At 42.2% G+C, this 43813-nt stretch carries 37 protein-coding genes, 1 tRNA gene and 3 pseudogenes; 18 read left to right on the top strand and 23 right to left on the bottom strand.

The features are described from left to right. Positions 1-326 precede the first annotated feature (326 nt). Positions 327-1724, bottom strand: coding sequence for a hypothetical protein (locus V7K36_RS24190; protein WP_335120048.1), 1398 nt, complete (start codon positions 1722-1724; stop codon positions 327-329). Between the two features lie 428 nt (positions 1725-2152). Then, on the bottom strand, positions 2153-2476 hold the full coding sequence (locus V7K36_RS24195; RefSeq protein WP_335120050.1) for a hypothetical protein: 324 nt from the start codon (positions 2474-2476) through the stop codon (positions 2153-2155). Positions 2477-2902: 426 nt separating this feature from the next. Here V7K36_RS24195 and V7K36_RS24200 point away from each other — a divergent pair, with 426 nt between their 5' ends. Beyond that, entirely contained in the window at positions 2903-3676 is a 774-nt protein-coding gene (locus V7K36_RS24200) for an MlaE family lipid ABC transporter permease subunit (protein WP_335120053.1), read from the top strand. Between the two features lie 119 nt (positions 3677-3795). On the opposite strand, the gene V7K36_RS24205 is transcribed toward V7K36_RS24200, so the two are convergent. Together V7K36_RS24205 and V7K36_RS24210 are read right to left on the bottom strand one after the other, a co-directional pair. Continuing rightward, positions 3796-4242, bottom strand: a complete 447-nt coding sequence (locus V7K36_RS24205; protein WP_335120055.1) for a hypothetical protein — start codon at positions 4240-4242, stop codon at positions 3796-3798. Positions 4243-4296: 54 nt separating this feature from the next. Further along, positions 4297-5424: an ABC transporter ATP-binding protein gene (locus V7K36_RS24210; protein WP_335120057.1), complete on the bottom strand. Its 1128-nt coding sequence runs from the start codon at positions 5422-5424 to the stop codon at positions 4297-4299. Between the two features lie 286 nt (positions 5425-5710). Between V7K36_RS24210 and mrdA the strand changes: the two genes are divergently transcribed. Both mrdA and V7K36_RS24220 read left to right on the top strand, forming a co-directional pair. Further along, a complete protein-coding gene (gene mrdA / locus V7K36_RS24215; protein ID WP_335120059.1) occupies positions 5711-7552 on the top strand; it encodes a penicillin-binding protein 2 in 1842 nt (613 codons plus the stop codon). 21 nt (positions 7553-7573) lie between these two features. Further along, the gene (locus V7K36_RS24220; protein WP_335120061.1) at positions 7574-8518 is read left to right on the top strand and encodes a serine hydrolase domain-containing protein; all 945 of its coding nucleotides are present in this window, start codon (positions 7574-7576) and stop codon (positions 8516-8518) included. 80 nt (positions 8519-8598) lie between these two features. Here V7K36_RS24220 and V7K36_RS24225 read toward each other — a convergent pair. Then, positions 8599-8874 (bottom strand): annotated as a pseudogene (locus V7K36_RS24225) (transposase); the annotation flags it as partial. Positions 8875-8920: 46 nt separating this feature from the next. Here V7K36_RS24225 and V7K36_RS34285 point away from each other — a divergent pair. Then, positions 8921-8998, top strand: a pseudogene (locus V7K36_RS34285) (GFA family protein); the annotation flags it as partial. Here V7K36_RS34285 and rdgB read toward each other — a convergent pair. Then, on the bottom strand, positions 8995-9570 hold the full coding sequence (gene rdgB / locus V7K36_RS24230) for an RdgB/HAM1 family non-canonical purine NTP pyrophosphatase (RefSeq protein ID WP_334946848.1): 576 nt from the start codon (positions 9568-9570) through the stop codon (positions 8995-8997). The pseudogene V7K36_RS34285 and the gene rdgB overlap by 4 nt on opposite strands. A gap of 86 nt (positions 9571-9656) precedes the next feature. Then, on the bottom strand, positions 9657-11096 hold the full coding sequence (locus V7K36_RS24235; protein ID WP_335120063.1) for a phosphoglucomutase/phosphomannomutase family protein: 1440 nt from the start codon (positions 11094-11096) through the stop codon (positions 9657-9659). Positions 11097-11405: 309 nt separating this feature from the next. On the opposite strand from V7K36_RS24235, the gene V7K36_RS24240 reads away from it, so the two are divergent. Then, positions 11406-12578, top strand: a complete 1173-nt coding sequence (locus V7K36_RS24240) for a DNA cytosine methyltransferase (RefSeq protein WP_335120065.1) — start codon at positions 11406-11408, stop codon at positions 12576-12578. A 30-nt stretch (positions 12579-12608) separates the two neighbouring features. Here V7K36_RS24240 and V7K36_RS24245 read toward each other — a convergent pair whose 3' ends face one another. The 5 genes from V7K36_RS24245 to V7K36_RS24265 all read right to left on the bottom strand — a co-directional run bounded on the left by V7K36_RS24245 (position 12609) and on the right by V7K36_RS24265 (position 17729). Next, positions 12609-13349: a SinI family restriction endonuclease gene (locus tag V7K36_RS24245; protein WP_335120067.1), complete on the bottom strand. Its 741-nt coding sequence runs from the start codon at positions 13347-13349 to the stop codon at positions 12609-12611. A 258-nt stretch (positions 13350-13607) separates the two neighbouring features. After that, the gene (locus V7K36_RS24250) at positions 13608-14087 is read right to left on the bottom strand and encodes a plasmid segregation centromere-binding protein ParR (protein ID WP_335120069.1); all 480 of its coding nucleotides are present in this window, start codon (positions 14085-14087) and stop codon (positions 13608-13610) included. Between the two features lie 5 nt (positions 14088-14092). Then, a complete protein-coding gene (locus V7K36_RS24255) occupies positions 14093-15238 on the bottom strand; it encodes a ParM/StbA family protein (protein WP_335120071.1) in 1146 nt (381 codons plus the stop codon). A gap of 239 nt (positions 15239-15477) precedes the next feature. Next, on the bottom strand, positions 15478-16101 hold the full coding sequence (locus tag V7K36_RS24260) for a DedA family protein (protein ID WP_335120073.1): 624 nt from the start codon (positions 16099-16101) through the stop codon (positions 15478-15480). Between the two features lie 545 nt (positions 16102-16646). Further along, on the bottom strand, positions 16647-17729 hold the full coding sequence (locus V7K36_RS24265; RefSeq protein WP_334828576.1) for a Gfo/Idh/MocA family oxidoreductase: 1083 nt from the start codon (positions 17727-17729) through the stop codon (positions 16647-16649). A 339-nt stretch (positions 17730-18068) separates the two neighbouring features. Here V7K36_RS24265 and queC point away from each other — a divergent pair, with 339 nt between their 5' ends. Beyond that, a complete protein-coding gene (gene queC / locus V7K36_RS24270; RefSeq protein WP_335120075.1) occupies positions 18069-18746 on the top strand; it encodes a 7-cyano-7-deazaguanine synthase QueC in 678 nt (225 codons plus the stop codon). 66 nt (positions 18747-18812) lie between these two features. Here queC and V7K36_RS24275 read toward each other — a convergent pair whose 3' ends face one another. Further along, positions 18813-20207, bottom strand: coding sequence for a hemolysin family protein (locus V7K36_RS24275; RefSeq protein WP_335120077.1), 1395 nt, complete (start codon positions 20205-20207; stop codon positions 18813-18815). 100 nt (positions 20208-20307) lie between these two features. Continuing rightward, the gene (locus tag V7K36_RS24280; RefSeq protein ID WP_335120080.1) at positions 20308-21009 is read right to left on the bottom strand and encodes a hypothetical protein; all 702 of its coding nucleotides are present in this window, start codon (positions 21007-21009) and stop codon (positions 20308-20310) included. A 294-nt stretch (positions 21010-21303) separates the two neighbouring features. On the opposite strand from V7K36_RS24280, the gene V7K36_RS24285 reads away from it, so the two are divergent. Continuing rightward, positions 21304-21376, top strand: a tRNA-Ile gene (locus V7K36_RS24285). 127 nt (positions 21377-21503) lie between these two features. Here the strand turns inward: V7K36_RS24285 and V7K36_RS24290 are convergent. Then, positions 21504-21938: a hypothetical protein gene (locus tag V7K36_RS24290; RefSeq protein WP_334828568.1), complete on the bottom strand. Its 435-nt coding sequence runs from the start codon at positions 21936-21938 to the stop codon at positions 21504-21506. Between the two features lie 100 nt (positions 21939-22038). Between V7K36_RS24290 and pyrE the strand changes: the two genes are divergently transcribed. Beyond that, a complete protein-coding gene (gene pyrE, locus V7K36_RS24295) occupies positions 22039-22662 on the top strand; it encodes an orotate phosphoribosyltransferase (protein ID WP_335120082.1) in 624 nt (207 codons plus the stop codon). 301 nt (positions 22663-22963) lie between these two features. Here pyrE and V7K36_RS24300 read toward each other — a convergent pair whose 3' ends face one another. From V7K36_RS24300 to surE, 4 genes are all read right to left on the bottom strand, one after another. Beyond that, on the bottom strand, positions 22964-23872 hold the full coding sequence (locus V7K36_RS24300; protein WP_335120102.1) for an AAA family ATPase: 909 nt from the start codon (positions 23870-23872) through the stop codon (positions 22964-22966). Positions 23873-24047: 175 nt separating this feature from the next. Next, positions 24048-25127, bottom strand: coding sequence for a bifunctional riboflavin kinase/FAD synthetase (locus V7K36_RS24305; RefSeq protein WP_442948513.1), 1080 nt, complete (start codon positions 25125-25127; stop codon positions 24048-24050). A 522-nt stretch (positions 25128-25649) separates the two neighbouring features. Continuing rightward, a complete protein-coding gene (locus V7K36_RS24310; RefSeq protein ID WP_334941596.1) occupies positions 25650-26546 on the bottom strand; it encodes an MBL fold metallo-hydrolase in 897 nt (298 codons plus the stop codon). Positions 26547-26831: 285 nt separating this feature from the next. Then, a complete protein-coding gene (gene surE, locus V7K36_RS24315; protein ID WP_335120104.1) occupies positions 26832-27629 on the bottom strand; it encodes a 5'/3'-nucleotidase SurE in 798 nt (265 codons plus the stop codon). A 587-nt stretch (positions 27630-28216) separates the two neighbouring features. On the opposite strand from surE, the gene pheS reads away from it, so the two are divergent. From pheS to V7K36_RS24355, 8 genes and pseudogenes are all read left to right on the top strand, one after another. Then, positions 28217-29209 (top strand): phenylalanine--tRNA ligase subunit alpha, encoded by a 993-nt coding sequence (gene pheS / locus V7K36_RS24320; RefSeq protein ID WP_334828559.1) that lies wholly within the window; start codon positions 28217-28219, stop codon positions 29207-29209. Between the two features lie 259 nt (positions 29210-29468). Continuing rightward, positions 29469-30572 (top strand): DUF262 domain-containing protein, encoded by a 1104-nt coding sequence (locus tag V7K36_RS24325; protein ID WP_335120084.1) that lies wholly within the window; start codon positions 29469-29471, stop codon positions 30570-30572. Next, the gene (locus V7K36_RS24330; RefSeq protein WP_335120086.1) at positions 30572-31237 is read left to right on the top strand and encodes an MAE_28990/MAE_18760 family HEPN-like nuclease; all 666 of its coding nucleotides are present in this window, start codon (positions 30572-30574) and stop codon (positions 31235-31237) included. The genes V7K36_RS24325 and V7K36_RS24330 overlap by 1 nt, the downstream gene beginning before the upstream one ends. Before the next feature lie 15 nt (positions 31238-31252). Continuing rightward, positions 31253-31453, top strand: a pseudogene (locus V7K36_RS24335) (BrnT family toxin); the annotation flags it as partial. A 120-nt stretch (positions 31454-31573) separates the two neighbouring features. Then, positions 31574-31906 carry a DUF6883 domain-containing protein gene (locus V7K36_RS24340; protein WP_335120088.1) on the top strand — a complete coding sequence of 111 codons (333 nt, stop codon included), beginning with the start codon at positions 31574-31576 and terminating at the stop codon, positions 31904-31906. Then, positions 31903-32229, top strand: coding sequence for a DUF4926 domain-containing protein (locus V7K36_RS24345; protein WP_334941586.1), 327 nt, complete (start codon positions 31903-31905; stop codon positions 32227-32229). Before V7K36_RS24340 ends, V7K36_RS24345 begins: the two co-directional genes overlap by 4 nt. Before the next feature lie 341 nt (positions 32230-32570). Continuing rightward, entirely contained in the window at positions 32571-33704 is a 1134-nt protein-coding gene (locus V7K36_RS24350; protein ID WP_335120090.1) for an AAA family ATPase, read from the top strand. Next, the gene (locus V7K36_RS24355; protein WP_335120092.1) at positions 33701-34444 is read left to right on the top strand and encodes a hypothetical protein; all 744 of its coding nucleotides are present in this window, start codon (positions 33701-33703) and stop codon (positions 34442-34444) included. The genes V7K36_RS24350 and V7K36_RS24355 overlap by 4 nt, the downstream gene beginning before the upstream one ends. Before the next feature lie 278 nt (positions 34445-34722). Here the strand turns inward: V7K36_RS24355 and V7K36_RS24360 are convergent, their stop codons facing one another. After that, positions 34723-36165: a RecQ family ATP-dependent DNA helicase gene (locus V7K36_RS24360; RefSeq protein WP_335120094.1), complete on the bottom strand. Its 1443-nt coding sequence runs from the start codon at positions 36163-36165 to the stop codon at positions 34723-34725. Between the two features lie 412 nt (positions 36166-36577). Between V7K36_RS24360 and V7K36_RS24365 the strand changes: the two genes are divergently transcribed. Then, on the top strand, positions 36578-37015 hold the full coding sequence (locus V7K36_RS24365) for a GNAT family N-acetyltransferase (RefSeq protein WP_335120096.1): 438 nt from the start codon (positions 36578-36580) through the stop codon (positions 37013-37015). 192 nt (positions 37016-37207) lie between these two features. Here V7K36_RS24365 and V7K36_RS24370 read toward each other — a convergent pair whose 3' ends face one another. The 3 genes from V7K36_RS24370 to V7K36_RS24380 form a co-directional block, all read right to left on the bottom strand. Further along, on the bottom strand, positions 37208-37879 hold the full coding sequence (locus V7K36_RS24370; RefSeq protein ID WP_335120098.1) for an ester cyclase: 672 nt from the start codon (positions 37877-37879) through the stop codon (positions 37208-37210). 187 nt (positions 37880-38066) lie between these two features. Beyond that, entirely contained in the window at positions 38067-39671 is a 1605-nt protein-coding gene (locus V7K36_RS24375; protein ID WP_334828399.1) for a 2-isopropylmalate synthase, read from the bottom strand. 238 nt (positions 39672-39909) lie between these two features. Further along, positions 39910-40431: a LabA-like NYN domain-containing protein gene (locus tag V7K36_RS24380; RefSeq protein ID WP_196517317.1), complete on the bottom strand. Its 522-nt coding sequence runs from the start codon at positions 40429-40431 to the stop codon at positions 39910-39912. A gap of 740 nt (positions 40432-41171) precedes the next feature. On the opposite strand from V7K36_RS24380, the gene V7K36_RS24385 reads away from it, so the two are divergent. Continuing rightward, complete coding sequence (locus tag V7K36_RS24385) at positions 41172-43541, top strand: CHASE2 domain-containing serine/threonine-protein kinase (protein WP_335120100.1); 2370 nt, start codon at positions 41172-41174, stop codon at positions 43539-43541. Positions 43542-43813: the final 272 nt, after the last annotated feature.

Raw genomic sequence — 43813 nt, forward strand, 5'->3', positions numbered from 1 at the left:
TATTCTATCGTCAGACTAGTGTCAGCGATCGCCTGTCCTAAATAATGACTCAAACCTATTACTAGCATAGATTTGGTAATTCGCGGATAGGTCTATTACACGTAGCTCGGAGTTTTGGTGTCTCCGACTCCGCTCAATTTCAGTCGGGGGTTTAAATCCCTGTCTGAAATTGTCTAAAATGTTTGAATTTTGAATTTTGAATTAGACCTCTTGTAAAAGTCCCTAACACCCCACCCCCAACCCCTCCCCGCTCTTCGGGAGGGGAGACAAAGCGTAGCTTTGGCGGGGTGGGGTTCTTATTTTTGATTTATGCAAGAGGTCTATTGTTAATGGTCTTCTGGGTGCAAACTGTACCAGCCATACCAGTGACGAACTGCTAGCCAGACGGCTGAAAGAAAACCTGCTAGGCTGAGGGTGAGGCCGCTGAACGGTACTAATAATCCAAAGATAGGTAACACTGCTCCAGCAATAGTGGCGATAATCGCAGCCAGGGAAGCACTGCGGCTTGCTCCCAATCCCCATATTAAAATTAGTAAGATGATGGAAATTAAAGTCCAAGCCAACTGAGCATTTATAACGCGAGCTAGATAGGTCAAAGTCAATAGACAAGCAAAGAAAATACTACCAGCGATCGCAATATTTCTGAAACTCATTGGGAGTGACAAATATAACAACAATATCCACCACAAAAATATTGCTGGTGCTAGTAATAAAAGCCGGGGAATAACACCAGTGTGACGAATGGGATCGGTGTTGGTAAACACTCCAAATGGATTTTTGACTGAAACATTATCGTCAAACTTCCAAGTAAATTGAGTAGTGCGTCCATCAACTTTAATCTCATTCGGTACAACACCACTAGCAAAATCAGCTGGAGCAAAGTTAGCAATTGCGGTGAGGCGAAAATTAGAAAGCAACTGTCCTGTGGCGCTATAAACCCAGCGAGGCCCTCCTTGAGCCTGATAGGTGACTCGAAAGCTGGTTTCTTCACCTGGTTGCAGCCGGAAGGGAAAACCATAGTCTCCCGGATTGGTTTGTTGTAGCCTAGTACGGTCACGCTCTACTTTGTAGCTAGCAAGTAGCGTGTAGCCGTTAGGCGGCGGTGCTTCAAAAAAGAAATTATTAATATCCTTGAGTTGGTTAACTACTTTATAATCAGCAGTGTATTCCACGCGATAAATTGAACTGCGGCCTGGGACATCTACGCTTTGGTCAAGCTTGACCTGAATTTGCGAACCACCCAACGTTAAGAAGCGATTGATTTCTCGTGTCTCATTTACCTTGACAATCTTGCCATTGACTTGGGTGTTATAGGAGTATGGCTCTTGAATAGAGTAGCGCACTTGCGGCGCAGATTGTTCGAGCTTTTCACCTGCGACACTTTCGGCCACTTGAGCCACCCTTGCTTGTTCCCAGTAGTGATAGCGATTGCTCAAAGTTGAACAGAGAAAAAATCCAGGTACTAACAGAACTAATATTAGGGTTAAATGCTGTAATCCCCGTAACAGTTGGGAATAACGAACAGCCCATTCGCCTATGAATATTACTTGTTCCGGCTGGTTTCGACGTAGAGAAAAACTTACTAGAGCGATCGCAACTCCCAAAGCTACGACCAAAAATACTAATAACAGTGAAGCTTTGAGCGCCTGGGTTCCAAATTGGACAAGCTCAATCGGATGCGTCAAATCGGGTAATCCGGGAATACCTTGAGCAGTAGATGGCATTGGCTGATTTTTGGAGAATTTGGAGAATCAGACCAATAAAATCTCTCAAAGGTTTCTGAAAACAGTTTTATTTTATACGCCGACAGTTTCAATAAACATCAAAAGCCCAGTCATGAAGACCGGGCTTTTGAGGAGAAACAATGGGGCTATATTCCCCGAGGCTTAGTTATAGAGGTTCAGTATAATATCGATGCTCTGATATGTACTACCACCCCGTTGTGATCGATTCCGGAAAATTAGCGAAGAATTTTTGAGTAGCTTTCCTTTATCTCCCAAAATACACCAAAGGACTAGCAGCATCAGCGTGTAAAATTTACAAATATTGATTTTCCGGCTTTTGCTGATGAATAATGCATTTGGTAGCTGGCAAGAATGGCTAACAGTATTCGCCTATCTAGGTTTCACGGTCTTTATTATCTGGCGCGTGTTTACCGCCCAGAAGAATTAAAAAAGCTGCATATCATCTCACCAGGGTCTTGTTGCTGAAAGGGCAACACAGTTCCATCGTGTTGAACTTTGACTCGTTCACGACAATTGTAAACCTCGACGGGTCTTTTTACTCCATCCACACTAACAGCTGCTCTGTATTCCCAATAATTTTTAGCACTTCGGTTAATGCTGAGAATGCAAATCTGGTTGCGTAGCCCGTTGTAGACATCGTAATTGCGGCATACAGATGCAAAAGCCGGATGTACCCCTGAGAAGAATAGTATCAATAGCAACATAAATATGATGTATTTAATCCTGTTCATAAAAAATTATTTAAGATTACATTATTTGGAAATATGATTAAATTCTTAAACCCTTTGATTTGAGTCAATTACTTTTCCTAGTTTGATAGACCAGCGATCGCAACTTCTAAGCACATAAAGCATGAGAGCAGTAGCAAAAAGCTCACAATACCATAGGTGCTATTTTTCGCTAAAGTTTACTAAACTAAGTTGAAGCATGCCCAAACACCTCCTCTACTTTGAGGATAAACATCTAGTGCGTCTGTTCATGTACCATACCCTAATACCAATTCCTAATATCCTGCGGGAAGTTGCACTTTGTGCGTCTATATAATTGAGAAAGTCAGATCACATCTAGCTGGGTTTCCACCATTTGTATCTGTAGTCTTATTTTGGAGAATTGATATCACATATGTGCAAAAAAAGTCAGTCTTAAGGACGATAAAATTGCCACTAAAAACAAATTTTGAGCAATCTGAGATTGTACGCTGTTTTGCAGCACTACTGCTTTTCGGTCAAGTCTGGCTACATTTTCTCCAAGGAAAAACGTACTACCGCAAGATTCTACAACATCTGGTAACTGCTGGGCCAGTTTCTATCTCTCCAGTTCTCCTTGTTAGTGGTTTTGCAGGAATGATTTTTACTATTCAGACGGCGAGAGAATTAGTCCGATTTGGGGCTGTCAATGCTGTGGGAGGTGCTTTTGCCTTAGCTTTTTGTAGAGAATTGGCTCCAATTTTAACCGCTAGTATTATGGCGGGGCAAGTCGGTTCTGCTTTTGCCGCAGAAATAGGTGCAATGCGCGTAACAGAGCAAATTGATGCACTTTATATGCTCAAAACTGATCCAATTGATTATCTAGTACTTCCGAGAGTAATCGCTTGTTGTTTGATGGTGCCTTTGATGACGATTTTGGCTTTAGTTACGGGCATCATCGGCGGAATTTTTGCCGCATCACAGTTTTACCAAATTATTCCCGAAACATTTTTAGAATCAGTCAGAGATTTTTTAGAACCGTCAGATTTATTTATTATTTTGCTAAAAGGGTTTATTTTTGGAATTCTAGTTGCTGTCATTGGCTGTAATTGGGGGTTAACTACTAAGGGGGGAGCAAAGGAAGTCGGAGAATCTGCAACAAAAGCAGTTGTTACTAGTTGGGTGTCAATTTTTATCATGGATTTTTTCCTCTCTCTACTGCTGTTTGAACAGCCTGTATTTTGAACCCAAGCAAGTATTGAAAAACAAGATTTCCGACTTCTTAAAAAAGTCGGGAGTCGGAGCCAAAAATAAATTTTTCGGTCAGCAATATCGGTTCGGAAGCTTTGGCGCAGCCCACTTGATCACGTTAGCGGAATTTGGGAATATATTAACTTGTAGATTAGCGCACCCAAAGCTAAACCTCCCAATGAAAAGATAGACGCAGTTGAAAAGGCTAGCCCTTCCCTAAGACCCGCTCTTTGAAAGTCTATCCTAACTAATATAGTCGCTGAAATGATGAGTAAGGTATCAAGAAATACCTGAAACCAGGCAATCATGATAAAAAATAAGAAAGCTGCTAAGACGGCAACGCCGAAAGACCTGATATTTGATTTAAGCAAAATACTGTAGTAATATGTCATCTTCGGCCAAGGAGCAGTCACCGTTACTATTAACAACAAGATAGCAATCACAGTTGCCATCCACATAAACAGAGGAGCATGTGTTTCAGATATTACCCAGCCCAAAGTACTGTAACTAAGCAGCACTAGCGCCAGGGATACCCAAGGAATTCTTTTCAAAATTGACATGGGTTGATATTCCTAGTACGGGGTCAAGGTATTATTGCATTACTGAATATATAACTATTGACTAATAGCTAAACAATCATTTTCTGCCCACCAAGCGTAGATGGGCGTGTCGCGGTCTGGTAAACCGCCAAAAGTATTAGGTTGCAACACATTGATGCTAATACCATTTGTTAATTCCACAACATAATTAACGTGTGTGCCCAAATACATAACATTCACAAGCCGTCCTTCAAAGCAATTAGCTGGCAAATTGGGTGGATAAAGCGAAAGCTGTATTTTTTCTGGGCGCACACTCACTACCACCGCTTGTGATAATTCAGATGGTGTATCTTCAGCGCGGCTAATGACAATTGAGAGTCCCGTTTTTGTCGAAATTTGCAGATTAGAAGAGTCTACCGCGACAATTTCACCACTGAATAAATTAGTATCGCCAATAAAATCAGCAACAAAAGATGTCTGGGGACGTTCGTAAATTTGGCTGGGAGTGCCAACTTGTTCAATTTTGCCTTGGTTCATCACGGCAATGCGATCGCTCAAACACAATGCTTCTTCTTGGTCGTGTGTCACCATCACAAAGGTAACACCCAAGCCTTTGTGTAAATTTGATAACTCAACTTGCATTTCCTTACGCAGTTTTAAATCTAACGCCCCTAAAGGTTCATCCAGTAGTACGACGGTGGGACGGTTGATTAAAGCCCTGGCTAAGGCGACACGTTGCTGTTGACCACCAGAAAGTTGATTGGGAAAGCGCGATCGTAAACTTTCCATTTTCACGAGTTTTAAAGCTTCTTGGACTCTAGCTTCAATTTCCGATTTAGGTATTTTTTTTAACCTCAGTCCAAAGGCGATGTTATCCCAGACATCCAGGTGGTTAAATAAAGCGTAACTTTGAAATACAGTATTGACGGGTCGGCGGTAAGGCGGCACATTAGTCATAGACTGACCCTGAATCAACACCTTGCCAGCGTCAGCGATTTCAAACCCAGCAATTAAGCGCAGTATTGTTGTTTTACCACAACCGGAGGGGCCTAAAATACTAAAAAATTCTCCTTGTCTGACATCCAAATCGATTCCATGTACTGCTGGTTCTTGGTTAAAAAACTTGAAGACGTTACGCAGTTCAACATCAAGTGGCTGAAAAGTTGTTATCCCCCTCTGATTCTGCATGACAATTTGAGCCATAATCTTTAGTAGAATGCCGTGATCTTACGTAATTTTGTCAGTAGTCTATTGGACAGACTAGATTTGACACTTTGGTTTATTGTATCCGCCAAAAACAATTGTTCAAGAATATACTCGCCCGATTCTTTCATACCCATTACTGAGTATTACCCTACCATAAATGTATACAGTTATGCTGCTACTTAGACATTCTTTGATGAAGCTAATATGTCTTCAAATTACATCTTAGCAATTGCTAAAAGACTAGCTATGATTGCGTTTATTCATTTTGAACTTTGAATTATTTATGTTCCCATCACTTGGCAGCAAAAAAGATACACGTACCGTTGGACGTGGTTTCCAATCAATATTTTTAATCGTATTTACCCTATTAATGACCGTTGGTATTGAGGCTCGTTTGGCATATTTGCAAATTGTTGAAGGGTCAAAACTCCGAGAACGAGCGGAAGCGAACCGAATTCGGATGATTCTCAAACAACCGGAACGGGGCAATATTTTTGACCGAAATGGCAAGCTTTTAGCCAGTACTCGCTATCCTAGCTCTGTATATTTGTGGCCGATGGCACATACTAAGCCTTCCTGGTCTGTAGTCGGCCCGCGTCTAGCGCAAATTCTCAACATTCCGCAAGATGAGATGGAAAAGAAATTAGAACAAGCAGGTGCTAATTCTTCTTCACTCATCCGAGTTGCTCGTGATCTAAATGAAGCAGAAATCACGGCATTAAAGGAGTATAAAAATGAACTCCCGGAAGTGGAAATCAATACAGATTCTGTGCGTTATTATCCCCACGGCAAGCAATTGGCGCATGTACTAGGTTATACGCGGGAGTTGACAGCCGACCAGTTAAACGATAAGAAGCAGTCAGGCTACCGACTGGGAGATGTAATCGGTCAGATGGGGGTGGAAAAGGCTTATGAGAAGATACTGCGGGGCGAATGGGGTGGTCAGCAGGTGGAAGTAGATGGTGCGGGTAGACCAATCCGGGTTTTGGGAGAGAAACAGGCAAAAGCTGGTAACGATTTGCATCTGACCATAGATTTAGATGTGCAAAAGGCAGCAGAAAAAGCTTTGGGAAATAATCGAGGCGCGATCGCCGCAATTGATCCGAAGAATGGTGCTGTTTTAGCAATGGTATCTTACCCCACCTTTGACCCAAATATCTTCTCCAAACAAAAACTCTCTCAGAAAGATTGGGAAAGTGTGCAAGGTAAAGAGCATCCCTTGATCAATCGTGCGCTGAGTGCCTTTCCACCCGCCAGTACTTTCAAAATCGTCACTACGACAGCTGGACTGGAATCGGGTAAATTCTCTCCAGACTCAGTATTACAGACTTTTGGTTCCCTGACTGTTGGGGGAGTGACTTTTGGTGAGTGGAACCACGCCGGATTCGGGCCATTAGGATTTCCCAGAGCGATCGCTATGAGTAGTGATACTTTCTTCTATCAAGTTGGTAGAAAAGTCGGTGGCCCAACTTTAATCGAATGGAGTCGCAAATACGGCTTTGGTCAAAAAACTGGCATTGAATTTCCCAACGAAGAATCAAAAGGTTTGGTTCCAGATGAAACATGGAAGCAGAGAGTTTTGAAGACGCCTTGGACTGTAGGTGATACCATTAATATGTCAATTGGTCAAGGCGCTTTGCAAGTGACACCCCTGCAATCGGCGATTATGTTTTCTGTGCCTGCTAATGGTGGGTATCGAGTTCAGCCGCATTTGCTCAAAGACAACGAAGAAGCAAAAAGTTGGCGCTCATCGTTAAATATGAAGCCGGAAACTATCAAAGTTCTCCGTGAGGGACTGCGGAAGGTGGTGAGTGAGGGTACAGGTAAGAGCTTGAACGTCCCCACAATTGCCCCAGCGTCTGGAAAGAGTGGCACTGCTGAAGCTGGTGGTGGTCGCCCAAATCATACTTGGTTTGGTGCTTATGCGCCTAGTAATAAGCCGGAAATTGTCGTTGTGGCATTTGGGGAAAATACTGGCGAGCATGGTGGTACTATCTGTGGTCCGATGGTTTTACAAGTGCTGGAAGCTTATTTTCAACATAAGTATCCAGGTAAGTATAAAAAACTTCAGCCTGAGCCATCAGAAGCTAAAATTCAGAGTTCAGGACATGTGACTGGAGACTAGGAGAAGGAAGGGGCCTATGGATTGGCCAATGTTGAACACTCTGTTCCAGCTACTGAACATACAGTTTATGAAATTGCGTCTGTCGGTAAAACTTTCATCGCTACAGTCACAATGATGCTGGTAGAGGAAGGGATAATTTCGCGAGAAGATGCGATCGCAGATTATCTCGATCATCTACCCATAGCGTGGCGAAATGTCACTATCCAGCATATTCTGTCTCATCAGTCTGGAATTCCCAACTATACTGATGCCCCAAACTATTGGGAAATTACCCATCTTGATTTATCTAAATCTGAAATTTTGGCTTTAGTTACTGACCTACCCCTCAAATTTCAACCGGGTGAGTTTAGCGCCTACGACAATACAGGCTACTATCTACTAGGTTTGATGCTAGAAAAGGTAACTGGACAATCTTATGGAGATTTATTGCAAGATCGCATTTTTGCTCCTTTGGGAATGAATGCAACCGTGATGAATCATCCCAGTGACATAGTGCCACACCGGGCTGCTGGCTATCGTTTGCTAAATAGCAAACTCGTTAACAAACCTTATTACAGTCCTTCAGTAACCTATTCTGCTGGAGGTCAAATTTCCAGTGTGGAAGATATGGTGAAGTGGGAACAGGCGCTTTGTGGTGAAACTCTGCTAAAGCAATCAATCTTGGATAAAATGTGGACTCCTCATTTTTCAAATCAGGGGGATGATTGGGAGAAGTTGAGATATGTTGCAGGTTTAGGTTGGTGGGTATTGAATTATAGCGATCGCCGAGTAGTTGGTCATAATGGTTCGATACTAGGATTCGCAAGTAATATTACCCGCTTTATTGATGACAAAATTACCGTGATTTTACTTTGCAATCTAGATAAAATTTCCCGACCAGATGCGATCGCTAAGGACATCGCTGAATACTACTGTCCAGTTCTTACCGAACTAGTGCTTCAGCCTCCATTAGTGGAGAGGGAGTAAAACCAATTATTCCTGACTCTACTAACCCTCAGAACTAATGGGACAGACTACTAGTAATCCACCAAAGGAACTTTGCAGGGTCAAATGGAGGAATATAAGCGTTCAAGTTTATTCCGTGCGTCCGTAGTTTTAAAGCGCCAGTTTACACTGGCTCGTTCTTGGTTACGGTTTTTCTCCTAAGTGAGAATTTCAGATTTCAATATTTGTACTTCTGGAATTCGCCGCTCTAAGCATTGACGGGATAAAACAGATAATTCAATTTCGACCTGGTTTAGCCAGCTAGCATGTTTTGGGGTGTAATGAAACTCTAACTTTTGGATAATCCTACGTGCTTCTTGCGGTTCAAAAACTTCATAATATTTTTTTGCCATAATGCTACCCTAATTCCTTTGTTCAGTAAAGCCAATTATCATGGAAAATTGCCATTGTCGGGATTGCCAGCAGGCAACAGGCAGCGCATTTGTGGCAGCGATCTCCTAATTCCTAACTCTCTCCAGTTGCGGAAGTAAAGCTGTAAAAGCCTTGCCTCGATGGCTAATTGAACCCTTCAACTCCGGTGTCATCTCAGCAAAGGTCAATTGCAACTCTTGCACATAAAAAATTGGGTCGTAGCCGAAACCATCATTACCACGAGGTGTGTAGAGAATTTCGCCACGACAAACACCTTCAGATTCTAATACGATCGCACCATCAGGACGAGCGATCGCTACTGCACAAACAAATTGAGCTTGGCGATTTACTTCGTTGCCTAATTCCCTCAATACCCTAGCAATGCGTTCTGAGTCGGTTTTGGCGTAACGTGCAGAATACACCCCTGGTGCGCCATTTAGGGCATCTACTTGTAAGCCCGAATCATCAGCAATTGCCCAGTTTCCTGTGGCTTTAGCAATTTGTGATGCTTTCAGACAAGCGTTGGCGGCAAAAGTTTCGCCCGTCTCTTCAATTTCCAATTCTTCAGGTTTGAGGGTTAATTCCCAACCAGAATTTCTCAGGTAAGCTTGCATTTCCCGCAACTTACCTGGATTTCCTGTAGCTACTACAAGTAATGTCATGAATTACGAATTATCAGTTAGGAGTTAGGAGTTAGGAGTTATGAGTTATGAGTTATTAATTCCTAACTCTCAACTCCTAACTAATTTTACTCCGCCCACTGTTTCGCCCAAGCAAGAGTTTGATGTACTTGCTCAATTGTTGAGGCTTCGCAGTACAGGCGTAAAACTGGCTCAGTACCGCTAAACCGAATCATTAACCAGCTTTGATCAGCTAGGCGATATTTGTAGCCGTCAATTGTCTGGCAATCAATCACTGCTAACCCGGCAATTTCTGTTAAGGGTTGGCTTTGCAGTTGTTGCAAAAGACGCGATCGCACTTCCATACTTGCTAAGGGTAAATCAATGCGATCGTATGCTGAGGTAAACCCTGTTTGTTTCTGCAACTGGCGATAATACTCACCTAAATCCAAACCAGATTCGACAATCGCCTCTAGCACGTACAATGCTGACAGCAGCGCATCGCGTTCGGGAATATGGCTGCCATAGCCAATTCCTCCCGACTCTTCGCCACCCAGCAACACTTTTGCTGCTAACATTCTGTCAGCGATGTATTTATAACCAACAGCTGTCTCAAAGACTGAGAGGTTATGTAGTGCTGCTACAAGGGGCATTAAGTCCGAACCACTAACGGTTTTGACTATTTCCCCAGTAAAGCCGCGCCGTAGGGTTAAATGGTCGATTAATATCGGGATTAATACTTGGGAACTTAGGAAGTTGGCTTCTCCATCCACAGCTGCAATGCGATCGCAGTCTCCATCAAATACCAACCCCACCGTTAAACCTGAATTATCAGTTTCTCGGTGAGTTTTGATGACTTTAAATAACTTTGAAAGGTATTTAGGCAAAGGTTCCGGCGCACCACCACCAAAGAGGGGATCGCGTTCGCTGTTGATCTCTTTGACCTGATTGCCTAGTAGTCTCGCCAATCCGCCAGCAGCAGCGCCATGCATGACATCGGCAAATAACGTCAATTTGCCACAGGCGATCGCTTCTCGAATTTTGACGATATCAACTTTACCCTCTAGTGCTTGGGTATAACTGGGCCAAGGATCGAATTTCTCTTGCTTGCCTGGGGTAGCTGCTAGTGGTACTACTCCAACCGACAACTGCGCTTCTATCTCTTTTGTGACTTCTGGCGGTACTGACCCACCAAAATAGCCCTTGACTTTTAAACCTAAGTATATACCAGGATTATGGCTGGCTGTAATTACCAGCGCCCCTAAAGCATTGAGTTCTTTTGCTGCCCAACTATAAGCTGGGGTTGGAGCATAGCCCTCGCTCAACAGCACATCAAATCCAATAGCGGTGACAGTATCGGCAACAGCACGAGCAAAGTCTTCGGCCATGAATCGGCGATCGTAACCGACAATTATTGTCCGGCTACCCACCTGAGAAAAATATGTATTATATAATACTTTTGCGGCGACTGGCGCGACCAGGGCTAGGCGTTCAAAGGTGAACTCGTCACCAATAACACCCCGCCAGCCGTCTGTACCAAACTTGATTGAGTTAGCTACAACTGGCATCTAAGTATCCTAACTGTCTACTTGAGGATTCTAGCATTTATACAGTGTATAAAGTAAAAAAAGAATCTAGTAATAATATGTACTAATAATATTCAACACAAAAGTGAGCAAATTTGTGCATTGCAGAGGTGCAATGTTTAACGATAAGCCCCTCTACGCGTGCCAGATTTAAAAGAGAATAGCGCCTTTGTGACGTACTCTTTTAAAAGGCTTACACTATTAAAATTGCAGGTATCTATCGTTAGCATTAAGCAGACTTGAGGGTTCCAGCAAATCGTATATTTGATCAAGGCTGTAAGGATAAAAGCAGTGATAGACAATCGGGCAATATCAATCAGTTTATTTACAGGAGCAGGTGGACTAGATATTGGGATAGAACAGGCAGGTTTTCGGGTAGTAAGTGTTGTTGAGAAAGATCCTGATGCTGCGAAGACTATAGCTTTCAACCGACCTCACCTAAATAGTGCCGTAGCAAGAGATATACAGAACATCACTGCTCAAAATCTTTTGGAAGAAGGGAGATATGTTATTAACCTTGGTAGACCCCTACGCATTGGAGAAGTAGATTTAGTAACTGGCGGTCCCCCTTGTCAACCCTTCAGCACAGCAGGAAAACGTGGTTCAGTTATGGACCCGCGTGGCAGCTTGTTTATGGACTTTATACGTATTGTTGAACAAGTGCAGCCACGCTTTTTTGTCATGGAAAATGTTAAAGGTTTACTCTCGGCTCCTATTCGTCATAGACCTCATCTGGAACGGGGAACGGGTTATGCTCCTCTGGAACTAGATGAAATGCAAGGAAGCGCTCTTGAGATTGTTCTAGAAGAAATGAAGCGCCTTGGTTATCAAGTTATTTATAAAGTAATGGAAGCAGCAGATTACGGTGTCCCGCAAAACAGAGCGCGAGTAATCTTTATTGGCTCAAGAGATGGTGAATCAGCTACATTCCCTTTACCTACTCATAGTAAAGATGGCTCTTTATTACCTCAATGGCGCACTCTTAAAGATGCCCTAATCAACTTAGAAGATCCACAACCAGAGTATACTTTGTACTCAAAAAACCGTCTTCAATATTTAAAGCTTTTAAAAAGTGGTCAAAACTGGAGAGATTTACCTAACGACTTGATAAAAGAAGCAATGGGAGGAGCTTATAAATCTGGAGGCGGAAAAGTAGGGTTTTACAGAAGGTTATGTTGGGATAAGCCGTCTCCTACTATCACCACAAGTCCTTACCAAAAGGCTACAGATATGTGTCATCCAGAGGAACTGCGACCTCTAAGTGTTCGAGAGTGTGCCAGGATTCAAACCTTTCCAGACTCATGGATTTTCTATGGTTCAACAGCCTCTAAGTACCGACAGATAGGTAATGCTGTACCTGTACTCTTAGCTCAAGCTATTGGTGAATATTTACATAGTTTAATTAGACAGGAAAAACCTAAAGGAATACCAGTCTTTGAACAGCTTTCACTATTTAATCACTAGATTCCTAGCCTATTGATTATTTTAGGACTTTTATAACTCAATTTGTTGCCAGTATTTATTATCTTCTACATACAATGCTGCGGGATTTTCAGCGAGAGTTTGTCTAACAAAGGCAGCAAAGTCTTTTTCGGAAAGATTAGAACATCCTATTAATTGATTCAGTTCTTTCCAATAGTAAGCTCCATTTTGAGCATTAACTCTATGCCATTTCCGAATGATGGTTCCTTTACGAACACTACTGCTCGAACTATTTTCAGAATTACTACGGTTTTTAACTTGTAATAGCTCACCTTTACTGGTGCAAAAATCGACCTTATTTATAGTTTCACCCCAAGCACAGTACCAACCATAAAATGACAATTTTTCGGCAAGATATTCTTCTAAAAGAAGACCTAAGATATTTTCTGCCGACATGGAAAGACGATGAGCAGACTTTATGTGATTAACGCCGTCAGTGCTGAGAGTAGGTAAACGAACTGAAATAATTGTGTCAATAATTTCGTCTGAAACAGTAGCTATCTTCTTACTAGTTCGCTTTGAAGGCCGATTATTATAACCTCCAAAATACTTATTTAACCACTTAGTAATGTAATCTGAGCGAGAATTGCATACTTTTAAATATGGAAATAATTCAGGCGAATTATAACAGACGGATAAAACTGTTTTTACAGAATCATTCCAGAACATCCCAGCACGAGCTTTAGCGATATTTTCAGCTTCTGACATGATCAGATTGGCATCAAAATCAGGTATTTTTAGGTTATTGCTCACAGTTACTATTGGGTAAAATATGCTGTTTCAGTTACTGCTTCTAGTTTTCCCAATAATTCACAAGGAGTAATACCCAAAGCCTTATTTACCTCCCAAAACTTCACCACGTCCAAACTTCGTTTGTCACGCTCATATTTATAGATACACAAATCTCAATAATCTCAATATTTCTATATACAAATATTAATAATCCTTAATAGTATTAACTATTAAGGATTGTTGAGAGGAGCAAAAACTGCTCACAAACCTGATTGTTCCTTAAAAATCATCGAGAAACTGACTAAGGCGACTGATTACGGGGTCAACCTCTTGAGGAGGAGTAGCAACAGTATAAGAAGTATTATTTACTACTTCTAATTGAGTTGGAGACGGAATGAACGATCGATCATTGACTATGAGCGCCAGTTGTGCAACTTGTTGAGAAAGTTGCAGTAGATGGTGTTCCATCGCCTCCAAACGATTAGAACCCTTGGCAAAAAAACGTTCCTCAAGTCCAGCCACTTGACGTTGCAGTTCACCAATTTGTTGATCAATCGGTGTTGTTGCTGCTGTTTGTGGAGCAGGTTGTACAGATTCCGGTACACATAAAGACTGCCACAAGGCTTCTTTACAGAGGTCACTGAAAGTCTTGTCTGGTTGTTTTTCCAAATAACTTTCTACTTGCGCTAACAAGCTTTCATCAGCAAGCTCTGGGTTGAACGTGACGGATTTAACTACCTTTTTTGACCATTGGAACATCAGCTTTATGCCCTAGCTGCGCGATTGGAGGATAATTGTGCCTCTCCATAAATATACTGCCCCAAAGCATTCGCCTGTCGTGAAGGTGCTGCTAAATGAGCATTAATCTTTGCTTCTTTGAGCAGACGTTGAACGTCGTCCCAGAAGAACTCACCACCCCCGCCAGTGAGAATCACATCAGTGACGCGTTCTGGCAACCAGGCTAGCACACGGCTACAGATTTCGCGCGAAAACATCTCCGTGAGGTTGGGAAGAAAATCATCTAGGTTGGTGGGCTTGCTAGCGCCTTTAGGACGGTAATAGCGTTCACCTCTGGGTTTGTTAACAGTAGAAATCAGCGCTAGAGATTGACTATCTGCTCCCTCAATTTCGGCAGATACCAATTCATAAAACTTATTCATCCCAAAGTCTTCGCTCTTAGAAGCACCTCTGGCAAAACGAAAGTTATCTACCATCAAAAGATCGACGGTTTGATGTCCAATATCGACGATCGCCACCGATATTTTTGTAAAATCGGGACTGCCAGGACTTTTCTTTGGTTGAGCTTCAGACCACAGTAGGCTGCCGTAGCCCTCTGGCATTACCCAAACTTTACTGACGTTCAGCGACACAGATTCGCCTCGGAAGTTCAAAACATGAGGCCCACCTACTTGGCTAATCAACTGTGCTTTTTCCTTTTCAAATTGCTCTAAGGAAAGAAAAGGCAGACCCAGTACGACTGAGATATCATTTTTGAGTTTGAAGTAGCCAGCACTTGCTAACACTTTTACCAGTGCAGCTTCTACCTTAGATTGGCCGACTCCTAAATTTGCCCCAAAATCTGCTGCTAGTTGACCAACAGCATATCCATTTCCTTGATACTCCAGCCATAAATCCATTAAGGGATCAGTAGCCCTAGCTTCAAAAACACCACCGCGTACTTGTTCTATTGACATCTGCTTCACGTTGGCAGGTACGAACACCACATTGTTCGCTTCACGACTCACACAAGTTTTTGTGGAAGTTCTGCCTAAATCAACACTGAGAATAGTTTTTCCACCAGCGACTGGGATGGCAGGATTAACAGCATTGATGGGGGTCGATGCTGACACTCTATTCATGGGTATAGCAGCGGCATTCATTGGGGTAGCGGCGGAAGGTTGGTCTGTCATCAAAGCTCCTAGTTCAAACTTAACTGTAAAAAGTTGTCAATGCTCATCTTACAAAAATGCGAGCAACCAGAAATTCTAGGTTGCGTCAAGTGTAGCTAGAAATACGCCAAAAATTAATTCTGGCGATACCTCCGGTGGACTTTGCCAACGTATATCTAGTATTATTTGGCATAGTGTAGGCGAATTTTGGCCAGATGTAACCCTGCTTTCACTGCTTTCAAACCAAAAGCGGCCGTGTTTCACCTTCTGGTGCGTCTTAACTGGCGCTTGAGTACCCAGAAAACAAATGCTAAAACCAAACCACCAAGTACGATTTTGGATACAGGAGCAAGATACTTGTCCACAAGTTCATACTGACTACCCAACGCATATCCTGAGTATGTTAGCAAACCAACCCAAGCAGCGCTACCTAATGTTGTATAAAACAGAAATTCTAGCAAATGCATATTGGTGATTCCTGCGGGAACAGAAATCAAGGTACGGATTCCTGGCACAAGGCGACCAATGAAAACTGCTTTGTTACCTTGAGAGTCAAACCAGCAGGTTGCCTTATCGATATCTTTACTGGATATTGCCAGCCACTTACCATACTTGTCAGCTATAGCTTTCAAGCGCCTTTCACTTAATAACTTACCAGGGTAATACCAAATAAGTGCGCCCAATACAGAACCCACAAGTCCTGCGAAAAACACTCCAATGATATTCAGCTTTGCCCCGCCTGGTTGATATGGACTTGCAGTAAATCCAGCCAATGGCATGATCAATTCTGAAGGAATGGGGGGAAAAAGGTTTTCTAGGAACATTAGTAGGGCGATTCCCCAATAGCCAAAATAGTTGATAGTATTAGTTATCCATTCAAGCATTGAGTCAATTCCTGAAATTACTGCACTAGTCTTGTTGCTAAATTCCGCCTTAGCTTTTTTAAAAGGTAATTATCCCCGCTTGCTAAAGTCAAGGTAATTTTGCTGCACTCAAAGTTGGCATCGCAACTCAGAAACAGAGTCAGACAACTGGAAGCTAGGGGTCTGTTTGATTAATTTCGAGGGTTATAAAAGTTCGTAGTGAGTTAGCGCGGTCTTCTCCCTTCGCGTAGCGTTGGCGAGTTTTGTCTGCGACACGTTACCCTAAGGATCAATAGCTCAAGCCCTTGAAATTGACCGATAAATCGCTCACTACGAACCTCACAAAATTAATAAAACGAGCCACTAGGTTTTGTTTTCTAATTTTTTAGATCCCCCTTAGTCACTTTTTTAAAAGGGCTAGGAAGGATCTAAAGATTTGATGGCAAATTTCAAAACACACTTGAGGTTTTTTTCTGAGATTGATGCTGTGGAGGAGATGAGGGAGCAGGGAAAGAGAAGGGAGAAAATTTTACTTTGTCCCCCTTGTCCCCTCTGCCCCTCTTCTTCTAGGCTGTCGGGGTCAATGATTGTACTCTTGGTTCAGATTGCCAGTCTAATGGATTCCAAACTCGATCTTCCAGCGCCATTTGCTCAATCAAACTTGCCAGTCTTAGGGCTTTGAGAGCTTGTTCACCACCTACTGAGGGTTGATTGCCACCGTGTACACAGTTGACAAAATGTTCTAATTCTGCACTCAATGGTTGAATATTGCTGGTGTAGACTTTTTCAATCACACCATCTTGCCTGTAAAGTACTTGTCGGTGGTCGGTGAGAGAATTAGCAGTCGTTTGTCGGTGGATCAAAATTTCATTCTTGAGAAAATCTGCCTCAGTAAATGAATTTTTGCAATGGGCGACAATCCGGCGAATTTTCCGGTGGGTGACTTTACTGGCAGTCAGAGTAGCAACAATACCATTAGCAAACCCCAAGGTGGCGGTTACGTAATCTAAATAACCAGAGTCCAGGGCGCGAGTCCCGCTAGCAGTCAATTTTGTGACTGGGGAAGCAGCTAATTCTAAAAGTAGGTCAATGTCATGGATCATTAAATCCAGCACAACCGAAACATCGTTTGCCCGATCTGAGTAAGGACTCATCCTATGGGCTTCTAGCGCCAGCAATTCCTCAGTTTTCAGTACTTGGCTCAGTTCTTTAAAAGCTGGATTGAAACGCTCAATATGACCTACTTGCAGGATACACCCAGACTCTGCTGCGGCATTTACTAGGGACTCTGCCTCAGAAATACTGGCTGCGATCGGTTTTTCAATCAAAACATGAATTCCCGCTAACAGACAGTTGATGCCCACCGCATAGTGCAAGCGGGTGGGAACAGCTACACAAACTGCTTCCACAAGGGGTAGCAGATCACAGTAATCTTCAAAAAAACGCACCTTGTACTTGCTGGCAGTTTCTAATCCTCGCTCAACGTTAATATCTGCCACTCCGACTAGTTCAACATCTTTCATTGAACTCAGCACGCGAGCGTGGTGTTGTCCCATGTTACCCACTCCAATCACGCCTATGCGGATCGGTCGTGGCTGGTTACGCTGTGTATATGGATTCGGTTCTGCCACTGACATGCTATTTTGCACTATTATTCTCTCCTCAACCACCAAATTTAGAGACGCTACGGCCGTTGGCGTTTATACTCGAAAGCCAGTTACGATCCGTCTAAAACCATCCAGATGGTAACATAGAGCCTATGTTTATGAAGAATTTCAAAGTTTGTGATCGGTTCCCGTAATCCAAATATCTTTTGTATAGATAGTTCGGGTTTGCTTTGGATTTTGCACTTTCTCCAAAAAATATATGTCTTTTTATTAACTTTAAAAAATTCAGTAAGACCTAAGTGTAAATTCTCTTTAGCATTGCCTCCTGGCATCTTCTTAAGGTGTGGTTTGGCGATTTGAAATCCAAAATTTGCAACGGATATGAAAGCTGTAATTTTGTTATCTGGGGGATTGGACTCTTCCACAATTCTGTACAAAGCTCAGGCTGATGGCTGTGAATGTCATGCTATTTCCTTTGATTACCAGCAGCGACACCGACAAGAGTTACAGTCAGCCCTCACCGTCGCTCAAAAAGCTGCGATCGCAAAACATCAGGTGGTTAATTTTGACTTACGACAATGGGGCGGTTCAGCACTTACTGATGATGCGATTGATTTACCCCAGGAGCGATCGCTGGCTGAAATGTCTCAAAATATTCCTGTCACCTATGTTCCGGCTCGTAATACCATCTTTTTAAGCTTTGCTCTTAGTTACGCCGAAGCGATCGCAGCTGAACGTGTCTATATCGGTGTCAATGCCCTAGATTACTCAGGATATCCTGATTGTCGCCCTGACTATATCCAGGCAATGCAGGAAGTATTTCGCCTGGGAACCAAACAAGGGCGTGAGGGACAACCAATTAATATTGTCGCACCCCTAATTAACTTGAAAAAAACTGAAATCATCCAATTGGGCAATCAATTGGGAGTTCCTTGGGAGCTAACTTGGTCTTGCTATGCCGGTGGTGATGTCGCCTGCGGTGTGTGTGATTCTTGTCGGTTGCGGCTAGCAGCTTTTGCCGAATTGGGACTCGTTGATCCAGTGGCGTATGCTTCTTGAATGAGGAGTTAGGAGTTAGGAGTTAGGAGTTAGGAGTTAGGAGTTAGGAGTTAAAATTCATAACTCTCAACTCTCAACTCCTAACTCTTCTAACCGTTGCAGTTGAATTTGATGCAGGCGTGGACCAATAATTGACACCACAGTGAATTCGAGATTTTGATAACAGAAGGTTTCGCCTTTGGCAGGAATTTTCTGTAACTCATACAGCAAAAAGCCCCCTAGTGTTTGGTATTCTCTTGTCAAGGGCAAATTGAGATGTAAAACTTCGTTGAGGTCATCGAGGTTAATCTGTGCCTGCACCAGAAATTTCTGCTCATCTAACACCTGAATCAGTAAGTCGTCGCTGTTTTCAGGTTCGCTGGTGTCGCCAATGATTTCGGCAATGACATCTTTGATTGTCACTAGTCCCACAGTAGAGCCAAATTCATTCACTACCATGACCATAGCTGGTTTCTCTTGCTGCATCATTGGCAAAAGTTCACTCAAGGACGTATGTTCTGGAACAAACCGGGCGGGACGCATCCAAGGTTGGATCTGTGTCTCTAAACTTAGCTTTCCTACAGCTAAAGGTTGTGCCAAATCTTTAAAATAAACAATGCCGCGAACATCGTCCAAAGATTCACCAATCACGGGATAGCGAGAGTAACCAGTAGAAGCCATTTCCTTGAGTAATGTCTGGAAGGTAGCATCTTTTGGCAGCGCGACAATACTGGTGCGGGGGATCATTACATCTTGGGCGATGACACCCCCAAACTCAAAGACATTATTGAGCAATTCTCGCTCTGCACGCTGTAAACCAGTAGACCCCCATTCTGTAGAGATAATCAGTTGCAATTCTTCGGGAGTTATAGGCGGTCTCCAGCCTTGACCTGTGTATTGAAGACCAAAAATACGCAATAAGCAACGAGTTGATTGGTTGAGAATCCAGATGAAGGGGCCAAAAAAACGCACGATCGCTTTTACCGAAGGGCCCAAAAACCTCGCTAGCTGTTCTGAATACAGCATGGCTAAGGATTTGGGACATAGTTCTCCGATCACAATTTGCAAATAGGCAATCAAGAAAAAGGCGATGGGAATTGATAGGGAATGAGCGATGAAGGTAGTCATCCCACTGGGTAAAGGACAGGATTTTAACCATGCATTCACCAGCACGACAATCGTACTTTCTCCAATCCATCCCAGTGCCAAACTAGAAAGGGTAATGCCTAACTGGGTGGTAGATAGCAGTCGATCGATACTACGTTGTAGCATCTCCACAGCGATCGCTGGAATATCCCCAGCCTTAACTAGCTGGTGAATACGCGATCGCCGCACGCTCACCATCGAAAATTCCGCCGTCACAAAAAAGGCATTTATGGCAATCAGCAGTAGCACTGACAACAGCCGCAGCGCCACGTCTGTCCAAATTAAATTAGGAAAACCACTCACTGCCAAAGCTCGTGTAAAACTCACGCCCTCCATTTAGGGGAATAGGGAGTGGGGAGTCGGGAGTGGGGAATAGTAAAAAATAACAGATAATCACCAATGCCCAATGCCCAATGCCCAATGCCCAATGCCCAATCTACCTTTCTACAGGAATATTCGATGCTTCTAGCTTCAATTGTTGAGCGGGATAATCAGTGAGAGCCAGTGATATCTTCTTGACATCATCAAGCAAAGCTGTGGGAATGCTCACTGTACCGGAAAATGTTGGACCATTTGCAGGCAATTCTGTTGGTAAACCCTCTGTACTAGCACTCAGGGTTCGTCCTTTATCATCGGTAACATCTAAAAAACTATACAGGAAGCGGACAGAATCTTTACCTTTGTTCTGCATTTTCACTTTCAGTAGCAAATCACCACCAGAGTAGCGGACAGATTGCACAGACATGGTTACACCCTCACTCTGGGCAGTAACCGGAAAACCTGGCTGGAGTTTTTCTTCAACCACTTGTGGGCGTTTTTCCTCTGGCTTCTGCTTGCTGCTATTGGTTTCTTCATCATCTTCCTCTAGCTTTTCCGATAAAGCCGCCTTGGTCTTACCCTCAATTCGCGCCTTGACAATTTTCAGGATCTCTTCCTCTTTTAATAGTACTAGCCCTGTCTGTTGGGAGTTATTTGTCTTATTGCTGGCAAATTTGGTTGTGGGACGCCCATCTGGTGTGGTAACGCCTTTAAGTGCTGAACTCCCTAGTTCAAAACCCAAAAACGCGCTCACAGAACCTGCTCCCAACATCAGGATTAACAAAATCAAAGTAAGAAGTACAGTAGAATTTATTTTCATTGCTGACAAGCTATCACAAAAGAATGCTGGTCTATTTAAGAATAGTGAAGCTTTTGACCTCAATCCTTAAAGGAACTTAATCAATATTAGTTTGCACTATTTCATGATTAAACTATGTAGTATAAAAATCTGGTAAATTATTCTCCAGTATTCACAGGCGGTAAATTTGTGCTATAATTACACAATTGGCTAAACGCAGTGCATGAAATATATTCCTGACTCTAAAATTAGCAAATCAGGTTGACCTAAGAGTTGAAGTAATTGACTCGTAGGAACCCGAAACCCAAAAAACAAGCGCCTTTGGCCGATTGGGGAGGCAGCGAACTCATAATTCGCCTTCAGGCTGGTTCGATTCCAGCAGGGCGCACTGAATGATCAAAAAGCAGTAATTGAGGGATAAAGGGCATGGGGCATGGGGCATTGGTTAGTAATTCTTCTCGCTTGTTCCCCACTCCCGTACAGACGCGATTAATCGCGTCTCTCCACTCCCAATCTTACCGAGGTGGCAAAGTTTCAAACCTAAATTCAGTTCCGACTTTGAGTTTGTTGCTATTCAAACGGGGAGACATGATCAGCGACGTGTCATAAGGATTTGGTAAATCAGGAGTGCGAATATAAGGATCGTTGCCAACTTGCTGAGTCAGGACATCATGATATAAAGTGTTAACCAACTCAGCATCGTGGGCAATTTCATTTTCTGGGAAGGAACCACCGAAGCTGGAACCAGAGCCGAGAAATGAGTCTAGCTGACGCTTGAGGCTAGCATTTTCGTAGAAATTGCGATCGTGACGAAAAAAAGCTCGTTCAAATACATCATTCGTAGTTTCATAATTGGGTGTTTCCGTTTGGGCAGATGCAACAGAGGGAAAAGTAATACCAGCAGCAAGCAGCACCAATAAACCACCAAGGGTTTTTAATTTTATACGCACCTTTCTAACTCCTCAATTTTTAGGCAATCTTAATTTATGCTTAAGTTCAGAACTCTGATGAGTTCAACCTTTGGTGTAGCACAACTTTTAATGTTTTGTAATGACGTATCCTACTGAAACTCTTACCTACTCAGATATTTGGTCAACCACTGCTGATTTGACCACCTTGCGCCACAAGCTACTAGATTTATTTTGCCAACTTGCTTATCAAGAGGGTGATTTTCTCCTCTCTTCTGGGCTACGTAGTTCTTATTACGTGAACAAGACACAGGTAACACTCCATCCTCAAGGTGCTTTGGCAGTTGGACGGCTGCTGTTTCCTTTTTTACCTGTAGATACTCAGGCTGTGGGTGGTTTAACATTGGGGGCTGACCCAATTGTGACAGCAGTGAGTATAGTTTCTGTTTATGAAAACCGACCGATACCAGCGCTGATTATTCGCAAGGAAGCCAAAGGTTATGGGACAAGAGCTTATATAGAAGGTCCGAGTTTACCAGAAGGTGCAAAAGTAGTAGTTTTGGAAGATGTGGTAACAACTGGGCAGTCTGCTCTGAAAGCGGTTGAGCGTCTTAAGGAGGCAGGTTATACCGTGAATCAAGTAATTTCACTGGTTGACCGACAGCAAGGAGGAGGGGAGTTGTACCAGTCAGCTGGGTTAAAGTTTGAAACTTTGTTTTCGATTCAAGAAGTTCAGGAACGCTTCCGACAACTTGCGAATTCATAAACAATAGGACTTATAGCATTTCCTAGTCTACTGAGGTGCAGTAGCAACAATGAGTAAACCAGCTTTGGATATCTTTTAAAGACACTTTATTAAAAGCTTCTTCAATTGCTTTTCCCAAATCTGAATAATTTCTGGCACTGATAGTAATCCGATTTGATTTTTGAAAAAATCTAAGTATATGTAGGGGAGCCAGTGCGTTGCGGAGGTTCCCTCCGTTGTAGCAACTGGCGTTGTGTTATCACATAGGGTAACGCACCCTTGTATCTTAGAAATCAAATATGAGTCCTATATCTTTTTTACCTTAAGGAATAGAAATCGATCGCAATAATCGCTCAACAACTGTTCTAGCATTGCGTCCTCCTCTAGGAATAAGGCGATGGCAAAAAACATGAGGGACGAGAAATTTCACATCATCGGGGATGGCATAATCACGCCCTAATAGAAAAGCTAGCGCTTTGGCAGCCCGTTGTAATGCTAATGTGCCACGCGGACTGACACCAAGGGCGATTTCCTCATCTTGCCGTGTTGCCCGCACCAATTCGAGGATGTACTGTTGCAGGGAGGTTGCCACTTTTACTTGAGAACAGAGGTAACGCAATTCTTGTACTTCTGCCAAGGTAATACAAGGCTGCAAATCAGCAATCTTCACACCATTTTGGAGATTTTGCAGCATAAGGAGTTCTTCTGCCTCGGAAGGATAGCCCAAACTCAACGACAACATAAACCGATCCATTTGCGCTTCCGGCAGGGGAAAAGTACCTTGATACTCGATCGGGTTTTGAGTGGCAATCACAAAGAAGGGCTGGGGAACTGGACGAGAGACACCATCGACTGTTACCTGATGTTCTTCCATAACTTCCAGTAAAGCTGACTGAGTACGGGGTGTAGCGCGGTTGATTTCGTCAGTTAACAGCACATTGGCAAAGACTGGCCCAGGAAGAAAAGTAAATTCGCCGCTTTTTGGCTTCCAAATGTTGGTACCAGTGATGTCAGTTGGCAATAAATCGGGAGTGCATTGTAGCCGTTGAAACTTGCCATCCACTGAACGAGCTAGGGATTTAGCGAGCAGGGTTTTACCAACACCAGGGACATCTTCTAGGAGGGCATGACCACCACCTAGCAATGCTACTAGCACTAAGCGTATTGCCTCAGTTTTGCCAACGATGGTAAGAGCTAGATTTTGTGTTAAAGCGTCAATTTTTTCTCTCATGCGGTGCGGGGAGTGGGGAGTGGGGAGTAGGGAGTAGGGAGTGGGGACTAAATTCTTCCCAATGCCCAATTTACCTAAATACATTGTTCCCACTTAGAACTCCAAACTCCCGTACAGATGCGATTAATCGCGTCTTCTAACTCCTGTACAGACGCGATTAATCGCGTCTCTACTTTTAACTTTGCGCTCCAGCACTCAAAACTTCTCTAGCAACAACGCAGTCAAGTTGAATTTGTGTTTTCAGGGCTTCTAGAGAAGGAAATTTTTGTTCCGGGCGCAAAAATTTAACTAGCTGCACAACTAGTTTTTTGCCATACAAATCACCAGACCAATCGAGCAGATGTACTTCCGTAGATGAATAAGTACCATTTACAGTGGGGCGATTACCGATATTCATTACGCCCAAGCTCTCACTAGGAGTGACATCTGATGTTTCACCGAGAGTGAAAACGCGGACAGCGTAAACTCCTTGGCGGGGCAAAAACTTTTCTTTTGGTATTTGGAGGTTGGCGGTGGGAAAGCCAATTGTTCTGCCCAATTGTTGACCTTGAAGGACATCACCAATTAGGGTGTAGGGGCGTCCTAGCAGGAGATTTGCGTTTTCGATGTCGCCGTACTCAAGGGTTTGGCGGATTAATGAAGTGCTAATGCGGGCATCCTGAGTCGGAGTAGTACTGACGCAACTACTTTCGGTGGGCGAGTCACCTGTATAAGTTTGTAAAGGGACGATAGTAACAGGGATATTGTGCTTGGCGGCGAGTAATTGCAAATCTTTAGCAGTACCACTGCGCTTTTCGCCAAAACAAAAATCCTGCCCGATGCTAATTCGCTGGCATCGCAGTTGTTGCACAAGAATTTTTTCGACGAATTCTTCGGGGGTCAAAGCAGATAATTCTTTGTCAAAGGGTAGTAATACCAATTGTTCTACCCCAAGCGATCGCAATTGTTGGACTTTTTCATCCAGTGGCGTTAACAAAGTCCGGGGTTGCCCCGTAAAAAACTCGTGTGGATGGGGGTCAAAGGTGACAACTGTTGAATAGATATATTCTCTATTCGTCAGTTGTTGATTTTCATTTGACTGCGGACTACTGGCTACTGACAACTGACTACCAGCGTGCAACACTGGTTGAATTACCCTTTGATGACCAAGATGAACACCATCAAACTTGCCAAGGGCAACAGCAGTCGGCGTTAGCAGTTCTTCGCTTGAAGAAGCAAGCCACACAGAACACCCATTTTGAGACAAATTTAGCACGTGGATTCTGAGATTTTAGGTTTATTTTAGCTATCAGCAGAAAGCTACCTTATGGTAAACCGTCTTGAGGAGGACAGCTTTTGTAGACGGTCTGAACTTTCACCAACTGCTCATGAAGTCTTGTGTGATCAGCCAGGATGTTGATGCCACCCTTTTTAGCTATCAGCCAAAAGCCTAATCCACAGTAAGTAGCCCAAGATGGTATCTTGTGGTATCAGCTTAAGAGCTAATTGCTAAGTCCAGATAACCCCAAAGACCAGAGCTAAAAAGGCTCTAGTTCGGTGCTGAGACTGCCACGAGGTTTTACCCCGACCATCAGCCGCAATCTTAGGGCATCTGTGGGTGTCTGGGCTGTGTTGGTGAATCTATAAAGTGTGTCCTCCTGTTGTCGCCCTGATCCTGTGGCGCTCTGACAACTCTGGGCAAGGCTGTCTCACCGTGCAGTCAACAGGTATGCTCTCATGCTGAAAGCCTCTGATCACCAATCTAATCTAAAATCTCCAATTCCTGCGATCGCAATCTTTAGACAGAAGACTTCGTAATAGGAAAAGATTCTGATAAGGAAACTGATGTGGGAACCTCAAGTACCATTCCTTCCCGTGCCATTATCGCACCAGAAAACTTTGCTGCTGCTTCTACCCCTACACGATCTAAAAAGTCGTCATCGTGTGCGGGGTCGTGGTGATAAATCACTAGAGTTTTGACATTAGCAGCTTGTGCCACTTTCACCGCTTCTTGCCAAGTAGAATGTCCCCAGCCAATTTTCGGGGATTTTGGGGAGTGATATTCCTCATCAGTGTAGGTAGAATCGTAAATCAGAATGTCGGCATTACGAGCTAGCCACAACACATTGTCATCGAGTCGGTCGGGAAAATGTTCGGTATCAGTAATATAAGTAGCAGCGCCACCACGCCAGTTGACGCGGTATCCTACGGCTTCACCTGGATGATTTAGAGGTGCTGTTTCCAGGGTAAGATCATCGATGTGGATTGGTTGCCCTGGTCGAATGTCGTAGAAATTTAAATTGGCTTGCATAATCTGCAAGGGTACGGGAAAGTTGGGGTGCAGCATCTGGTCATTCAGGCGCTGTTCTATGGTAGAACCATCAGGTGCGATCGCGCCGTAAATATGAAAGTCATTCCCCTTGGCAAACCCTGGGGTAAAGAAGGGAAAACCCTGCATATGATCCCAGTGAGAGTGGGTAAAAAATATATGAGCTTCTAACGGCATTTGGCGCAACAAAGATTGCCCCAAAACGTGTAATCCCGTGCCGGCATCGAAAATTAAGCGTTTATCGCCCGCTTGCATTGATATGCAAGGGGTATTACCGCCGTAACGAACGGTGTCTGGCCCTGGAGTGGGGATGCTGCCGCGCACGCCCCAAAATTGTACGGTAAATTGGTTCTCTATCCTAGACATAGGTGTTGCTTGCTGGACTGAGCGGGCGATAATTGGAAAAATTGTTACTTATTTTGTCTAAGTTTATGCTGTCTAATCGATTTTGCCAGAGGGAGGATTTCTTGGTAAAACAGCATACTCTGTTTTCGGCTGATTGTGTAAATGTGGATGAGATACTCTCAGGTAGAATTTTCCAGTTTTTGGAAGAGATGTGTATCATTTATTTCAAGAGTGTCCCTACGTTATAGCTTACTTTTTCTGTGATGCCTTTGAATAGCCCCAGTTTTTCCTGATAAATCAAATGATTTACGGAAACTGGAATTCCCATTCAGACAATTTATCTAGTCCAGTTGCGTAGGTAAGATTGTATTGTAACGGGGTGATACTGATGTAGTTTTTACCTACAACTTGCACGTCTGTCGGTACATTTTGAGGCAGATTTAATCCGGTTGGGGGTTCCACATCCTCAATTACCTCTCCAGTTAACCAGTAGTACGTTTTTCCACGAGGATCAACTCGTTTATCAAACACATCAATGTAATGCCGCACTCCTTGACGGGTGAGAGTAACTCCGGCAATTTCTTCCCATTTGACCGCAGGAATATTGACGTTGAGTAACATTAAATCTGGTAGCGGTCTTTGGGCTAACTGGTCTACGAGAATTTTGGCAAACTTAGCAGCAGGTTTAAAGTCTTTAGATGTGTGACTAGTAAGACTCAGCGCTACACTGGGAATGCCTTCAATTAGACCTTCCATTGCCGCAGAAACAGTACCAGAATACAGAATTTCAGTTCCCAAATTTGCACCTTGATTAATGCCAGAGAGAACCAAATCGGGAGGAGTTTCTAGCAAAGCCCACAGCGCCAATTTGACGCAATCTGAAGGCGTACCATCGCAAGCCCAAGCTTTGACAGTGGGATGAAAAATCTCTTCAACAATTTCGGCGCGAATTGGTTGGTGTAAAGTTAACCCATGTCCAGTTGCCGATCGCTCTCGATCTGGGCAAACTACACTCACATCATGACCTGCGTCTGCCAAGTAGTTGGCTAGGGTACGAATCCCCAAGGCAGAAATGCCGTCATCGTTGCTAATTAGTAATTTCATAGTCATTGGTCATTACTTATTAATTATTTGTTATTTGTTATTAGCCATTTGTCAATGTCGCAGGTCACAAGCAGCAAAAAAACATATATACTCACTAGTACACTTCCCCATATTTTTGTACCAGTCAAAGTGTCACCCTGACCGACATCCCGCCTAGAACTTAAGTTCTAGGCTAATAGCTCAAGTCCACTTAAGTGGACTGAAATTTTCCCTTTGACTGAGTCTAGTCATGTACATCGCTTCAAATTTTGTATTTAGTCCTCTTGAGAGGATTTTAGCTATTAGCCTCGGAATTTATGACAAGGCTCTATGGCAACCAAGCAAAAGATTTATAAAGATGTTGGTAATGACAAAACCTTTAACAAGGGGCTTAAGCCCCTTGTCTTGTTAATTGAGATATTAGCTGGATTTATGCCAAGCTGTACTAGCTCAATCGTCTGTAACTGATAAATAGAGGTTTGGTTTCGATCCACGCCTTTGGCTGATGTTAATGGCATAGCTGTAAGTTTATTTATCGACTAGTCACAGCTTTTGATTATAGACTAATGACTAATGACTAATGACTAATGACTAATAACTAATAACTAATGACTAGCAATTTAGAAGCTCAACTTTTAGCACTGCGGCAGTCAGGAGAAAAAGCGATCGCAGCCGCCGACACCCTAGAACGTCTGGAGGAACTCAGAGTTAACTATCTGGGTAAGAAAGGGGAGCTGGGGGTACTGTTGCGAAGTATGGGGCAAATGAGCGCAGAGGAACGACCAAAAATTGGAGCGATCGCTAATACAGTCAAAGAATCCCTGCAAACTAGTCTAGACCAGCAACGTGCTGCCTTAGAAGCCGCGCAAATTCAAGCTTTGCTAGAGGCGGAAACTCTGGATGTAACTATGCCAGGAATTTACAGCCCCCAAGGTCGCATTCATCCCCTCAATGGTATTATCGACCGGGCGCTGGATATCTTTGTCGGTATGGGCTACACCGTGGCTCAAGGGCCAGAGATGGAAACAGATTACTATAATTTCGAGGCTCTCAATACCCCGCCTGACCACCCCGCCCGTGATATGCAGGATACTTTCTACCTGCCAGATGGTAATCTTCTCCGCACTCATACCTCGTCAGTGCAAATTCGTTACATGGAAAGAGAAGAACCACCGATTCGGGTTGTGGCTCCAGGGCGAGTTTATCGGCGAGATAATGTAGACGCGACTCACTCAGCAGTTTTCCATCAAATAGAACTTTTAGCCATTGATGAGGGACTCACTTTTACAGACCTCAAAGGCACAATTAAAGTATTTTTACAAGCAATATTTGGCGATTTACCAATTCGCTTCCGCGCCAGTTATTTCCCGTTTACTGAACCATCGGCTGAGGTGGATTTGCAGTGGAATGGCCGCTGGCTGGAGGTGATGGGCTGCGGTATGGTCGATCCAAATGTACTTAAGTCTGTGGGTTACGACCCAGAAATTTATACTGGGTTTGCTGCCGGTTTTGGTGTAGAACGCTTTGCGATGGTGTTACATCAAATCGATGATATTCGTCGTTTGTATGCTAGCGATTTACGATTTTTGCAGCAATTTTAGGTAATTGGTTGCAAAGATAGAATAGGCTAATTGCATAAGTCACTAATTCCCCTAAGACTATAAACTTAGGATTACACCGAGAAGCCTGCTTGCTTTTGCAGGCTTTTGAAGTTTTTTCTTCTTTAGTTCTGGCAGTTTAGCTTTGTTTATTGCAGCTTAGTGATGATAAAGGTTAACTGTGTCAGCCTGAAATACAGAAATAACAAATTGGTTCAACTGACAAACATTTCCATATTTTCAACAACATTGGAGTAAAAACATGGGACTTCAGGAAGAAATCGACAAAATGAGGCAAGAAATTAGAGCCGATAACTATTCAATGTCTATCGGGGAATGGATAAGCCTTTATGAGAACAAAGAAATTGATATACATCCTGAGTTTCAAAGATTTTTTCGGTGGAGTACTATACAAAAAACAAGATTAATAGAATCTATTTTACTTGGTATACCTATCCCACCGATTTTTGTTTCGCAACGTGAGGATGGTGTTTGGGATGTTGTAGACGGTCTTCAAAGACTATCTACAATATATGAATTTGTGGGAAAACTCAAAAATGAAGATCAAGAAATTCTCGTACCACTTGTGCTTGAAGAAACTAAATATTTACCAAATCTGAAAGGTAAAAAATGGGAAGATTCTTCTGAGCCACAAAACTCTTTAACCCCAGCTCAACGTCTATTGATTAAAAGGGCTAAAATTGGTGCAACTATTTTACTGAAAGAAAGTGACGAAATTGCCAAATATGAGTTATTCCAACGATTAAATACTGGCGGTTCAATAGCTACTCCACAGGAAGTAAGAAACTGTATTCTTGTAATGTTTAATCAGGAAATGTTTCATTGGCTTAAAAATTTAGGACAAAATGAAATGTTTAGAGAGTGTATAGCTCTTAGTGAACGACCACTTGAAGAACAATATGATATGGAGCTACTATTAAGATTTTTGGTTTTCCGCACTCTTGAAGAAAAAGAAATGAGGAAGATACGTAATGACTTAAGCGGTTTTTTAACCGAGAAAATGGTAGAAATGGCTAAAAATGAAAAATTCAATTATTCGGAAGAAGAAGCGGCGTTTAAGAAAACATTTGAAATTTTGTATGAACAAATGGGAAGTGATAGTTTTCGGAGATATTCTCCAACTAAAAATAAGTTTTTAGGAGGTTTTCTAGTTTCTGCTTATGAAGTCATTGCTTTAGGAATTGGTTACAACTATGAGAATATATCTCACTCACATATTGATATAACAGAGAAAGTAAAGCAAATTTGGATAAGCCCTGAATATACAAATTGGTCAGGTTCAGGTACTACTGCACAGCGAAGAGTACCAAAACTAGTCCCCTTTGGTCGTCAGATGTTCCAATAATGAAAATACGTACTTTAGAGCAGCTAAGTGATAAGCTGGCAGAAGAACTTGCATGGCGAAAAATAGAACTTTCAGCATTGAAAGCCCTAATTGATTTAAAGTCATTCTCGCCAGGAAAACAAAAGGCGTTACTTCGTAGTGGAATCACTATGCTTTATGCTCATTGGGAGGGATTTATCAAAGTAGCAGCTAATACTTACTTAGAATTTGTTGCTATGCAGGGTCTTCCTTATAATAAACTTTCCAACAATTTTATAGCATTGGCAATAAAAGATAAGTTAGAGCAAGCAAATCAAACAAATAAAGCAACTATATACAATGAAGTAGCAGAATTTTTTATAACAAAACTGACAGAGCGAAGTATCATAAAATACGAAAACAGAATTGCGACATCTAATTTATCATCATCAGTTTTTAAAGAGATAGTATGTATGCTAGGTCTAGATTACAGTTTCTATGAATCAAAAGAAGTACTAATAGATGAAAAATTACTAAAGAAAAGAAATATGATTGCTCATGGAAATTATCTTGATATAGATGAAGAACAGTATGATGAATTACACGGAGAAGTTGTAGCGATAATCGATAATTTCCGTAATCAGATAGATAATTGTGCATCTACAAAACAATATTATTGCCAAAGTACATCTATCACATCGCCATAACATGAAAATAAGTGGCAATTAAATTTGGGCAAACACGGGTTTGATTTCGTAGATGCTTCTCAGGTTTTTGAAGGTGCAACATTCACGTTTGAAGATGAGCGTTATGCTTATGGAGAACAGCGCTTTATTACACTGGGACTATTGCACGGGCGAGTGGTGGTGATTGCCCATACAGAAGTTGGGGATGAAATTCGTGTGATTTCGATGAGGGTTTGAAGTATGACGATCGCACGGATAGGAAGTAATTTGAGAAATGCGATCGCCGTCAAAACTTTCATCATCTCCAACAGTAAAATGTAGTCAATAATTCCCACCCAAGATTTATGCCATGAGCCGATGGCCTTTTTACCGCAGGATGCAATAATCGCAGAAGAAAAGCTAACCAAGTATTTGCTTGTGCCGTTGCCAAAAGACGATAAATCTAAATTTCTGGCTAGGGCTGGGTACACACTAGACAATTGGCAACAACTGGAACGGGATCTACGCGCTCAAGTTTTAACGCAACCTGCCGAGGCGATCAAAACAACTCGCTATGGTAACAAGTATGCCATTCGTGCGTGTCTACGAGGGATTAATGGCGTTAAACTCAATATCTTAAGCATTTGGATGGTTGCAAACGATACAACCAAATTTGTCACCTTAGTGCTAGCTCAAGGAGCCAACTCATGAAGATACAGCACCCTCTATTCTCCCAAGTTGCCTTAGCGCAGGACTTACCAGAATACAACCTGAAACGCGGGAATGTTGCAACAATTGTGGAACATTATCCTATGCCTGAAGGGGAAGAGGACGGGTATAGTCTGGAAGGGTTTGATTTGCCCCATGTGACGATCGAAGTACCAGCATCTCAAATTATCCCCATTGCCCAGTGGCAGCAAGAAGAAATAATTTTAGCCAAGTTACGCCAGCTATCTGGAGCGAGGCTGTTGCAATTACAAGACTATCTCGATTTTCTCTTGCAAAAAGAAGAGTCTGAGCATCAGAGTGCTTAAAACTGTGAGTGCCAAATGAGTCCTGAATGACCAGGGATATCTCCCAAAGGTTCAAATCTCCCACATAAGTATTTGGCGAGAAACTGCTGGGCGATCGCTTCTATCATTTTCCCAGAATTACAGCTAACCACAGAGCAAGTATTCAACGCTGGAGAAACCAATGCGGGTGATGCGATTTCTTAGTTTAAATTTAATAGACAGACTAAGTGATTTAAGAGGTGCGATCGCACACGTCTCATCTAGCATTAAGTGGTAACATGAAAAATGGAGCAAAGGGAGTAAAACTTCACTACTCATTTAGGACTAATATAAAATAGCTAAATCTGCTTACTATCAAACAGATGTTATCTAAACTAAGAGTTCAGCACTATAAGAGCCTCTTTGATACCGAAATAGCTTTAGAACCATTAACCGTATTCATTGGGCCTAATGGTTCTGGAAAGTCAAACATTTGTGAAGCTCTTGCTGTACTATCTGATTTTCTCCAAAGGATGATAGCCGAGAGAAATGATGCAGATGTAATACATTTTTTTACAAATTCTTTAAATACTGTAAGCAAGAACCAGCAGAGCATTGAATCTAAATTCTGGCATGGAAAGCCAGATTATTTTATGTTTGAGGTCAGCACCCTTCCTACAACAGAAAGCACTCCTTCTGAAAAATCTAAAAACTTTTTAGACCTATCATTTCATCTTGATTATCCTCAGCGAGAAGTCAATATAAGAAATCTTGAAAAAACTATTGGCATATCACATCAATATACAACTACATTAAGAAAATTCCTAGTTTCTAATGAATACCCAGATTCTCCCCTGAACAATGCCCTGAAAAAGGTTAGTATTTATGATTTTGCCCCAGTTGATCTCTCTAGTAAAGCTGTATCAACTGGCAGTATGGACAGGACTGGACAAGGAATTACTTATGCTCTAGTTGATATTTTGCACGCTAATCGTAAAGGTTTTGATGAATTAGAGGAGCGTTTGACGCGGCTTGTTCCTAACATACAAAGAATTGTATTGCCCCGTGGAGAAAATCAAACCTTTTTACTGGAATTGATTGATAGATATTCAGAACACCGTATTCCTGCTTATGACATATCAGATGGAACACTTAGAATCCTAGCTTTCCTAACTGCGCTGTATCAAGAGAACACTCCAAGTATCATTTGCTTTGAAGAAATAGAGAATGGAGTTCATCCTTGGCTGCTGCACAAAATGATAGAGTTATTGAAAATTGTCTCGACAGAAGGAATTACTGGTAAGCCGGTTCAAGTTTTAATCACAACTCATTCTCCTGTACTGCTAAATTATGTTGAACCTCATCAAGTACGTGCTGTTGAGCTAGATAACGAAGGTAGAACTCAAGTCCATAGTTTACCCATAGATTCTGTGCGTTTCCAGAAAGCGCTGGAAGCTTATGATGGAGAGTTAGGTGAGCTTTGGTTTACGAATACATTTGGAGGCAATCCGGTATGAATCGTCCGATTCGTATTGGGCTAATTGCTGAAGGTGAGGCAGAACTGGGAGCAAGTATTCCGTATATCAAACCAGAGGACGGTGGAAAGGTTATTGAAAGAAATAATGAGGGGGCACTTCATACATTAATTAGACGAGAGCTTAAAACTGCTGGATTACCTGATTGTAATTTTGTACAGAGACATCCATCAAGCAGTGAAAGTAAGTGTTCTAAACGAAGAACTGGACATTCAGTCTTAGCTCCAAAGTATTTAGCACAGGTAGTTATCTCTTGGAAACCAGAGGAGGTAGACATGATCCTCATTGTGGTTGATGCGGATGATAACCTATCTCAAAGGCAGCGGGATTTAGAACGTGCTTTAAATAAGATTCGTGACAATCACTTAGATGTCAATGAGCAACCAATCAATGATCGTAGTGCAGGAGGTTTAGCAATTAGAAATTTTGAAACCTGGTTGCTAGCTGACACTCAAACTGTTTCAAAATTTTTAGGTGTAGAGCTTGAACAACTTGAAAATTTAGAGGCTTCAGATGGTACCAAGGATATTTTAGAGAAAGCGATCACAGAATCAACTGATCTCTCTGAAGAAAGTAGCAATCAACGTCCGCTTCAAATTCGATGGGACTTAGCTTCTCAGATTGATTTAGGTATTATTAAAACTTGCTGTCCAAATGGATATGCTGCTTTTACAAAATATTTAATTGTAGCGGCAAAAGTGGTTGCTGAACTTAACAGTTAGGTTGCATTCCACTTTTGGGTCTACGCTTACTAGATTTAAAATATCAAGGTGGTCGGTGAATGACACTAACCACCCTTTTGAGACTTTATTTAACTATTCCTGAATGACCTGGGATATCTGCCAAAGGCTCAAATCTACCACCTAAGTATTTGGCGAGAAACTCCTCTGCGATCGCTAACGAGTTTTTTATACTCGTGAGTAGTTTGTGCTGTCTTCGCTAAAACGCAAACTACAAACAATTCTGAAACCCAAGATTGGAGGATAGGGAACAGGGCAGTTTAGCGGCAATTGTCGCAATGTCCGCAACGCAAGTTAGCTGCTTCTTTGTCAAAACCAAAGGCATTTAATAAAAACTGCCAACGACACTGCTTTGTAGTCAGATATTGATGCATTTGTTTAGCAGCGTGTAATTGTGTTGGTGGCTGAGTTCCGGCTTTTTGCCCAATAGTGTAATGGAAAGGGTCAAGCCAGTTTAGCTGACCATTGCTATGGAGTAAAGATAAGGCGATCGCACCATCAGGAAATTGTCGGGTTATTGCATTCACTTCTCCCTGTTTTGGTAATTTTTTCACAAGTTGCTGCGCTATTTGTTGTTGCGATCGCATTTGTTCTTGAAAAAACTCCTGTCTTTGCTTATCCTCTGGATCTAACCACCCCGTAGGTTCACTTACCAATGTCAACGCCTCGGCAGGTTTCCCATCCCTTCCAGCCCGGCCAATTTCTTGCACATATTCAGACAGCAGATGTGGCGCGTGAAAATGTATTACCCAGCGAACATCAGATTTATTTATCCCCATACCAAACGCACAGGTACACACCACAAAGGGGATTTTGCCACCTAACCAACTTGCTTCTACTTCACGCCGTTCTGTTGCACCCAATCCCGCATGATAACTAGCTGTTGCATAACCCATCTCTGCTAACCATTCAGCTAAATCTTCACTATCTCTCCTAGTGCGAACATAAACTAATCCCGATTGTTGCGGTCTATTTTGAATAAACTTTAATAATTGTTGTTTCCTACCTCGTGGTGTCCAAGCAATGCGAACACAGGGATGCAAGTTAGGACGGTAGGGATTCAAGCGGAAAATCTCTGGTTGCTGTAATTGTAAAACTGTTTGAATAATCTTTTGGGCTGAGGTGTCAGCAGTAGCGGTAAAAGCAGCAATACTAATTTTTGTTCCTGGTGGTTTTGATTTTAGTAGTGCAGGACGCACCGCGCCTAATCTGCGATAAGCTGGGCGAAAACTATCAGCCCACTGCACTAAACAATGAGCTTCATCTAAAATTAAGGCATTAATTTGCAATTGCGGCTGACATAATTTTTCCCACACTGGCGCACTTAACAAAGTTTCTGGCGATAAATAAAGTAATCTTAGCTGTTGACGATCTAAAGCTTGCAGAGTTGCACGGCGTTGAGATGAAGACAATTCACTATGTAAAAGCGCTGCTTTCTGATGGCTTTGTTGTAGTTCCTGTACTTGATTTTCCATCAACGCCACTAAGGGCGAAACTACTAAAGTTAATCCTGTTTGTAGCAGTGCGGGAAGTTGAAAACAAATCGACTTTCCTCCACCTGTAGGCATAATAATCAGTGCATCTTTTTGTGCCAATAAACTGCTGACAATTTCTCCCTGTGGTGGACGAAAATCTTCATAACCCCAGATTTTTTGAAAAGCTGCGCGGACTTCTTGCCAAGATTTTGTTGTATCCTGATTCATAATCAATGATAGATATACCAATATCCTTGAATACTGAATATAGCCTCTCTTATCCAGCTCATGGTTCAGTATTTTCATCATCTTAGGTTGCAACGCACTGACTTCAAGAATGAATTAGAATTAATTATTATAGACCTCTTGCAAAAGTCCCAAACACCCCAGCCTTAATCCCCTCCTTGCTTGCGGGGAACTCGGGGCCCCCTCTAGGGATTAGGGGCAGGGAGACAAAGCGTAACTTTGGCGGGGTGGGGTTCTTATTTCTGATTTATGCAAGAAGTCTTATGCATTAATATATTTATTACAACAGTTTTCATGTATTTGAACCACATCTTTCGTAAGGGTACAGCAATGCTGTGCCCCTACCGCGTGGTCTATTTACCTGAAAATAGCTATAAATACAAGATTCAGGCAGATGAACGAAGAATTAAAACAGAGATTTTACATCAATACCGATAAATCTAAATTAAATATTCAAATTATTCATGATTTTTTACAAACTTCTTATTGGGCTGAAAACATACCATTAGCTACTGTGGAAAAGTCAATAAAAAATTCCTTATGTTTTGGACTTTATGAAGGTGAGCAACAAGTTGGCTTTGCGAGAGTCATCACTGATTATGCAACTTCTGCATTATTAAAAGATGTTTTGATTCTGGAGCCTTATCGAGGACAAGGTTTAGGAAAATGGTTTGTAGAATATATTTTGGAATATCCAGAATTGCAAGACGTTCAAAGGTGGATGTTAGGCACAAAAGATGCTCATGGACTTTATCGGCGTTATGGTTTTAAAAATTTGACAGAGCCAGAAAAAATCATGATACGTTTAAATACTAATGCTGATTACTCATGAGTAAGAGGATATTTTAAAAGTATTAGGCGACTAGAAGTCGCTACTACACAAACTTTCGTCTTCCTCCGTGGACTAACACAAAATCAAGGGTTTGCTAACCTACGGAGGCAGGTTTTGTCTGTATAGCCAAGCCAGTGCAGTCTTGGGGGTTTCCCCCATGAGCAACTGGCGTGCGACTTCTAGTCGCCAAAGCTACTGATTTTGGGAATGGAAAGGACAACCGCCTGCCGTTAGTTTCTGAAGAAAGGCATTATTATCAAAATAATGCTCTAAAGACTCAATCTTCAAATCATCAGTTACGTGAGCAATACTAACTCCTACCATTTCTATTGTTTCCCCGGTGGGTGCATAGTCTTTATACGAACCATTAAATGTTCCCCAATGTCGCCACTTAAAAGTAACATTAGGCGGACCCGAAAGGACTTCTGTTAGTTCCCAAAGGAAGCCATTAGGAAAGGCTGTATGAAAAAGTTCAAATGAAGTTTCAAAGGTTTCTGTTTCAGAGCTATACTGCTCACTTTCACCCAGAAATAGGTTATAAGTACCTTGCTGGGCGACATCTTGAGGATTGTATTGTTGCCCCCCATTGCTACTCATCTTAAACTTATCAGTAACAATCGAAAGCCACTGTTGAGGATTAGATTTATGAGAAGCTTCCATCTCAAAAGTTCGGACTAAGTTTTGTGCGATCGCTTCTAAAGAACCTTCTGGATGCTGAAATTTGCTTTCTTGATGAAGAAATTCATTGGTATAAGAATAATCAGGGCGTTTTCCTTCTCGCCACTGTACTTCTTCATCATGAGCAATGACTATATCTCTATCTTGTACCCAGAGCGGCAATTCTGGAGTTTTTTCGCTACTCATGCAAGCTAACTGACTATAAAGATCATTTCTTAGAATAAAATTTTATGGATATGAGGTAAATCTAAAAATCTAAAAAAGTAAACAATATTCATAATGAACTCAATAGACTTAACTTTTTGCCAAAATTCAAATATTAGCAAAAAGAACCACAAATAAACATCAATGTTTATCTGTGGTTCGATTGTTTTTACACTTTCTGTGCAGTTACTTCCTGTTGTTTTTCTTGAGTTTGTAATGCAGAATACAGCCTATTCAGCGCATTTACATAAGCTTGTGCAGATGCCACAATGATATCTGTGTTCGCTGCATGACCAGAAAACACTTTAGATTCATAACGTAAACGAATCGTCACTTCTCCAATGGCATCAATACCAGCTGTTACTGACTGGACAGAAAACTCAATCAACTCGTTGGGCACATTCACCACACGATTGATGGCTTTGTAAACTGCATCCACTGGCCCAGTACCGATCGCAGCATCGGTTAATTCTTCACCTTCTGGGGTGCGGAGGGTAACTGTAGCAGTGGGACGGGCGTTGCTACCACAGGAAACTTGCACCAACTCTACACGGAACAAATCGGGCGCTTGTTGGATTTCATCGTTAACGATCGCTTCCAAATCCCAATCAGAAATTTCTTTCTTTTTATCTGCTACGTCTTTGAATCTGACAAATGCTTTATTTAATTCAGTATCCGACAGTTCAAAGCCCAATTCTTTCAACCGAGTGCGGAAAGCATTTCTCCCTGAATGTTTACCCAAAACTATTTGATTGTCTGTCAAGCCAATCAATTGGGCATCCATAATTTCGTAGGTCAGCCTGTTTTTTAACACACCATCTTGGTGAATCCCAGACTCATGGGCAAAGGCATTCGCCCCAACGATCGCTTTATTTGCTTGTACTAACATTCCCGTTAAATTAGAAACTAAGCGTGAAGTTTTGTAAATTTGCTTAGTGTCAATATTTGTCAGGGATTCTTGAGAATCTGCTGGTCTCCCCAAATAGGGGTTAAAATATTGCCGTCGCACATGCAAGGCCATCACCAATTCTTCTAGTGATGCATTTCCAGCACGTTCGCCAATCCCATTAATCGTACATTCTAGTTGCCGTGCGCCATTTTTCACGGCTTCTAAGAAGTTAGCAACTGCCAAGCCTAAATCATTATGACCGTGAACGGAAATAATCGCTTGGTCAATATTGGGAACATTTTCGATAATGCCCTTAATTATGGCTCCAAATTCGCTAGGGGTGGTGTAACCCACAGTATCGGGAATGTTAACTGTTGTTGCACCAGCTGCGATCGCTCCCTCTAAAACTTGGTAAAGAAATTCTGGATCGGTACGAGCCGCATCCATCGGCGAAAATTCGACATCTGTCATGAAGGACTTGGCATAAGCTACCATTTCTTGGGCGATCGCTAGCACTTCTGCCCGTGACTTCCGCAACTGATACTCTAAATGAATATCAGAAGTGGAAATAAATGTGTGAATTCTGGCGTTAACTGCTGGTTTTAATGCTTCGGCGGCCGCTTCAATATCTGCTTTAATCGCTCTTGCCAAACTGCAAATTACCGGACCATTTTCTGTCCCGACAATTTGAGAAATCTTCTTAACTGCTTCAAAATCTCCAGGACTGGCAAAGGCAAAGCCTGCCTCAATTACGTCCACACCCAGACGCGCCAATTGCTTGGCAATAACTAGCTTTTCGTCTATATTCAGTGTTGCTCCTGGACACTGCTCTCCATCTCGCAATGTCGTATCAAAAATGATGATTCGATCTGTTTTGTTTTTCATTTGCGGTTTGTTGTTTAGTTTCTAGGTAAGAATTCACTCCGTCAGAATTCAGACCTCAGAATCGTTAAAGAATCAGACAAAGATTTAATGAATGAATATCCAAATCATACTAAACTCCTTATCAATTCTGACTTCTGACTCCTGGGTGCCGAATTCTTACCTTTCTAGTTGCGGCTCAATATATCTTCAACCTTAGTTTTTCTTTTACTCTTACCTTTGTAAATAATTGCTAAGGCTACTAACCTTCGGTTTTTTCTATTTGTTCTCTGATATCATTTAAATCTATATATCTATCAGTAGCATTCCGTAGCTCTCTAGCGATCATCCCTTCTGTTGATACTACCGTAATATGTGTATTTTTGGATCGTAATAGTTCGATTGCTCTTTCAAAATCTCCATCGCCACTGAATAATACTACTCGGTCATACTGGTCAACTGTATTAAACATATCTACAACAATTTCAATATCTAAATTCGCTTTTTGCGAGTAACGACCAGACGTATCATCATAATATTCTTTAAGAATTTTAGTTCTGACTGTATATCCTAGACTAATTAGAGCATCTCTAAAACCTCGCTGATCTTGTGGATCTTTTAAGCCAGTGTACCAGAATGCATTAATTAATGTTGTTTCTGATTGCTCATGTTTGAAGTATTCTAAGACTCGCCGAGGGTCAAAAAACCAGCCATTCTTTTGTTGAGCATAGAACATATTGTTTCCGTCTACAAAAATAGACAGACGATTCATTGGAGAACCCATACAAATTTACACCTAATAATATAAATGAATTTAGATCGAACAATAGATTATAGCAATTCTCAAATGACAAGTTTGCTAATATCTATAAAGTAGCCCTTTATCTATAGCTTTTATCCTACCTCTTTCAAAGCATAAAAACGGCTGCAACATTGGAGTTGAGATCTTGGGTGCTAAACCTTATTCACCTCCGGCACTACAAGAGCTACCCTCTGATCAAAATCTACCAATAAAATTGACTGAGTGACAGCATTCATCGCTGTATAACACTAAATTTTACTCCTAAAGAGGTATAGCATAGGCTTAGGCTAAGATATAAGTTAATGCCTATCTATAGGTAAAGCTTTCAGTATCGGGACACGCTTTGTGGGGAGTACCAATATTGCGCCAGAGACAGAAGACGGACTTGGGACAGCTTCTGGTAAAGTATCCAGTTAGGAGCCTACCTGTTGGTTGGGTTGGGGCAAAATCTCGCCGCAACCAAATGCACAGGGGAAGTATATGCGGCTCTGATCTGTGGGACAATCACTAGTTGTAACTCACTCAACAGAAAAAGAATAAGTTAGCCAATGACTGAGTAGGAATCTCTTGGGGACTAGCTCTGGCAATAAAAGTTTTTTGATGAATAGAAGATACTTTACAAATGTATAAGATTGTCATTTAAGTCTTATTTCAATGAGCTTGTACTAAAACGTGGTCTGAATAAATAAAAGTGTTGGACTTAAATCAATCAGTAACACGATATGGCAGAAGAACCTACATCTACCTTAACTAAAAACTATGTCTCTGCTGCCAATAGACACTCAAGTAAACCGACAAAAGTAACTTCGACAGCATCGGCTCGCCAGTCCAGGTGGATGGTTCGCTTAGGTCATCTCCTTGCTGGTGCTTGGGCAATCGGGGCAGCACTGCTGACTGCTTCTGGTGGGGAATTGGTTCAATTGAGCGAAAATCAGGCGCTTTCTGACTTTTTTCAACTGCGTGGGCCGATTGTGCCTCCAGAAGACATCGTAATTTTAGCAATAGATGATCAGTCAATCTCAGTTCCCGAACAGTACTATAAAACAAATCCGAAACAGTATGCCTACCTAGAAACACTGAAATCTTATCCTTATCAACGTGCTGCTTATGCTCAGGTGATCACAAAGTTAATCAAAGCAGGTGCCCGCTCTGTAGCGGTAAATGTCGTTTTTGACACGCCAAGTAGTTATGGAGTTACTGACGATCGCCAACTCCAGGCAGCATTGCAAAAATATGGCAGCAAAGTTACCTTGGCAGCGGTTTACGAAAATTCCCAGACGCACCAAGGGTCTTTTATGCAACTGATAGACCCACAACAGATGTTTCGTACAGGGTCAGTGTCCATTGGCTCAGTTAATTTCCCCGTGGAGGTGGATGGTAAAGTTCATCGATTGGCGAGTGAGTTTTCTAAGTTGCTAGCTGAAGATAATTTGATCGAGAAGTTACCTTCCTTTGATGAAGCAGCGCTCAGGGCAGCACAAGTAAATTATCCTCAACCAAAGGGCGATCGCATTTATTTTTGGGGATCTGCGGGTACATTTGAGCAAATACCCTTTTGGCACGTACTCGACCCGGAAAACTGGAACACCTATTTGCAGCAGGGAAAGGTGTTCAAAAACAAGATCGTGCTGATTGGGGCAACAGATAAGTTAAACAATGATTATTATCCAGTCGCTGCTAGCAACAGCAGTAAACCCATGTCGGGCGTGGAAATTCACGCCAATGCGATCGCCACTTTGATGGCAGGTAAAGCGATCGCCCCAGGAATTAATAGTCCACGGTTGCAGGGTTTGTTTGTGCTAATTCTAGTTGGCAGTACAGCCTTGATGATTAGCAGACGCAAGCGTAGTATCAATAGATTTCTATATAGCCTTGCCCTGTCTGGTACTTGGGTAGGAATTAGCTATGGGTTATTTGTCAATGGTCAGTTAATTTTTCCCACTACTGTACCAACGATCGCGATCGCAATGATCGGACTTTCCTACCTGGGAACTTCATTAGTCAGAGAAAGCATCAAAAAACGCCAATTAGTAGACATTTTTCAGAAGTATAAAACTTCCACAGTTGTCCAAGAGATTATCAGCCAACAAGATGATTTCCAAGGACTAATCGAGCAACGAGATTTAGCCTTATCAGGGAAAGTCCTGGCTCGACGCTACAAAATTGTCAAAGTTCTCGGTTCCGGTGGATTCAGCGAAACCTATATTGCCGAAGATACCCAACGTCCTGGTAATCCGCGATGTGTTGTCAAGCAACTAAAACCAGCTAACACTAAACCCGAAGGATTGCAAATTGCCAGACGTTTTTTTAAGTCAGAAGCGCAAACACTCGAAAAATTGGGAACGCACGCTCAAATCCCTCAACTTTTGGCGTATTTTGAAGAAGATGAAGAATTTTATTTAGTGCAAGAACAGATAATTGGTCATCCTTTAAATCAGGAACTCCCAGCAGGTATAGCAATTGATGAAATTGCAGTGATCAAAATTGTCAGGGATTTATTGCAAACATTAACATTTATACATAAAAACAACGTGATTCATCGGGATATTAAGCCCAGCAATATTATCCGGCGACATTCAGACGGTAAACTGGTACTAATTGACTTTGGAGCCGTCAAAGAAGTCAGCACAAAACAGCTTGATCATCAAGAGCAAATCCCCTTCACCATTGGCATTGGTACTCAGGGTTATGCACCAAGGGAGCAATGTTTTGGGCGTCCACACTACAGTAGTGATATCTATGCAGTGGGAATGGTTGGGATTAAAGCCTTGACTGGTATAGCACCCCGTGAGCTAGATAGAAATACTGAGGGGGAGATAAAATGGAGCGATGCCTACGGCGGTAAACTACGCACGCAAGTGAGCCACTCCCTAGCTCAGATTCTCAGCAAAATGGTGCTGGATGACTTCAAACAGCGATATCAGTCTGCATCAGAGGCTCTTGAGGCTCTTGAGGCTCTCGAAACTCTTGAAGCTTTTGACGATGTTATAAATTCCCAAAGTATATACCCCACGCCACAGGATGACTCATTAATGAATACTTTAGACGATTTAGGCGCTCCCACAAAATCTTGTTCAGAAGTACAAGATTAACAATTCAAAATTCAAAATGACGCTCGCAAACTCGCTCTAAGCGAAGCCATGCCGTTGGCGCAGCCTCTCGTAGAGAAGGCTTTACGCTACGCTAACAAAATTCAAAATTAAAGACATTTTGCCTACGGCACGCTCAACGCGAAGACGCGGGGATTTAAACCGCGACTGAAACAGGACTTATATCATGTTCGGTAAATCACTTACGATTAAGCTCCGATTTTAATCCACCAGTGAAAACCCGTTAACCCTTGAATCAAATCTTGCTGTTGAAG

This window comes from Nostoc sp. (assembly GCF_036919555.1).
Classification (GTDB): domain Bacteria; phylum Cyanobacteriota; class Cyanobacteriia; order Cyanobacteriales; family Nostocaceae; genus Nostoc.

Coding starts and splice junctions, on each gene's coding strand:
- V7K36_RS24190 (WP_335120048.1), bottom strand. CDS start 1,724: ATGCCATCTACTGCTCAAGGTATTCCCGGATTACCCGATTTGACGCAT.
- V7K36_RS24195 (WP_335120050.1), bottom strand. CDS start 2,476: ATGAACAGGATTAAATACATCATATTTATGTTGCTATTGATACTATTC.
- V7K36_RS24205 (WP_335120055.1), bottom strand. CDS start 4,242: ATGTCAATTTTGAAAAGAATTCCTTGGGTATCCCTGGCGCTAGTGCTG.
- V7K36_RS24210 (WP_335120057.1), bottom strand. CDS start 5,424: ATGGCTCAAATTGTCATGCAGAATCAGAGGGGGATAACAACTTTTCAG.
- mrdA (WP_335120059.1), top strand. CDS start 5,711: ATGTTCCCATCACTTGGCAGCAAAAAAGATACACGTACCGTTGGACGT.
- rdgB (WP_334946848.1), bottom strand. CDS start 9,570: ATGACATTACTTGTAGTAGCTACAGGAAATCCAGGTAAGTTGCGGGAA.
- V7K36_RS24235 (WP_335120063.1), bottom strand. CDS start 11,096: ATGCCAGTTGTAGCTAACTCAATCAAGTTTGGTACAGACGGCTGGCGG.
- V7K36_RS24250 (WP_335120069.1), bottom strand. CDS start 14,087: ATGTTCCAATGGTCAAAAAAGGTAGTTAAATCCGTCACGTTCAACCCA.
- V7K36_RS24255 (WP_335120071.1), bottom strand. CDS start 15,238: ATGACAGACCAACCTTCCGCCGCTACCCCAATGAATGCCGCTGCTATA.
- V7K36_RS24260 (WP_335120073.1), bottom strand. CDS start 16,101: ATGCTTGAATGGATAACTAATACTATCAACTATTTTGGCTATTGGGGA.
- queC (WP_335120075.1), top strand. CDS start 18,069: ATGAAAGCTGTAATTTTGTTATCTGGGGGATTGGACTCTTCCACAATT.
- V7K36_RS24275 (WP_335120077.1), bottom strand. CDS start 20,207: ATGGAGGGCGTGAGTTTTACACGAGCTTTGGCAGTGAGTGGTTTTCCT.
- V7K36_RS24280 (WP_335120080.1), bottom strand. CDS start 21,009: ATGAAAATAAATTCTACTGTACTTCTTACTTTGATTTTGTTAATCCTG.
- pyrE (WP_335120082.1), top strand. CDS start 22,039: ATGACGTATCCTACTGAAACTCTTACCTACTCAGATATTTGGTCAACC.
- V7K36_RS24300 (WP_335120102.1), bottom strand. CDS start 23,872: ATGAGAGAAAAAATTGACGCTTTAACACAAAATCTAGCTCTTACCATC.
- V7K36_RS24310 (WP_334941596.1), bottom strand. CDS start 26,546: ATGTCTAGGATAGAGAACCAATTTACCGTACAATTTTGGGGCGTGCGC.
- surE (WP_335120104.1), bottom strand. CDS start 27,629: ATGAAATTACTAATTAGCAACGATGACGGCATTTCTGCCTTGGGGATT.
- pheS (WP_334828559.1), top strand. CDS start 28,217: ATGACTAGCAATTTAGAAGCTCAACTTTTAGCACTGCGGCAGTCAGGA.
- V7K36_RS24325 (WP_335120084.1), top strand. CDS start 29,469: ATGGGACTTCAGGAAGAAATCGACAAAATGAGGCAAGAAATTAGAGCC.
- V7K36_RS24330 (WP_335120086.1), top strand. CDS start 30,572: ATGAAAATACGTACTTTAGAGCAGCTAAGTGATAAGCTGGCAGAAGAA.
- V7K36_RS24340 (WP_335120088.1), top strand. CDS start 31,574: ATGGCCTTTTTACCGCAGGATGCAATAATCGCAGAAGAAAAGCTAACC.
- V7K36_RS24345 (WP_334941586.1), top strand. CDS start 31,903: ATGAAGATACAGCACCCTCTATTCTCCCAAGTTGCCTTAGCGCAGGAC.
- V7K36_RS24350 (WP_335120090.1), top strand. CDS start 32,571: ATGTTATCTAAACTAAGAGTTCAGCACTATAAGAGCCTCTTTGATACC.
- V7K36_RS24355 (WP_335120092.1), top strand. CDS start 33,701: ATGAATCGTCCGATTCGTATTGGGCTAATTGCTGAAGGTGAGGCAGAA.
- V7K36_RS24360 (WP_335120094.1), bottom strand. CDS start 36,165: ATGAATCAGGATACAACAAAATCTTGGCAAGAAGTCCGCGCAGCTTTT.
- V7K36_RS24365 (WP_335120096.1), top strand. CDS start 36,578: ATGAACGAAGAATTAAAACAGAGATTTTACATCAATACCGATAAATCT.
- V7K36_RS24370 (WP_335120098.1), bottom strand. CDS start 37,879: ATGAGTAGCGAAAAAACTCCAGAATTGCCGCTCTGGGTACAAGATAGA.
- V7K36_RS24375 (WP_334828399.1), bottom strand. CDS start 39,671: ATGAAAAACAAAACAGATCGAATCATCATTTTTGATACGACATTGCGA.
- V7K36_RS24380 (WP_196517317.1), bottom strand. CDS start 40,431: ATGGGTTCTCCAATGAATCGTCTGTCTATTTTTGTAGACGGAAACAAT.
- V7K36_RS24385 (WP_335120100.1), top strand. CDS start 41,172: ATGGCAGAAGAACCTACATCTACCTTAACTAAAAACTATGTCTCTGCT.